Origin of the sequence: Paenarthrobacter ilicis (assembly GCF_016907545.1) — a bacterium.
Lineage (GTDB): Bacteria > Actinomycetota > Actinomycetes > Actinomycetales > Micrococcaceae > Arthrobacter > Arthrobacter ilicis.
This window is the reverse complement of record NZ_JAFBCD010000001.1, coordinates 2580579-2638249: the sequence shown is the minus strand read 5'-3', so window position 1 is coordinate 2638249 and position 57671 is coordinate 2580579. Positions and strand designations below refer to the sequence as shown.

The window sequence follows — 57671 nt, the reverse complement described above, 5'->3', positions numbered from 1 at the left end:
CTGATCCGTGAGGTCAGGCCGGACATTGTGCTCACCATGCACCCGGAGCGGAACTGGGACCGCTTGCAAAAGAGCCACCCGGACCACCTTGCGGCGGGCGAAATTGTGACGCGCGCGGTGTATCCAGCCGTCGAGAATCCTTTCGCGTATCCGGAGCTGGCAGAGGCCGGCCTGGAGGCCTACAAGCTGCCATGGCTCTGGTTCATCACCAGTCCCGATGCCAGGGAAAACCATTTTGTGGATGTTTCCTGCCATGTTGATGCAAAGCTGGAAGCCATCAGGGTCCACGCCAGCCAGCACCCCGACCTTGAGGCCATGGAACGCGTGGTCAGGACACTGATGTGCCGCAACGCAGAGCGCGGTGGCCTGCCGGCGGGGGCCAGTGCTGAAGCCTTCCATGTTGTCCCGGTGAACGGACCGAGCACCATCGCAGGCTTTTGACATTGCCGTGGTGTTACCCGTGTCATATGCTTGACCTCGGTTAAATCATATTTATTCGAGGAAGGCAGACTTTGATGGCGAAGACTGCGCAACAACCCGTACTGGTGATCATGGGCGTGTCCGGATCAGGAAAATCCACGGTGGCCGGTGTACTTGCCGGCAAGCTCGGCTGGGATCTGGCGGAGGGCGACGACCTCCACCCGGAAGCCAACGTGGCAAAAATGCAGGCAGGGCAGGCCCTTACCGACGAGGATCGCTGGCCGTGGTTGGACATCATTGCGGGGTGGATCAAGGACCACACCGCCGCCGGCGTCCCGGCCATCATCACGTGCTCCGCGCTGAAGCGGAAGTACCGGGATGTCCTCCGGGCCGAAGGGGTGGTGTTCGTCTTCCTGCAGGGGAGCAAGGACAAAATTTCGGACCGCCTGGCGTCCCGGCACGGACATTTCATGCCCCCGTCCCTGCTCGAATCCCAGTTCGATGCCTTGGAAGAGCCCACAGCGGACGAAGACCACATTTCACTGTGTGTTTCCGCATCGCCCGCCGAAGAAGCTGATGAAGTCATTGAGCGCCTAGGCCTGGAGGCTGTTGGCGCAGGATCCGGGAGCACCGCCCCGTGATCACGGCGGAAACCACGGCGCAGGTCCAGGAATGGACTGCGCATGACACCCAACTGCTGGTGGTGGCGGCCCTGGGGATCGCCCTCATTGTTATCCTCATTGCCAAGCTCAAGCTCCACCCTTTCCTGGCCCTGGTGCTTGGCTCTGCCTTTGTGGGACTCGCTTCAGGGGTGGAGTTCGGCAAGGTCATCACCAACTTTGAAGACGGTGTGGGCGGCGTCCTGAAGGAGGTCGGCCTGCTCATTGCCCTGGGTGCCATGCTCGGGAAGTTGCTGGCTGACTCCGGAGGTGCCAACAGGGTGGTGGACACCCTCTTGGCGAAAGCCAGCGGCAACAAGCTGGTGTGGATGATGACGCTGGTGGCCGTCATCATCGGTTTGCCGATGTTCTTTGAAATCGGGCTGGTTCTGTTGCTGCCTGTGATTGTGCTGGTCACCCAGCGCTCACAGATGAAGCTGATGCGGATCGCCATACCGGCACTGGCTGGACTTTCCGTGCTGCACGGACTGGTTCCCCCGCACCCCGGGCCGTTGATCGCCATCAGTGCCGTCAAGGCCGAACTGGGCACCACCTTGGGCCTGGGCATCCTGGTGGCCATCCCGACAGTAATCATCTGTGGTCCACTGTTTTCCCGGCTGGCGGCCCGCTGGGTGCCCGTGGATGCTCCGGCAGTGGCGGGTGGCGTGGATACACGTCACGCAGCTGACCTCAGCGAGGTCAAGCGCCAGCCGTCATTCCTGGTGACCCTGCTGACCATCATTTTCCCCGTGGTGCTGATGCTGCTGAAGGCACTGGGCGGCATCATCTGGCCCGATGCGGCCACGGCCCCCGGTATCCGGATTTTCTTCGACTTTGTGGGACAGCCGCTGGTGGCCATGACCTTGGCCGTGCTCCTGGCCATGGTGAGCTTCGGTTACGCAGTTGGTTTCACGAGCAGCAAAATCACAGCCAAACTCGGAGAAAGCCTGGGTCCCATCGCGGCCATCCTCCTGATTGTCGGCGCCGGCGGCGGATTCAAGCAGACGCTGATTGGGGCGGGCGTTGGAGATGCCGTCAAGAAGTGGGCTGAGGGTGCCAACATGTCCGTGTTGGTGCTGGGCTTCATTGTTGCCGTCGCGTTGCGTCTGGCAACCGGTTCCGCCACCGTGGCCACGGTGACGGCAGCGGGCATTGTGGCGCCGCTGGCCAGCAGCCTGAGCCCCACCCACGCGGCGTTGCTGGCCCTGGCAATCGGCGCTGGTTCGCTGTTCCTCTCCCACGTCAATGACGCGGGATTCTGGTTGGTCAAGGAACTCTTTGGCCTCACCGTGGGGGAGACGTTCAAGACCTGGTCCGTCATGGAGACCTTGATCTCGGTGGTCGGCTTCGGGTTTGTCATGCTGCTGTCGCTGGTCTTATAGCCCAACCTCCGGTGGTGTAACCCAGGAGATTCGCAGGAAAAAGGTCGACGGCGGCCGTCCCACCCAAGGTGGGACGGCCGCCGTCGTGAGTTTATTTCTGGAGATCAGGCAGACAGTGCCACTACCACCACGGGGGCGGTGGTGGGTGCCGTGGATCCGCCAGCAGGTTCAACCGTGATGGCAACCGATGATGCGGTGGACAAGCCCTTCACCACTGCAGGCTTGGAAAGGGCCTCAGCATCCATGGTGCCTTGGGAAACGGGGGCCGATCCGTCCTTGGGCAATGTCCACAACTGGTAGACCTTGCCATCGGGGGCCGGTGAAACGCCGTTCATCAGGACCACGAAGGAGTCTTTGGCGGAGGAAGCCGAGATGGTCGCCGTGCCACCACCGGGAACATCAGCGGACTGCTTCTGCACATCCTGTGCCTGCAGCACCTGGTTCACGGGATCGTTTTGCCCGGAGACGTAAGTTCCCACTCCTATCCCACCTACCGCTATCACTGCGGCTGCGGCTACACCCACGAGCCACTTGCGGGCGCCACCACTCCGGCGCTCCTCACGTTTGGCCCTGGCAGCAGCCAGCTCATCCACCACCGGAGCGTCAGTAGCAGGAGCCACAGCCGTGGCTTCAGGCATCGCAGCAGGCGGTGCTGCGGCGGCGTCGTTGTTGATGCGGTCCATGATGTTTCCGAGAAGTCCGGCGGGCGGTTCTTCTTCGAGCGCAAATCCAACAGCCAGGGTCTCCCGGGCCTGGCGCACGCGTTTCTGGAACTCGGGGCCCTCCGGGGCGGTGAGGACGAATTGGTCGATCAGGGCCCGTTCCTCGTCGCTGACAGCGTTCAGCGCGTAAAGTTCGGCCAGTTCAAGGACACGGCCCTCAGCGAGATCAGTTTCGATGTCGTTGGCAAACATTCTGCGGATAAAACCTCCACCAGTGTTTTCACTCATAGGATCCCACCCCCAGGCAGGTTTTCAGACGAAGGAGTCCATCGCGGATGCGGGACTTGATGGTTGGGATGGCTGCACCCAACTGTTCGGCGACCTCCCGGTAGGTCAGGCCACCGTAGTAAGCGAGACGGACGGATTCGCGCTGGGTGTCGGTCAAAGTGGCCAGGCACCGTCCCACGGCCTCAGCCTCTAAGTTACTGTCCGCTTCCTCCGCAACGAGGTCGCGGTCCGGATCCTGGCTGGCCGCACCATATTTGGCTTCGCGGTCGGTAGCGGCCTGGACAGCCCGTACACGGTCAATGGCTCGGCGGTGGGCGATGGTCATCAGCCATGCCAGCGGCGTTCCGGCAGCCCGGTCAAACTTTGCAGCGCCCTGCCACACCTGAAGGTAAACCTCCTGGGTAGCGTCTTCGCTGAGGTCGGGGTCGATCAGGACCCGCTTGGCCATGCCGAAGACACGGCGGGACGTCAGGCTGTAGAACTCGGCAAATGCCTGCTGGTTTCCCGCGGCAACAAGCTCGAGGAGACCGGTCAACTGCGCATTCAAGTCCGGCGCAGTTCCGGTGTCCTCCACAACCTGGTGGGCGGGTCTGTTCGGAGTTTCCATTACTTTCCAGCATATGTGGTTGCGTTCAATTACCGCAGACCGGGGAGGCAGTGTCCCGGACATTGTGCCGTAAGGGCGCGCCATGAACCCAGCTAGCTTCACGCTCACTGTGGCTCCTTCCCGACTTATCACCTCAGGGTTTTTCCCTGCAACAGGTATTCGGTCCTGCGGAACCCTTGGATGGGTCAAACCTTGGCGCCGGCAAAACCGTTCTGCCGCCAGGCCTCAAAGACAGCGATGGAAGCGGCGTTGGCCAGATTCAGGGACCGCAGCGAAGGCAACATGGGCAGACGTACCCGGGCCGTGACGTGCGGGTCCTCTTTGAGCCACGCGGGCAGCCCCACGGACTCGGGTCCGAACATCAGGACATCCCCCTCGCGGTAACTGACATCCGTGTAGGAAGTCTCCCCATCGGCCGTGAAGGCAAATACACGCTGCGGCTCAAGGGCGGACCAAGCGGCGTCGATGTCCTTATGGACCGTGACGACCGCAAGGTCATGGTAATCCAGGCCGGCGCGCCGGAGTTTGGCGTCGGAGAAATCGAAACCGAGGGGTTCCACCAAGTGAAGCTCAGCTCCTGTGATGGCCGCCAAGCGGATGGCATTCCCAGTGTTGCCGGGAATTTCTGGTGTATGGAAGAGGATGCGAAACACCCCTCCATCTTATCCAGTCCGGAGCCCTGCCCTCCCGGAGACTAATGCATTCCGCGCAGGAGGCGTGCCAGGACCGGGACCACCACTGTGTTGGGCGCAGGCCCGGAGGTCAAGAATTGCTTCAGGCCCCTGACCAGGCCAGCCCCATTGACCACTTCGATTGTTCCGCTGCCGGACTGGCCCCTTCCGTACTGATCGATCACCGGCTCGTGAAGGTTGCCGTCCGGGCCGTGGAGGACAACCCATCCGGTGACGTTAAGTTCAGGGAAGATGTCCTGCATGTGGCGGACAATCTCTGCCAGCTGCGGAGGAGCCACGGACCGGCCGCCGTGCCGCAACGAGTGGCCGTCCCAGGCGTAAGCCCCCTTGGGCAGCAACATGGAGCCCACCAAGGCCAGCCGATACCCGGACAGGACCGCGTGGTCTATGTGGCTGTTGTCCGAAGGGGAGCGGAGACCGTTGATGAGCCGGGCCGCGGGGATGGTGGACAACACCTGGCGGCTGATCAGCTGCACCGTGCGCATTTCGCGCTGGATGCGTGCTTCCGCGCCAAAGATGCCCCGTTTGCGCGGCAAGCCATGGACCTGCTGTGTGGCCTCCGCCAAGGAGATCAGCGGCACTTCCTGTGGGTCGTCGAAGGGCGGGACATAGACGGCCGGATCCCCTGCAGTGTTGCGCTGGGACTGGGGTCGCTTGACGTTGGCAGACGCCGCCGGGCCCGGAGCGGTGCTGCCCGTGTAGTCGCCGGGCCGCGGTTGGCTGACACCGGTCGCTCCGCTGGCGTACCTGCGGTCATACTCTGCCCGTCGCTGCGGGTCTATCAATGTCTCATAGGCCAGGGTCACCCGCCGGAACACTTCCGCCTCACCGCCGTGGTCCGGGTGTGCTTTCCGGGCGGCCTTACGGTAGGCCACTTTGATCTCCTTGTCCGTGGCAGTCACGGAAACGCGGAGAACCTGATAATGCGAACTGCTGCCCTCGGCCAAGCACGGGCCCTTCTCTTGGTGGCGGTCCGCTCCGGGGGAGGAGCGGTGGTGGCAAGTTTATCCAGCCATCGGTTCAACCATGGCTACTTGTTGAACGTTGGCACAGGGCAGCTGGGTTCCCGGCTGTCATAATTCAGCTGTGAACCAGCCAGAAACAGGGCCCTCATCCGGAGCGGCACGCAGGATCGTCCTGGCGGTGAACCCTGCCGCGGCCTTCGGACATCATCGCCGGAGGCGGGAAAGTGCCGGCCACCAGGCCGCCCGGTACTTCCGCGCCGCCGGCTGGGACGTCGTCGAGCTTCAGGCCGACAGCTACCGCAGCCTCCGGCAGCAGGTGGATGAGTGCCTTGCCGGTCCGGACGGAACTGCAGCACTGGTGGTGGTTGGCGGTGACGGGATGGTGAACCTGGGCGTTAATGCGCTGGCGGGGCTGGACGTGCCCTTGGGGATCGTCCCCAGCGGCACCGGCAACGATGTTGCCCGGATGCTCGGGCTGCCCCTGGATCACGTTGCCGGGGCCTGCGCGCGGATCGAGGCGGCCCTGGTTGGGGGTGGGCGGAAGATCGACGTCGGAATGGTCACCTGCCAAGGTGTGGACACCCGCTTCGCCGGCGTTCTATCCGCAGGGTTTGATGCCGCAGTCAACGAGCGCGCCAACACGTGGCGGTGGCCCAAAGGCAAGAACCGCTACAACCTGGCCATGCTCCGTGAACTGGTGTCCTTCCCGAGGATCCATTACACAGTGACAGCGGACGGCCGTGAATGGCGCCAGCCGGCCATCCTGATTTCGGTGGCGAACGGACAATCCATTGGCGGCGGGATGAAGATCACTCCCGATGCCCTGCCCGACGACGGTTGGCTGGACCTGTTCGTGGTGGAGCCCCTCTCCAGGCTCCGCTTCCTGGCGGTATTCCCCAAGGTGTTTGCCGGCAAGCACACCGGGCACCCGGCCGTGCGGATCAGTCGTGTCCGCGCAGTCCGGCTGGAGGCGGACGGTGTGGTGGCTTACGCCGACGGGGAGCGCGTGGGACCCCTGCCGATCGTGGTGCAGGCGGTGCCGGACAGCCTTCGCGTCCTCTGCTGACGGCCGGGAGGTTAGACTCGATCGCGGCGGCAGCCTGCAGATCAACGGAAGTGGGGGCGAGGGTGACAATCAATGTCCGACGGCGGATGGCCGGGTTCGCGACCATGGGCGCCATCGGCTTCGCCGCTACCGGATTCGTCCTTTCCTCCTGCAGCGTCAACGTGCCGGACCCCACCGCACCCAAGCCTTCCCCCTCAGTGTCAACGTTGGCTACCCCCACCATTACGCCGGGCCATGACGCTGCGGCGGTGGCTGCCAAAGACCTGCCGCTCAGTGCCGGCGGCACCTTGGCGCCGGGGGACCCCGTCACGGTGGCTACCCGCTTGGAGGAGATCCCCGGCTGGTCCGTGGTTCATTCCGGCCTTCAGGGCGAAGTGCGTTACAAGAAAACCGATGGGTGCCTCCTCAACGTCAGGGTCAGCGTCAACCAGGGCCCGTTGGTAACCAAGGGTGATGACACTGCCTCCACCCAGGAGCTGTTCCACTACCTGGACGCCGGCATCAGCCCCGAAACCCTGAAACCTGCCACCCTCCGTTGGGGCCAGGACACGGATAAACCCCCGCGCGCTGTGGAGTTCCTGTCCTTGACCTCGCCTGCGGCTTCCGGCGGGACTGCGTCCCTGGTGCTTGCCAGGCTGTTCAGCGCGCCCCAATCTTCCGTCTATATTTCCCTGGCGTGCCCCACTGATGCGGCTCTGGCAGCGGCCCGGTTGGACCTGGACGCCAAGCTCGCCATCGTGCCCCAGTCCTAGGGGAACTGCCGGCTGGTGCTGCCCCCCGGTAGACCCGGCAGTTCTCCCCGGTAGACCCGGCAGTTCCCCTCGGTAGAATTGTGCAGTGCCTGCTTACCTTGACCACGCCGCCACCACGCCCCTTTCGGCCGAGGCGCTCGCTGTCATGACGCGCGAGCTTGCCCGGACGGGCAACCCCTCTTCCCTGCATGGAGCGGGGCGTCGCGCGCGCAGGGCGGTGGAGGACGCACGGGAGACCCTGGCCGCAGCCGCAGGAGCGCACCCTTCTGAAGTTATCTTCACGTCCGGGGGAACGGAAGCGGACAACCTGGCTGTCAAGGGCCTTTTTTGGGCCCGCCGCGGCGAAGACCCACGCCGGAACCGGATCCTGTGTTCCGCCGTCGAACATCACGCCGTCATGGACACCGTGGAATGGCTGGAACGTCACGAGGCCGCGGACGTTGTGTGGCTCCCTGTGGACAGCGAGGGTGTGGTGCAGCCGGACGTGGTCCAACGGGAGATTGAGCGCGATCCCGGGGCGGTGGCGCTGATCACCGTGATGTGGGCCAACAACGAGGTAGGCAGCATCCAGCCCGTGGCGGACATCGCAGGGCTGGCACAGAAGCACGGTATTCCAGTCCATTCGGATGCAGTGCAGGCCTTTGGCTCGGTGCCGGTCAACTTCCGGGAATCAGGCCTTTCCGCCATGTCGGTCTCCGGGCACAAGCTGGGCGGCCCGGTAGGCGTGGGCGCCCTTTTCCTGGGCCGTGCGGTGAAACTGACGCCGGTCCAGCACGGCGGGGGCCAGGAACGCGACGTGCGGTCCGGAACCCTGGACACTCCAGCCATCGCAGCCTTCGCCGCGGCGGCGGAAGCGGTCACGTCGCGCTTGGCAGCCGAGCACCAGCGCCTCAGCTCCCTGCGGGACCGGCTGATCGACGGAGTCCTGGCGACCGTCCCCGATGCTGTGCTGCGCGGCGCCCGGGGGGATGGCAGGCTTCCCGGCAACGCGCACTTCACCTTCCCTGGGTGCGAAGGGGACTCCCTTCTTTTCCTCCTGGACCTAGCAGGTGTGGAATCGTCCACGGGGTCTGCCTGCACTGCGGGCGTGCCGCGGCCCTCGCATGTCCTCCTGGCCATGGGCCTGGATGAGGACACCGCGCGCGGTGCGCAGCGCTTCACGCTGGGACACAGCTCCACCGACGCCGATGTGGACGCGTTGCTGAAGGCTTTGCCCGAGGCCTGTTCGCGGGCACGGCAGGCCGGAATGGCCGGTCACGAGTCCAGCATCCAAACCGCGGCAACCGTGGCCCGGCAGAAGCTGGGCTGACCGCGATACCCGCCGCCGGGCCGGGGTACTGAGGCCGGATTTAGCACACCTTGGTACCTGAGCGCTAGAATGGATGGGCGCACTGGCCGTTCCGGGCCGGACCATCAGCAGCCCCAAACCCAGAAAGCCAGCATGCGAGTACTTGCAGCAATGAGCGGCGGAGTCGATTCCGCCGTGGCCGCCGCCCGCGCCGTGGAGGCAGGACACGACGTCGTCGGAGTCCACCTCGCGTTGTCGCGAATGCCCGGTACCCTCCGCACAGGAAGCAGGGGTTGCTGCACTATCGAGGACTCCCGTGATGCCTGGCGCGCCTGCGATGTCCTGGGCATCCCCTACTACGTCTGGGATTTCTCTGAGCGCTTCAAGGAAGACGTGGTCCAGGACTTCATTGACGAGTACGCCGCCGGACGCACCCCCAACCCCTGCATGCGCTGCAATGAGCGCATCAAGTTTGCCGCGCTGCTGGAAAAGGCCATTGCCCTCGGTTTCGACGCCGTATGCACTGGGCACTACGCCAAAGTGATCGAGGATGCCGACGGCAACCGCGAGCTGCACCGCGCTGCCGACTGGGCCAAGGACCAGAGCTACGTTCTGGGTGTCCTGACGCACGAGCAGCTGAAGCACTCCATGTTCCCCTTGGCCGACACCCCCTCCAAGGCCGAGGTCAGGGCCGAAGCCGAGCGGCGTGGACTGTCCGTGGCCAACAAGCCTGACAGCCACGACATTTGCTTCATTTCCGACGGCGACACCCGTGGGTGGTTGGCTGAAAAGATCGAGATGACCACCGGGGACATCGTTGACGAAACGGGCAGCAAGGTTGGCGAGCACCCCGGTGCCAATGCTTTCACTGTGGGCCAGAGGCGTGGCCTGAAGCTGGGAACCCCTGCCGCCGATGGCAAGCCCCGCTTTGTCCTGGAGATCCGCCCCAAGGAAAACAAAGTGGTGGTGGGCCCCGAAGCGCTCCTGGCCATCGACGAGCTCCGGGGCATCAAGGTTTCCTGGGCCGGTTTGCCCATTGCCGAGGTTGCCACCGGAGCTGAATTCGATTGCCACGCCCAGGTGCGTGCCCATGGGGACCCCGTCCCTGCGGTTGCCAAGGTGGAAGCCGTGAAGGACGACGACGGCGTGGAACGCGCCGAACTGGTGGTCACCCTGACCGATCCCCTCAGGGGTGTGGCCCCGGGCCAGACCGTGGTGCTGTACCAAGGAAGCAGGGTCCTGGGGCAGGCCACCATTGACGCTGCGCGATCACTCCAGAGGGCAGCACTCCAGTAACCATTGCCTCCGTCTGAGCCCGCCACCATACTGGCCTAAGCAGCGCTTCCGCTGCGGTGTATGGGTCCGTGGTGGGGACGGCGATGACTGTGGCATTACCGAAGAGGGGCCCGGGCGATATCAAGGCCGGGCAGACCGTCTCCGTGACCATCCTTGCTGAAGGCCCGCTCGGTGCCGCCGGCAAGGAGCCGTTGACGGCCCAGGTCCGTATCCCCGTGGAACGACTGCGCAGGGGACCCACTGGGCACCGGTACGCCGTGCATATCCGGAAATGGCGCGGGACCACTGTTTCCACCGTGACCTTGACCCGCCAGGGAGACCCTTGGCAATTGGTCTCGGAGCCGCCGGGATCGGGCCTCCGGGAATTGCTGGACGACACCCGGTTCCTGGCCCAGCATGTTTACGGGGTGGCCATGAGTACGTTGGACATCTTTGAGAGCACCCTGGGCAGGCGCATGCCGTGGAACCCCGAGGGGCGGGTGGTCCTCAAAGCACGGGATCTGGTGACGGCAACAGATACCGGCTACGAGCGCGGCACCAACATCATCCGCTTCGGGTCCGTGGGCAGGTTGGGTTACAAAGTACCGATGGCCCTGTACCGGGACATCGTTGCCCATGAGGTGACACACGCGATCCTGGATGGCTTCCGTCCGGCGTGGGCGGACCAGATGGCAACAACCGAACAACTCGCCATGCACGAGGCATTGGCAGATCTGGTAGCCATCCTGTCCGTATTTTCGTCCTGGGAAGTGGTGCACCGGCAATTGGAGGTTGCTGCGGCCGATCTGCTGATGGGGGGAGCTGATGATGCCGTCCTGTCCAGTTCCTTGTTTGACTTCGCACGCGGCCTCCTGGCCCGCGGCCCACTGCGCCAGCCATTCGTTGGCGCGGTTCCTGAGGGGTGGAGGTCCATCCCTGAGCCTCATCAACAAGGCGCCGTGGTGGTGGGAGCAGTTCTGCGGGCAGTCGGCCGGCTGTGGTCTGAGCGGAATGCCCGGTTCGGTGATGGCCAGAACCTGCAACAAAAGGCCGAGTCGGGATCCATCGTGGCTACACGCATTCTGAAAATGGTCATCCGTGGGCTCTCCTACATGCCGCCGGTTGACGTCTCCTGGCGTGATCTGCTCCGCGGCATCATTGCCGCTGACGTGGACATGGTGCCCGAGGATCCCTACGGATACCGGGAAGCGATCCAGGAGGAGTTCGCGGCGATCGGCATCCGGAGGGTTTCCGCGAACAACATCAGCGGTGTTGAGAACTACCTGGGGCTACGGTATCCCATACGCTTATCGGCTTTGGGCTCGGACCCGCAGGAAGTGCAGCGGTTCGTCTGGGAAAATCCGCGGCTGCTGGAAGCCGCCAGGCTGGAACGGCGAACGCCGCTGAGCTCAACCAGGGTCCGTACCTCCGAGAGGGTGTCACCCGATGGCTTCATCATCTCGGAGATCGGTGCCTCCTTCATCCAGACCGTCCGGATGAGCCGAAGGGAAGCCAAGGTCCGGCTGGGGCTGCTGACGGAGCGCGACTACATCGATATCCGGGGTGGAGGCCTGCTGAGGTTCGACGCCGGTGGACGCCTGGTGTATGCGGCGCTCAAACCGGTGATGGATCGAGGACGGCAAGGGCAGTTGTTTGGCTCGGATGAACATCATGATGCCGAGGTGGCAGCCTCACAGGAGGTTCGGAACAAGTTCCACGGCACCGGCAGCTGACCCGGCCGGGGCGTGCGGACCCGGGTGTTGTGGCTCGTGACCCTGGCCTCAAGCTCCCCAGGCTGTCTTTCGTGCGGCTTTCGCTGCCTCCAGCTGGGCTACCTGGTCAAAGCCGCCGGCCTTCAAACCTTTGGTGACAAGCTTGAGCAGGTCTGCCCGCCCCAGCTTGGGATCGCTCGTGAGTGCTTTGAGGAAGTTGTACGTGAAGGCGCCGTTGTACCGGCCCTCCAGCAGGGCATCGGCTGCTGTTTGGTCGGACCTGCACGCGGCCATCAGGACCGGGGCTGAAAGCTTGGCCGCTTTGACCATGTCCCGCAGGGTCCGGGTCTCCTTGTCGTCGTTTTCGACGGCGGCAGCCGGTTCAGGGGCAGGAAGGAAGCGCGGGCGTCGTCCCGGCAAAAGGTCCAGGGATTTCAGCCCCGTTCCGCTGTGGCAGGTGTCCAAAACGACGTCCATGAGGACCCCTTGGGGGAGCCTGGCGAAAACAGTCCCCAACTCGTCATCGGAAATGACGGTTGCCGGATCCCAGGAATCCCCGGAGTTGTTGATGTCATGGCAGGCGAAGGCCTCATCCAGGCTGTCATCCTCGTCGCCGGTGGTATCGGGAATTTGTGTTCCGTGGCTTGAAAACGTCAACACCAAGTGGTTGATGGTACCCGCCACGGCAGCATCCACCATGCTGTTGATCCCACCCATGACTGCGTCCTTGGTTGCGTCGGCATCGCGCAGGAGGGTGACATTCCCGTCGTCGAAACCGTACTGTCCTTTGAGCGCAGCGGCCAAGTCCTCGGCGTCGTTGACGCATCCGTGGAGCCAGCTCGATTGGGGAAGGTACTTGAACGTATTGATCCCCACGCAGAGGGCTGCTTTTCCCATGGCCGCTTCCTTAGTACATCCGAGGCTGAAGACCAGCAGCAACAGAATATTCCTGCCCGCGCGCTTGGACAATGCATTCCGGTGCTGATGCGAAGCTACTGGAAAGTAAATTTTGTGTCTCGAATCACAATAAACGGGCCCTGCAAGCCATTCCGTCTGGTTGAATCATGGGATCAAGAGTGTCCGTCGTCACAAATATTCCACGGCGGCGCGCCCAATCCATCGAACAGAAGGTTCACCAGATGGCACTGAACAAGAAGGCCCTGCACAGCGTTATCGCGCTAGCGGGCATCTCCGCAATCGCGTTGACGGCTTGCACCGGGCCCTCCGGCGGCGGATCCTCGTCCGCCCCTGCTGCCGGCGGCCCCGTCGCCTACGGCACTACGGACAAGGTCACTTCCCTGGACCCTGCAGGCTCCTATGACAACGGCTCATTCATGGTGATGAACCAGGTCTACTCCTTCCTTTTGAACTCCAAGCCAGGTGGCGCAGAGCCGGTGCCGGACCTCGCCGAATCAGCATCCTTCACCGCTCCCTCCGAGTACACCGTGAAGCTCAAATCCGGCCTCAAATGGGCCAACGGCCACACTCTGGACTCCAAGGACGTTAAGTTCTCCTTCGACCGCCAGGTGGCCATCAACGATCCGGCCGGCCCGGCTTCGCTGCTGACAAACATTGAAAGTGTCAGCGCTCCGGACGCCACCACAGTTGTGTTCAAGCTCAAGAACGCCAACGACCAAACCTTCGCCCAGATTCTCAGCAGCCCTGCCGCGCCGATCGTGGACGACGAAGTCTTCCCGGCAGACAAGGTCCTCTCTGACGACGAGATCATCAAGGCCAACGCGTTCTACGGCCAATACACCATTGACAGCTACAAGAAGAACGAACTTGTCAGCTTCAAGGCGTTCGCCGACTACAAGGGTGTCCTGGGCAAGCCGGCCAACGACGCTGCCACCATCAAGTACTACGCCAGCCCCACCAACCTGAAGCTCGAAATCCAGCAGGGCGCCATTGACGTTGCCTTCCGCAGCCTCAGCGCGACCGACATCGACGATCTCCGCAAGGACTCCAAGGTCAAGGTCCTCACTGGCCCGGGCGGCGAAATCCGCTACATCACCTTCAACTTCGACACCATGCCGTTCGGTACCAAGGCAACCGGGGCCGATCCCGCCAAGGCCCTGGCCGTACGTCAGGCGATCGCCAACCTGGTGGACCGGCAGGCAATCGCCGACCAGGTGTACAAGGGCACCTACCTGCCGCTGTACTCCAACGTCCCCAGCGGATTCCTCGGCGCCAACGAATCCTTCAAGGATGCCTACGGCGATGGCGGCAAGCCCAGCCTGGACAAGGCCAAGAAGGTCATGACCGATGCCGGCATCAACGAACCCGTGGCGCTGAACCTGCAGTACAACCCGGACCACTACGGTGGATCCTCAGGTGACGAGTACGCCATGGTCAAGGAACAGCTGGAGAAGTCCGGCCTCTTCACCGTGAACCTGCAGTCCACCGAATGGGTCACCTACAGCAAGGCAAGCCGCGCCGATGAATACCCGTTGTTCCAGTTCGGCTGGTTCCCGGACTTCAGCGACGCCGACAACTACCTCACGCCGTTCTTCCCTGAGGGCGGCTTCCTGAAGAACCACTACAACAACGCCACCGTCAATGAGCTCATCGGCAAGCAGCTCACTGAAGCGGACAAGACCAAGCGCGAGGCAGACCTCAAGGATGTCCAGAACGCTTTGGCCAAGGACATCTCCACCCTGCCACTCCTCCAAGGTGCCCAGGTTGCCGTGGTGGGAAGCGGAGTGAACGGCGTCGACAAGACGCTGGATCCTTCCTTCAAGTTCCGCCTCGGAACCATTTCCAAGTAAACGAAACCCAGTAATGGGAAGGCAGGCGGGGCGCTGACCATGCGTCCCGCCTCCTTTGCTGACCGGCACATGTGGCCGGCACGTATGAGGCCCAATCCCGCGCAATCCACGGGCAGGAAATACAGGTAACAATGACAACACTGATAGAGGTACCCGAGGCCGAGCCCGGCGTCGTTGCACCCAAGAGCAAATCCAAAGCCGGGGGAGGCCTTGGCAGATACATCGTGGTCAGGTTCTTCCTGATCATTCCCACAGTCTTTATCCTCGTCACCCTGGTGTTCTTCCTCATGAGGGTCATTGGTGACCCCATCACGGCAGCCCAAGGTGGCCGGCTCCCTCCCGACGTCCTGGCTCAACGCATTCACGACGCCGGGTACGACCGCCCGGTGCTGGTGCAGTACTTCGAATACCTGGGCCAACTGCTGACAGGAAACTTCGGCACCACCATCACGGACCGCCGTCCAGTGCTGGAGGTCCTCACCACCTTCGGCGCAGCCACCCTGGAACTGTCCATCAACGCCCTGATCGTGGCGCTCGCAGTCGGCATTCCCTTCGGGCTTGTCGCCGCGCAGCACCGTGACCGGACCCCTGATGCGTTCCTGCGGTTCTTCGCCATCCTCTGCTACGCCACCCCGGTGTTCTTCTCCGGCCTCCTCCTTAAGCTGACGTTCTCCGTCTGGCTTGGGTGGTTCCCGGTGGCGGGACGAGCGTCCACCAGGACCGAACTCACCATGGGTGACCTGGCGGCTCCCTCGGGGATCTACTGGCTGGATGCCTTGCGCAGCAGCAACTTCACCGCACTGGGAGACGTTGCTGCCCACGCAGTCCTCCCCGCCGTGGCTTTGGGTTTGCTCACCGCTGGAGTGTTCCTGCGTTTGGTGCGTACCAACGTGATCGGGACCCTTGGCAAGGATTATGTTGAAGCCGGGCGCTCCCGTGGCGTCAGCGAATTCCGGCTGGTGACCAAGCACGCGTACAAGCCAGCGCTGATTCCGATCATCACCGTCATGGGCCTGCAGATCGCGCTCATGCTGGGCGGGGCCATCCTGACCGAAACAACGTTTGAGTGGAAAGGGCTGGGTTACCAGCTGGTGCAATACCTGAACGCCCGCGACTTCGTCGCAGTGCAGGGCATCGTGGTGCTCCTGGCCATCATTGTGGCCGTCACCAACTTCATCGTGGACATCATAGCCGCGCTCATCGACCCCCGCGTGAGGTACTGACATGACCACTCCAACACTGACACCACCGCGGCAGCCGCTCCTGTCCAGGATCCCCGTGGTTTCCCACCTCAGGAAGAGCGTGGGACTCCAGCGCGGGATGTTGATTGTGGGGGTGGTCCTGAGCGGGCTGTTCATCCTCACCAGTATTTTTGCCCCGCTCCTTGCCCCCTATGGATACTCGCAACTCAGCGACGCATCCGGTTCCTTCCCCACACAGGCAGCTCCGGGCGGAAAACACCTGCTGGGAACCACTGTTGGTGGCTACGACGTGTTGTCCCGGGTGATCTGGGGCTCACAAACCGCCGTGACTGTGATTGTTGTTTCGGTGGCCATGTCCCTGTTCCTGGGTGTGGCACTGGGGCTTCTGAGCGGCTACTTCGGTGGATGGCTGGACCGGATCCTGGTGGTCATCGCCGATGCCATCTACGCTTTCCCCACCCTGCTCCTGGCGATCGTGATCTCGATTGTGATCAGCCGCGGGCAATCCAGTTTCTGGGGCGGAATCTTCTCCTGCGCCTTCTCCATCACGGTGGTCTTTGTGCCCCAGTATTTCCGGGTGATCCGCGCCGAGACCATCCGGCTGAAGGCTGAGCCTTTCGTTGAGTCCGCAAAGGTGCTCGGTGCGTCAAGTATCCGCATCATCAGCCGGCACATCTTCAAGAACGCCACCAGGACCCTTCCCCTCATGTTCACGTTGAACGCCTCCGAGGCGATCCTGACCCTGGCCGGACTGGGCTTCCTGGGATTTGGTATTGAACCCACCTCCGCAGCCGAGTGGGGCTTCGACCTCAACAAAGCGCTGGCCGATACGTCCTCCGGTATTTGGTGGACAGGAGTCTTCCCGGGCATCGCAATCGTCCTCACCGTCCTGGGGTTGACCCTGGTGGGGGAGAGCATCAACGATCTCAACGACCCCCGTATCCGCGGACGCAAACGGGCCGGAGCACCACCGGCCAAGCCTGCACCAGGAACGCCGTCCGCCCCGGCAGAGGCAGGAAAGCCATGACCACCATCGGACACACACCGGACCACGCTGCAGTTGTTGAGCCGGTCCTGACCATCGACCAGCTCCAAGTCACCTTCGCCACTGATGGCGGGGACGTCCACGCCGTCAAGGACGTCAGCCTTGAAGTGAAACCCGGCGAAGTAGTGGCAATCGTAGGGGAGTCGGGCTCAGGCAAGACCGTTACGGCAAAAACCATCCTGGGGCTGCTTCCCGAAACGGCCATCAGTTCCGGGGCCGTGGTGATCAACGGCAACAATGTGATCAGCGTCAGCAAATCCACCCTCCGCAAGATCCGCGGCCGTGATGTTGCCATGGTGTTCCAGGAACCGTCAACAGCGCTCAACCCTGTATTCACCGTGGGCTGGCAAATCGCTGAGGGCATCCGGGCGCACGCAACCGACGGCCACAGGGTGTCGGCCAAGGAAGCCAAAAAACGTGCAGTTGAAGCTCTTCGCAAGGTGGGCATTCCGGACCCTGAAACCCGGGTCAACTACTACCCGCACCAGTTCTCCGGCGGACAGAAACAGCGGGTGGTCATCGCTGCTGCCCTGGCGCTCGAGCCCGGCCTGATCGTGGCGGACGAGCCCACCACGGCACTTGACGTCACCGTCCAGGCCGAAATACTCCAGCTCCTCCGGGACCTGCGGGACAACTACGGCACCTCGATTGTGCTCATCACCCACAACATGGGCGTGGTGGCGGACTTGGCCGACCGCGTGGTGGTCATGTACCAGGGCGATGTTGTGGAGGAAGCGTCCTCCCGCAAACTCTTCGCCGAGCCGCGGCAGCAGTACACCCGCGACCTCCTGGCCGCGGTACCGCACTTGGGCCGCCATTCAGCATCCGAAGGAGCCCGGAGCCGCATGCACCAGGAGGGCCGGGTCCTGGTGGAAGCCAAGAACCTGACCATTGAATATCCCGGGAGGTTTGGCCGCGGCGGATTCAAGGCCGTGGATGACGTCAGCTTTACGGTGTCCGAGAATGAAGTCTTCGGGCTGGTGGGGGAGTCGGGTTCAGGCAAGTCCACCATCGGCCGGGCCATCGCTGGACTGACCCGGACCACTGGCGGAAGCCTGAAGGTTCTGGGCTACGAGATGTTGGACTTCAAAGAGCGCAGCTTCAGGCCTTTGCGCAAGGACATCGGCTTCGTCTTCCAGGACCCGGCGGCATCCTTCAACCCGCACCTGACCATCGGAGAGTGTGTCGCAGAGCCGTTGATCATCCACACCAAGCCGGGTCCGGCGGAGGTACGGAAGAAGGTGGGCGAGCTGCTCGAGTCAGTCCAGCTGCCGGCGTCGTATGCCCAGCGCTACCCGCACGAGCTCTCCGGTGGCCAGCGCCAGCGGGCCTCCCTGGCCAGATCGCTGGCGTTGAGCCCGCGGCTTCTGATTGCCGACGAGCCAACGTCGGCCCTGGACGTTTCCGTCCAGGCGAAGGTGCTGGAACTGTTCAAGGACATTCAGGAGGAGTTCGGCTTTGCCGCTCTATTCATCAGCCATGACCTCGCGGTAGTGGACATGTTGTCCCACTGGGTGGGGGTCCTGTACAAAGGCCGTCTGGTGGAGCAGGGGATAGGCAACCAAGTGATGGGCTCGCCCCAGCACGACTACACCAAGAGGCTCATCGCCTCCCTGCCCGTTCCCGATCCCGGGGAACAAGCACGACGGCGGGATGCCCACCGCGCGTTGCTTGGCGGCTAGGCAAGATATTGACCAGGCACGTCCTCCACTCCGGAGGGCGTGCCTTCTTGCTTCTCCGTTGCGTCCCCGCAGAAGGTAACACCGGCAACGGTAGCGTCCCACACCATAGACTGGGGTTCATGACCGAGCACAACATTGCCCTTCCGGATGACGCAGATTCCTTCAACCCGGCAGCGAGTTCACTTGCCGGCCACGTGGACCGCTCCATCATGGATGAGCTGTTGTCCATCCGCTCAAGCATCGACAACATCGATGCCACCTTGGTTTTCCTGCTCGCTGAACGATTCAAGGCCACACAAAAAGTCGGCGTCCTGAAAGCCACCCATCAGCTGCCGGCCGGAGATCCGGGGCGGGAAGCCGCCCAGATTGCCCGCCTGCGCCGCCTCGCCGAGGACGCCCACCTGGATCCGGCCTTCGCGGAAAAGTTCTTGAATTTCATCATCAGTGAAGTCATCCGCCACCATGAGGCCATTGCTGAGGACCACCAGATCTCCAGCCGACAGGCGTAACTGTGGGGGCGGTGACAAACGTGCGGGCCAGCGCAACAGCTTTGGGGCCCTGGCCCGGCAGCGATCCTGCCGAGGCCACCCGGATTATCCGCGGAGAACTTGGCGATCCCCATTTGCCGTTCCTTCCCTCGCTTCCGGCACGCGGGGTGGGTGCTGACGCGGTGGGTCGGACCGGGTCCTTGTTGGTTGAACTGGCACTCGATGTCCAGCCGCACGGCTGGCGACTGGTGGACAACCCCGGCCGGGATTCGCAACGGGCGCGGTCGGCAATGGCAACAGACATCAACATCCTGGCCGATATTGCGGGCGCTGAGGACGTTTCTGCCCGGGAGATCAAGATCCACTTGCTGGGGCCCCTGAGCCTGGCAGGGAGCCTGTACCTGCACAGCGGGGAACGTGCGCTGTTGGACTACGGTGCTCGACGCGACATCGCGGAGTCCCTGGCCGCGGGCATGGGCGATTACCTCAAGCGTGTTTCCTCAGCCGTTCCCGGCGCCGGAATTGTGGTGCAAGTGGACGAACCCGACGTCGCGGCCATCATGGCTGGAGCCATCCCCACGGCGAGCGGCTACCGCACGCTGAGGTCCGTTCCGGGTGACGAGGTGACCGGTGCCTGGCGCTTGGTGATTGAGTCGCTCAAGGCTGCCGGCGCCGTCGAAGTGGTGGTCTCGGTGCCTGAAGTCGAAGCACCCATCGGCAGGATCATCGATGCAGGAGCGGACGGAGTCGCAGTTCCCCTGAAGGCATTGACCAGCCGCCAGTGGGAACAACTTGCCTCCGCTGTGGAAGCCGGCAAACGCGTGTGGGCGGGAGCCCTGGATACCCGCGATGCCCGGGCAGACTTTCCGCGGACGTCGGAGATTGTGGAATCCCTGTGGACTCCGTGGCGCCAACTTGGCCTGCCGGCATCGCAGCTGGCCGGTCTCCGGGTGACCCCTTCCACCGGGTTGGAACACTTCACGCCCTCGTCGGCCAAGGACGTCCTGACCAAGCTCACCCATGTGGCCGATGCTTTGGACCAACTGACCCATGGCTAAATGCGTTCTTCCCAGCGATCCGGCTCAGCGTAGCGGGGAAGGGACGTTCCGGGGGCGGTGCCCGGCAGGTAGGGCGCCAGGCGGTAGTCGAAGCGGCCGGCATACACCAGTACCACACCGATCTGCGGCTGGATGACCTTCACTTGGATGCGGTGTTTGCCCTCGGTACTGTCCCACCACTGTTCGGCGTAGGCCCGGGCATCAAGGGCGGCGGGCAGCGGGATGCGGAGCGGGCCCAGGAAAAGCCTGCTGGCCTTGGACACTCCGCGGAGATGACCGACGGAAGTGACACTGACGTCCAAGTCCGTGACCATCCTCCGGTAACGCCCCACGTGGTCAACCAAACGGGAATCCGCCCCGTGGTGTCCGTTACTGCCGGCCGTGGCCGGAACCGCGCTGGTGGTGTCATGGAAAAGCCGGGTTCCGGAAGGAAAACGGATCTCCCGCCGCGCTGTAAGGGCAGGGCGGCCGAAGGGGTCCACATGGGCGTGGTTCTCAATGCGGAAGGGGATACCCTCGCCGTACTCAGGGAAAAAAGCTTCTTCGCTCCCGGTCAGGGCCAGGAGTGGCCTCAACCACGCTTGACGACAGCCCACGACATCAAAGACCCCTTGGCCGATCCCGTAGAAACCGGAGCCCTCTGCCAGGGAAAAGTATTCCTGCAGCTCGGGCATCAGTTTCCCAAAGTCGTCACCGAGGGCACGTTGGTAGATGGGGGCAGTCATGGGTTCTCCTTCTAGAGCCGGCCGGCGGCCTTGAGACGAATATAAGTGTCGGCGAGCCGGGGTGGAACATCCAGCGGTTCGGCATCCACCACTTCCGCGCCAAGTTGGCGCAACTGGGCAGTAACTGCTGCCCGTTCCAGCAGCGCCCGTTCAGCTGCTGCAGCGCGGAACACTTGGCTGGCCGTGCCGCGTTGTTCCTTCATCTGGGCCAGCAAAGGATCGCGCACCGAGGCAACAACCACCACATGATGGCGGGACAAGTGCGCCACGGTGGGGAGCAGGCCTTCCTCGGGGGCACCGCCGTCGAGCGCCGTGAGAAGGACCACCAGCGAGCGGTGCGCCGAGACGGCCCGGACTTGGGCGGGAATCTGCTGCCAGTCCAGTTCAATCAGTTCAGCCTCCAAAGGGGCCATGGCCTGGACCAATTGGCCAAGCAGGTTTCCCTTGGACGCCGATTCCACCCTGGCCCTCAGCCGGCGGTCGTAGGCGAGGAAGTCCACGCGGTCTCCACCGCGCTCGGCCAGAACCGCCAGCAGCAGCGCGGCTTCAATGCCGGTGTCCAGGCGGGGCTCGTCGTCGATGCGTGCCGCAGCGGTCCTGGAGGTGTCCAAAACCACCACGACCCGCCGGTCGCGTTCCGGACGCCACGTCCGGACCACCACAGAGGTCCGGCGTGCAGTGGCGCGCCAGTCAATGGACCTGACGTCATCACCGCGCACGTAGTCACGGAGGGAATCGAATTCGGTGCCGGCTCCCCGGATCTGCACAGCGGCCTTGCCGTCGAGTTCCCTCAGTTTGCGCAGCTTTGAGGGGAGGTGTTTCTTTGAGTGGAAAGGCGGCAGCACCCGCACCCGTCCGGGGAGTTCCCGTGTTCGCTGCCTCCCGGCCAGTCCCAGAGGTCCCAAGGACCGGATGGTGACGTGGGGTGAATGGAGGTCTCCCCTGCGGCGCGGAAGCAGTCCCACGATGAGGCGGCGGCGTTCACCGGACGGGATCACCTGGGACTGCACCGGATTGGCGGCACCCGCGGAGGGCTGCCACGCGTCGCGGAATCGTCCGCGCAATGTCCTGGTTGTGGGGTTGGTGATGGTCACCACGGCATCCACGCTGGACTCCAGGGTCACATTGCCGGGTTGTTGCCTGTCCAGAATCAGCGCTGCCGGAGAAGCCGCGATCAGCACGTCCACAACCAACGCCAGGACCAGGGCGCTGATCACCACCAGGACCGTCACCCATGCCGGCATCAGCACAATCGGGACCAAGCCCATCAGGGCCAGCAGGACGAAACGGCCGGTGATGGCCATTCAGGCCGCCTGGTCCATGCTGTGGGCGGAAACAGTCCGCGCCGGCATGATCTGCGTCAACGCGTCGGACGTTGTTGTCCTCATCGCGGGACCGGAACGGACGCCAGGATGCTGCCCAGGACGTCGTCCACTTGGATGCCGTCCATCTGGGCCTCCGGCCGGAGGCCCACCCTGTGACGGAGGCAGGGCAGCGAGAGCGCTTTGACGTCGTCCGGTGTCACGAAGGAACGGCCGGACAACCAAGCCCAAGCCTTGGAGGTGTTGAGCAACGCCGTTGCTCCACGCGGGGAGACCCCAAGCTGGAATGATGGGGCCGACCGCGTAGCACGGACCACGTCAACAATGTAGGCCAGGACCTCCGGTGCCACGGACACGTTGGCCACGGCGGCTTGCGCGGCGGACAGTTCAACGGCGCCGGCGACGGGCCGGACTCCTGCTCCTGCCAGGTCCCGCGGGTCAAAGCCTGCGGAGTGCCGTCGGATGACCTCGATTTCCTCGGCCCTGCCGGGAAGCGGCATGGTCAGCTTCAACAAGAACCGGTCCAACTGCGCTTCGGGCAACGGATAGGTGCCTTCGTACTCCACCGGGTTTTGCGTCGCAGCCACAATGAACGGTGAGGGCAATGGACGCGATACCCCATCCACTGAAACCTGCCGTTCCTCCATGGCTTCAAGCAGCGAAGCCTGGGTCTTGGGCGGTGTGCGGTTGATTTCGTCGGCCAGCATGATGTTGGTAAACACCGGCCCCTCACGGAACGTGAATTCGGCCGAGTGCGAGTCGTACACCAGCGATCCCGTCACATCACCGGGCATGAGGTCCGGCGTGAACTGCACCCTCTTGGTATCCATGCTCAGCGATCTGGACAAGGCACGCACAAGCAGCGTTTTAGCGACGCCGGGCACTCCCTCCAGAAGGACGTGGCCGCCACAGAGAAGCGCAATCAGCATCCCCGTCACTGTCGCATCCTGACCCACCACGGCTTTGCCAACTTCGGCACGGACGTTCAGCAACGACTGGCGGGCAGGGTCTCCTTGGTGGTGCAGCTGTTCTGCCTCGTGGCTCTGGCTGTCTGTCATGCTGTTCGGCTGGCTGCTCATTGCGCCGTGGCCTCCTGTTCCATCTGTTCGATCTGCTGGGCCCACTGAACCAGTTGGCCTTCGTTGTCGGGTTTTGTGTCGATCAGGACAAAGCGTACTTCTGCCGCGGGCACTCCCAGGCGCTGCGCACACGCAGCCACCACTGAGTCACTGGTGGCATCACTGCCGAGGTTGAAATGCCTGGCCAGGCGCCACAGCGTTCCTGCACGCAGGTTGTCGGCTGCCAGGTCCATTGACCGGGAATCCTGGTAGAGGCGTGCCCTGCCCTCTGCCGTCTCGGCTGCTTTGACCACCACCGGCAAGGGTTCGAAAACCAGGGGCCCCAAGCGCCGGCCCCGCCACACGATAGCCAGCAGGGAAACCAGGCCCAGCCAGGGACCGGCAAAACCCAGCCACCGCGGGGCCAGTTCGGCCAAGGTGGGTACTTTATCGGTGGTGCTGGCATCCTGCAGGCCCGGCAAATACCAAACGAGGTTGGCATCACGGCCCAGGGTGCGCAGGGTCAGGGCCGCGTTGCCCTCCGACGCGAGGTGTTCGTTGTCCATCAGGTCTGTACTGCCTAGGACCACCACGGAGCCGTCCCCGGTGGCGGCCACCAGGCCGGGACCGTTGGCGGTGGGGGAGTAACACACTTGCGGACCCCAATACACGGATCCTTGAGCAGCAACTTTGCCGGCAGCGACTGCATCAGGCTGTGTGCAGCGGGGTTCAAGGACGGCGATGGCCTCGGGAACAACACCGCCGGGACGGAAGTTCCGGTCAAGCCCATTGAGGGTTCGGAGCCGCGGCTTCACCACCACCAGATGGTCGGTGGACGCAGCCAGCTCCTTCAACCGGGAGGCATCCAGCAAACCGCGGGGATCGTACAACAGCACTGTGGCGTTGTCAGCGTCGGACAGGGCATCCATGGTGTCCCCGAAGGACTCCGTAGGCGTGACGGAAACTCCGTGCCGTCCCAGGACCTCGGCTGCTGCCATGGCCCCGTCCGGAGCCGGGTTTATGGCAGACAACGGGCGTTTGTCTGCTGCGCCGGAAGCACCGGAGATGGCAAGGTAGCCTACGAAGCCAAGGAGCAGGCCAATGATCGCGATCCAGGCGATGCGCTTGCGTGCCCAGGCTCTGAACGCAACGCCCGTAGATGGTCCGGATGGCGACGCAGCGGCCGGTTCTGCTGCCTGGTTCTCCAACAACGGTGTGGTCATCGCGGCACCGCAAAACCGGCGGATCGGTCAGCCGCAAAGTCAGGCTTCATGGCTGCCAGGCTGGCGTCGAGCTGACGGAGCGACTCGTAATCGGAGGGCGCCGCGCTTTCCTTGCCGTACCGCACTGCGTCGAAGAGCCTGGCCGCGAGGCCAAGCTGGTGACGGGCTGCGGCGAACACTTCGCCCAGTTGGGAGGCTGCTTCGTCGGCAGTACGCCCGGGGCGAGCGTCTATGACGTCACGTTCTTCCGCGGCCCGGACCACCGCCCTGAAGAGGTCGACGACGGCGGCCGGCCAGTCGCCGTCGTCGGCTGCTGTTGCCGCGCGTTTTCTGTAGCCCGCGGCGTCAAGGCTGCCGTCCGCGTCAAAGATATCGGTGGATTCCCGGGTGCGCCGCGCATTCAGCCGGGGCCGGACCACCACAATGGCCACCACGATCAGGACAATTCCCAGGACCACCATCAGGGGGATCCCTAGGTTGGGCCCCGTGCCCGTACCGTCGCCTTCAAAGGAGCCCAGCCAATCCAGGAAATCGCGCCACAACTGGTCGATCCAGCCAGGCTGCGCATCCGGGTAGCGGGGGTTGGCAAGTTCTTCCGCGGCCCAGCGGCGTGCCTCATCCCGGTCCGGCACCACCGGCGGCTCGGCAGCGGCCAAAAGAAGAGAGCCAACGCCCGCAAGCATCATGCCGGAGGCTGCTGACCGGACGGTACCGGCCAGGTGCCGCCACTGGTCTTCATGCCGCCACTGGTGTTCGCCGAGGGAGAGCCAGGGATGCCGTCCTGATCCGTGCCCGATTCCAGCAAGCGCATCAACTCAACATCCAAACCGTCCCGACGCATCCGGAGGTCCATGTAGATCAGGGCAAAGACTGAAGACTGGAAGGCAAACGTCACCGAGCCCACCACAGCCCCGATCGCCATGGAGATGACCGTGGTGATGATCAGCGTGGAACTGATGGTGTCGGCATCCGGATGAGGGGACACCACACTTCCAAGGGCCGAGGAAGCGATGGACCCGGGAATCTGCACGATCTGTGTAATGACGCCCACCATGATGGCCACCACCAGCGTGATGCCAAAGATGCGCCACCAGTTGTTCTTGGTCAGCTGCCATGAACGGAGCAGTCCGTCGTAGACGCCGACACGTTCCACAACGATCGCGGCCGGGGCCACCATCAGTTTCAATCCGATCCAGACAAACAGCACGATTGATCCCAGCCCCAGGGGCAGGACCAACACCAGCGCGGCGGGGCCCATGGAGGTGAACATCAGCACCGCGATGCCCACAACTGCTGCAGCGGCCAGCAAACCCACTCCCGTGAGCAGTGCGGCCACCCCGAGCAAAGCCCAAATGCGGCGGCCGGCCAGCTGCCACATCTGCTTGAAGCCTGTTTTCCGGTTGAGGACCGACCGTGCAACCGGGACCACCAACACGCCCTGAAGGACTGATCCCAGGAAGCCGACCAGAAGCGATACTCCCAGGATGGCGGCCATGACGGCGAAGAACGGGCCCATGACGTCAGCGAGCTCGGCCTCGGAGCTGACGGATTCAAAGGACATCGTCAGCTGGACCATTCCCAGCGTTGCACCTCCAATGAGGAGCGCACCAATGATCTGGACAATCAGCGCCGAGCCGAACATGGCTGCGGCGTTGCGGCGGATGGTCTGGAATGAGCCGTCCAGGATTTCCCCGAATTGCAGTGGACGCAGCGGGATGACCCCCGGCTTGGGTGGAGCCACGTACATGGGCTGGCCGTAGGGTGCTTGTCCATAAGGCGCTTGTCCATACGGCGCTTGTCCATACGATGCCTGGGCGTAGGCCTGGCTGTAGGACGTCGGCTGCGGGGCGGCCCAGCCCGGCGTTGGTTGGCCGTTGTGGCTTCCAGGCGCAGGCCAAGATGGCGGGCCTCCCCATTGCGGTTGGTTGCCCCACTGCGGTTGGTTGCCCCACTGGGGCTGGCCGTCCGCTTGAGGCTGCCCGCTGTTCTCAGGTTGCGCGCCCGACCCTGGATTCTGGCCGTTCTCTGGTAATGACACCCGTATCCTCCCCATAAGGCCCGGCCCGCCGACAGCCGGCGTCCCCCACTATGGACCTTTGGCCCCCAGCCTATAGTCCCGCCGTCGTGGCTCATAGCCCGCCCCCACCTGCGCATTTATTTTGGACCGACGCGTCATCAAGTACGGTGGAATTGCCCTTGGGGCGCCATGCCGGGCGCTGTGCCCAACGGGACAAAGACTTGGTGATAAGGGAATATATAACTATGAAGGCACGCATTCTGGTAGTTGACGACGACGAAGCACTTGCAGAGATGATAGGCATCGTCCTGCGCAATGATGGCTTCGAGCCCGTGTTCTGCGCAGATGGCGGCAAGGCCCTGGAGATTTTCCGTTCGTCCAAGCCGGACCTGGTCTTGTTGGACGTCATGTTGCCGGGATCGGACGGTATTGAAGTCTGCCGTCAGATCCGCGGCGAATCGGATGTTCCCATCGTCATGCTCACGGCAAAGTCGGACACCTCGGACGTGGTTCGCGGCCTTGAATCGGGCGCCGATGACTATGTTCCAAAGCCCTTCAAGCCCGCCGAACTTGTAGCGCGTGTGCGCGCGCCTCCGTCCGGGCGAGCAAAAAGCTCCGGAGACCCTGCGCATTGCGGACGTGACCATCGACGTCGCCGGGCACCTGGTAACCCGCGGCGGCGAGCGTATCTCCCTGACCCCGTTGGAATTCGACCTTCTGGTGGCCTTGGCCCGGAAGCCGTGGCAGGTCTTCACGCGTGAACTGCTCCTTGAGCAAGTGTGGGGTTACCGTCACGCCGCAGACACCCGCTTGGTCAACGTCCACGTCCAGAGGTTGCGCTCCAAGATTGAACGCGATCCTGAAGCGCCAGAGGTTGTATTGACGGTGCGTGGTGTCGGATATAAAGCAGGTTCCTGAGTCGCCTGCCGGGCAACCCGGCAGTCAGGACACCGGAGAAAACCCCGGAAAAACCGACGCCCCGGGCGCGGGCCCGGCTACGTCGTCGACCCCCAACCAAGCCACTGAAGCAACCCCGCAGAAACCCGCACCGCACGCCCGCAACCTGCGCTGGTTCCTGACCCGTGCCCGGATCTGGACCCGCAGGGGACTCATCCTCGTCCTTCGGGTGTCCCGTTTGGTGGCCACCGGCGTCCGGCACATCAGGCCCGGTGTCCGCTTTCTGTGGAAATCACTGGTCCGCAGATGGCGCCGGTCCCTGGAGTTCCGGACCGTCCTTACTACGCTCTTGCTTGCCGTCACCTCCTTCGCCGTGGTTGGTGCCTACCTCTCCAACCAGATCGCCAACAACCTGTTTCAGGAACGGTTGGCCCAAGCGGAGTCCGAGTCCCGTTACAACGTCAAGCAGGTTCAGGACACTTTCGACGGCGCCCAGGTCACCGACCAGTCGAGCGTCATCACCCTTGTCTATGACACGTTGACGGCCGTGGAGGGGCGGGGTTCCGTCATCCAGCGCAGGTATGTCTTCGAAGCCAAACCCGAGCAGACCAAGCCACGCAACAGATGGGTGGAATCGCGTGCTTCCGATCAGTTGACGGTCCGGGTGATACCGCCTGAGTTGCGCAAAGCCGTTCAGGAAGGCGGCAAGCAGCAGTTCTGGGCGTCCACGGAGTTCCCTGTGGGAAACGAGGACCGCCCTGGGATTGCAGTAGGGAACCTGGTGACTTTCAATGGCACGGCCTACGAGCTCTACCTGATCTACGACCTCAACTCAGCCCAGCAGACACTCAACGAAATACAGAATGTCCTCTGGGCCGGAGGCGCTGTCCTGGTACTCATGATCGGTGCCATCGCCTGGTACGTCACCCGCAACGTGGTCAGCCCGGTCAGCCACGCGGCCGTTGTCTCGGAAAAACTTGCCGCCGGGCAACTCCAGGAGCGGATGGTCGTCAAGGGCGAAGACGAGGTCGCCAGGCTGGGGGCATCGTTCAACCACATGGCAGCCAGCCTCCAGGAACAGATCACGCAGCTGGCCACCCTGTCCCAAATGCAGCAGCGGTTCGTGTCCGACGTGTCCCACGAGTTGCGGACACCCCTGACCACGGTCCGTATGGCCGCCGAAGTCCTGTTCGACGCCCGCGACGACTTCGACCCCATGAACAAGAGATCTGCAGAGCTGCTTTACCACCAGGTGGAGCGATTCCAATCGCTGTTGTCGGACCTGCTGGAAATTTCCAGGTTCGACGCCGGTGCTGCCGTTCTTGACGCCGAGCCCCAGGACATCTTCCAGCTGATTTCCCACGTGATTGACGGGGCGGCGCCCGTTGCCGCGGAATACGGTTCCGAGGTGCGGGTGAACGCCCGGCAGGGAAGCATCGTGGTGGAGATGGACTCCCGGCGCATCGAACGGATCCTTCGCAACCTGCTCCTCAACGCCTTGGAGCACGGGGAGGGCAATCCCATCCATATCTCAGTCGCTGCCAACCACGATGCCGTGGCGGTTTCGGTCCGCGACCATGGAATCGGCATGAGCACGGCTGAGGCCGCCCGGGTTTTCGATCGCTTCTGGAGAGCCGATCCCGCCCGAGCCCGGACCACTGGTGGCAGCGGCCTGGGTCTGTCCATTGCAGCCGAAGATTCCAAGCTTCACAATGGCTGGCTGCAGGCGTGGGGGAGCAAAGGTGCAGGCTCCAACTTCCGGCTGACTCTTCCACTCAGGCAAGGCGGCGCGATCGTCAAGTCCCCGCTGCAGCTGGAACCGGCCGATATCGATTTCCCGGGAACATCGAGGGAGCGGCAAATGCTCGTGGTGGAGACCGGAACGGCCGCCAGGAGCGGCACACCACCGGTGGACGGCCAGCAGCGGCAAGCCGACGCGGGACAGGGTGAGTGACATGACAAGAGGTCCAGGTAAGCGGGCACGTGCTGTGGTGGCCATGCTCGCTGTTCTGATGTGCCTGCTTGCAGCGTGCGCGCAGATCCCGCGCTCCGGCCCCGTGGGCAAGAGCAAGGACGAAGGAGCGGGCAACCCCAACGCTCCGGTGTTCTTCCCCGCGGCCCCCCGGGAGGGATCCAGCCCCGAGACGATCATCGAAGATTTCTACATGGCCGGCAGCGGCTATGAGGACGATTACCCCGTGGCGCGGCAGTTCCTCACCCAGGCCCAGTCAGTGACGTGGAAGCCCGACAAGAAGGCCACCGTTTTCCGCGAAGCACATGTGGTGAAGGGGGCTGCTGACAACGAGTACGTCTACGAGCTGGATCTGGCCTATTCCGTGGATGCTGACGGCGTGGCGACCCAGTTTCCCCCGGGCACCAAGGAAACCATCCCCCTCACCATGGAGCAGGTGGAAGGTCAATGGCGGATTTCCAAGGTGCCGGACGGGACGGCAATTCCCGAAGAAACCTTCAAAGTGATCTACGGGGCCAACCCCATCTATTTCTACGATCCTTCCTTCACCTATGCGGTTCCTGATTACCGATGGTTCATTAAGAAAAACACTGTCAAATCAATGACGAGTGCCCTTCTGGCGGGCCCGGCACCCTACCTTAGGGGCGCCGTCGTCAGCGCTTTTCCTTCGGGAATGAAGCTGGCCCGTGAATCGGTGCCGGTGGTGTCCGGCGCTGCGCAGGTGGACCTGTCGGCCAAGGAGCTGTTTGATGCTTCCGCCGAGGACCGTCAAAGAATGCAGAACCAGTTGGCGTTGACCTTCAGGAGCCAACCCGACGTCATCAACGTCCAGCTGCGTGCAGACCAGGACCTTGTCCGGGTGGAGGACAACGGCACAGTGTTGCCACCGGTCGTTGACAAGAGTGTCCCGGCGCGGCAGATCGCGGTCAGCAACGGCGACCTGGTGCGGTACGAGAACAACCGGATCACGCCCCTGCCGGACATCCAGTCAGTATCGGGGCTGGGGCCTCATTCACCGGCCGAGTCGCCTGTTTCGCAAACAGCTGCGTTCCTCAATGGCGATAAGACCACCCTGTATTCCGTTGAGCCAGGGCAGGCCGCCCGCCAGCTGACCACACGCAGCACCCTGACCGGACCATCCTTCAGTCCGCAGGACTGGGTTTGGACCGCAGGCCCAGGTGCCACCGGCGCCGCAGAGGTCGTCGCGTACAAGCCCACAGGGGTCGCTCCGGGGATGGCCGTTCCGTCCGTCACCATCACCCCGGCCTGGCTTTCCGGCCGGACGGTGAAAGACTTCAGGGTGTCCAGGGAGGGGACCCGGGCCATGGTGATCTCGGAAGCAAACGGAAAATCCGCTGTTCAGATCACGGGCATTCTCCGGAATCCGGATGGCGTCCCCAAGGACCTCACCACTCCCATCACCCTCTTCAGCACGGCAACGGCAAACCAGGGGGTGTGGATCAACGGTTCCACGGTGGCCGTCATGTCCGCCAACGCCACTGGCACAGTGGTCCCGGAGTTGCTGAGCCTGTCCTCAGGCGAGCCACAGCAATTGGCGCCGTGGGATGGCTTGACCACCCTCAGCGCAGGTAACGGCTCCGAACAGATCTACGGCCAGTCCGAAGCCGGTGTTTTCCAACGGGTAGGGAACGGTTGGGAGCTGCAACTCAAGGGACCACTGGAACCTGCATTCCCCGGTTAAGGTCCGGTCCGCAGGTCCACGTGTCGTCCTGTCCACGCGTCGTCCTGTCCACGTGTCGTCTTGTCCACATAGGGCCAACGGCATGTTCTCCGGGTGACGCTGTTGGGACAAGACTGTCGTGATGACCCGCGTCGCCCATGCCACCCAACCCGGCTCTGTAATTCTCGTAGCCAGAGACCATGCCCCCGTTCGCAGTCACGCCCGGCGCAAGCGACGGGTGGATCCTGACCTGGTGGCGCCTGGTTGGTCCGGGGGCCGGCGGCGGGCTCCCCGGAGCAGGGTCTTGGGAAGGTTCTTGGACGCCTTTTCCACCGCCCTTCGCGAGATGTGGGCCCTTCTGGTGCCGGAAAACTGCGTATGCTGCGGAGCTGAAGACACCGCCCTGTGCCCGGCCTGTTCCCACCAGTTGCGCAAGCTTTGCCGGCGTCCATTCCGCGCGGAACAGCTGTCGCTGGCCCTGGTTGACGTGGAGGGGGCGGCAAGCCTCGCTGTGGTGGCCGCGGGGCCCTACCGTGATGAGTTGGCGCTGAGCCTCCTCGCTTTCAAACGCTCGGGCCACTGGCGGGTGGCTGTGGTACTGGCCTCTTGCCTGGGAAAGGCCGTGGCGTCGGCCACTGGTGGGCGCCCCGGGTACGTGCTGGTGCCGGTTCCGAGCAGTGGATCGGCCTTTGTACGGCGTGGGTTCAGTCCGGTACACCTGTTGCTCTTCTGGAGTCGCCGGCGCCGTCTGCATCCTGGGTGCCGGGCCTTCGACGCTTTGGCCAAGCGGTGGGTGAAGCCTGATGCAGGCCAAGCCTGGCGCTCTGTTCTGGGTATGGTGCGGAGGGCAGCGGGAGAGTTGACGGGCCTGCAGCCGCCCGGAAGTGGCGGACAGAAGGGGCTGGGGCGCGGAGACCGTGCCGGAAGAGTCAGGGGATCCATGCGTGTTCGGCGTCGGTGGGCCAGGAAGATCAGGGGTACGCGCTGCATTCTTGTGGACGATGTACTCACCACAGGAGCAACACTTGCGGAAGCAGCGCGGGCCCTCAACGACGCGGGGGGAGTAGTGTGCGGCGCGGTGGTGCTTGCGGCCACAAGGCCACCAGCATACGCCCACAGCGAAGGGACGCATCGAATGACCGCGGGCAAGAGGACGCAAACAAAAAATAAAGGCCCAAAGGATGAATAACTCGTGACGATGAACTAACGTCGGTTGTGGGTACCGAGAAAAGATGTACCTGTCGATAGCGGCTCGGAAAGGGGCTCGACTGTCTGTCAGATCAGCCCCCAACAGAGTCGTTGTCGTGTCACCGAGTTATTTGGAGGGCACCATGGAGTTCATGATCAGCGGACGAAATCTCACAGTTTCTGACCGCTTTCGCGAATACGCCGGCGAGAAAATCTCGAAGATTGAATCGCTGGGGGATAAGGTCCAGCGAGTTGACGCCAAAGTTTCCAAGGAAACCAATCCCCGGCAGACGCCGGGACAGCTCACCGTTGAAGTGACAGTCCTGGGCAGGGGCCCCGTTATCCGTGCCGAGGCCACAGCCGCTGACAAATTCGCGGCTTTCGATCTTGCTTACAACAAATTGCTGGAACGGCTGCGTCGGGCAAAGGACCGCAAGAAGGTCCACCACGGCCGTCACACCCCCAAGGCCGTGCGCGAAGCCACCGCAGAGCTTGAACCCGCCAGCGCCAATGAGCCGCTGTACGTCGAAGCGAGCAACCACCAGGAACCGGCAGCGTCAACGGACGAGCGGTCTCCCTACGACATTGAGAACGACATTCCCGCTGGCGATTCCCCCGTCCTGATCCGCCGCAAGGTCTTCCCGGCCGCATCACTGACCCTCGATGATGCAGTGGACAACATGGAACTGGTGGGGCACAACTTCTACCTGTTCCTGGATAAGGAGACCAATGCACCGTCAGTGGTGTACCGCCGCAACGGCTGGACCTATGGTGTGATCACGCTCGATTCCACGTGCGAGCCGGGCGAAGAAGCCGTGGAAGAGAAAATCCATGCTTACCGCTCGGATGACCAAGCTGCCTCTGCGAAGTAAGTCCGTAATCCTCCGAAAGGGGCATCCATGACCCGTTCGCTGAGCCTGTCACAGGCACGGCGGATCGCGTTGGCTGCACAAGGATTGGCAAAGACCCGGCCCGCCGGTCCCGTGACATCACGGGCGGTGGGCCGGACCTTTGCCCGGCTCCAGCTCGTCCAGATCGATTCCGTCAACGTGGTTGCCCGGAGCCATTACCTGCCCTTCTTCTCGCGGTTGGGCCCTTATGATCCGGGGATCCTTCACACCTTGGCCGGGCGCCGCCCCAGGAAGATGGTGGAGTACTGGGCCCACGAGGCCAGCTTCATCCGGCCGGAGCATTTCCAGGATCTGCTGCTCTGGCAGAAGCGTGCCTGGGTAGGAGCCCACGACCTGGAGCCCGACGTGGTGGTGGACATGGAAGGGCGGATACTCGCTGCCCTCAGCGCAGGGCGGCCCATGACAGCAACTGAGCTGACGGCGGCGCTGGGCCACCTCCCCGAGGCAGACAGGGGAAACTGGGGTTGGAACTGGAACACGGTCAAGCGTGTCCTGGAGCGCCTCTTCGAGCAGGGCTTGGTCTCGGCCGCCTCAAGAACCAGCCAATTCGAAAGAAAATACGCGCCAACCGCGCAGGTGATGCCCCATCCGGTGGTGGCCGAAGAAGACCCGGCCGCCGCATTGGATCGGCTCATTGAGGCGGCGGCCCAGGCTCATGGCATCGGCACTGTCCGGTGCTTCTCCGACTATTTCAGGACGCCCATCAAGCCCGGAACCGAAGCCGTCAAGCGGCTGGTGGAGGCCGGCCGGCTGGAGCCTGTTGCAGTCAGGGGATGGGACCGGGATGTGTACATGCACGTGGATGCTGTGCTGCCACGGAAAGCCGAAGGCAGGGCATTGCTGAGCCCCTTCGATTCGCTGGTGTTCGAACGGCGCAGGCTGGAGGAACTGTTCGCCTTCCACTACCGGATAGAGATCTATACTCCAGCCCACAAACGCCGCTTTGGCTATTACGTGTTGCCATTTCTCCTAGGGGAGAGGCTGGTGGCAAGGGTGGACCTCAAGGCCGACCGCGCAGCAGGAAAGCTCCTGGTGCGCTCTGCGTTTGGTGAGGTGGACGCTCCGGCCGGTACCGCCGTCGAGCTCGCCGCTGAACTTGAACTGATGGCTGGATGGCTGGGATTAACGGGGATTGTGGTTTCCCCTGCGGGCGACCTTTCCGGACCGCTGGCAGAAGCCGTAGCGTGCGGATCCCGCCAGACACAGCCCTCCAGCGCATAACAGTCCGCTGAGAGGGGAACACGGCAACGTGTCCATGGTCTCTCCCGTAGACTGAGACAGCCAGAATTCGGCAGCATGAGACTGGGAGCAATTTCACGTGGCATCACTAATCGAAAAACTTCTCCGCACGGGTGACAAAAAGACACTCAAGCAACTGCGGAACTATGCCGATTCCATCAATGCCCTTGAAGAGTCTTTTAAGTCGTTCACTGATGCTGAGATCCGTGAAGAAACGGATCGGCTGCGCGCCCGCCACCAGGATGGCGAGACGCTGGAGGCCCTGCTGCCTGAGGCATTTGCTGCCGTCCGCGAAGCCTCGTCCCGGACATTGGGCATGCGCCACTTCGACGTCCAGTTGATGGGCGGAGCCGCCCTGCATCTGGGGAATATCGCCGAAATGAAGACCGGTGAAGGCAAGACCCTTGTTGCCACCGCGCCCGCGTACCTGAACGCCCTGTCCGGCAAAGGCGTTCACGTTGTCACCGTGAACGATTACCTCGCCGAATACCAGTCCGAATTGATGGGCCGCGTCTACCGGTTCCTGGGCCTCACCAGTGGTTGCATCCTGTCCAATCAGGATCCGACCGTCCGCCGGCAGCAATACGCCGCGGATATCACCTACGGCACCAACAACGAATTCGGCTTCGATTACCTGCGCGACAACATGGCCTGGGATGCCACCGAACTCGTGCAGCGCGGCCACAACTTTGCGATCGTGGATGAAGTCGACTCCATCCTTATTGACGAGGCCAGGACGCCGCTGATTATTTCCGGTCCGGCCCAGGGTGACACCAACCGCTGGTACAGCGAATTCGCGAAGGTCGTCACGCGCCTGCAGCCCGAGGTCGACTACGAGGTCGATGAAAAGAAGCGAACTGTCGGCGTCCTCGAAGCCGGAATCGAAAAGGTCGAGGACTATCTCGGTATTCAGAACCTCTACGAATCCGCCAACACGCCGCTTATCGGCTTCCTCAACAACGCCATCAAGGCTAAGGAACTCTTCAAGCGGGACAAGGACTACGTCATCCTTGACGGCGAAGTCCTCATTGTTGATGAGCACACCGGACGCATCCTGGCCGGTCGCCGTTACAACGAAGGCATGCACCAGGCCATTGAGGCCAAGGAGAATGTGGAGATCAAGGCTGAGAACCAGACTCTTGCCACGGTCACGCTGCAGAACTACTTCCGCATGTATTCCAAGCTTGCCGGCATGACAGGAACGGCCGAAACCGAGGCCGCCGAGTTCATGAGCACCTACAAGTTGGGTGTCGTCCCCATCCCCACCAACAGGGACATGCAGCGCATCGACCAGTCCGACCTCGTCTACAAGAACGAGGTAGTGAAGTTCGATGCTGTTGTGGCCGACATCGCGGAACGCCACGAAAAGGGCCAGCCGGTCCTGGTGGGTACCACCAGCGTTGAAAAGAGTGAATACCTCTCCACCCTTCTGGCCAAGGAAGGAATCCGGCACGAGGTACTGAACGCAAAAAACCATGCCCGTGAGGCCTCCATCGTTGCCCAGGCGGGTCGAAAAGGCGCCGTCACCGTGGCAACCAACATGGCTGGCCGTGGAACGGACATCATGCTTGGCGGCAATGCGGAATTCACCGCGATCGCTGAGCTTGCAAAGCGCGGCCTGGATCCTGAAGAGAATTCCGACGAATACGAGGCCGCTTGGCCTGAGGCTCTGACCGCTGCCAAGCAGGCGGTCAAAGACGAGCACGAAGAGGTCCTCAACCTTGGCGGACTTTACGTCCTGGGTACCGAGCGCCACGAATCCCGACGGATCGACAACCAGCTGCGTGGCCGCTCCGGCCGTCAGGGTGATCCGGGCGAATCGCGTTTCTACCTTTCCCTGACGGATGACCTCATGCGGTTGTTCAACTCCGGGGCTGCGGAACGGCTGATGAACAGCTCGGTTCCTGATGACGTGGCCCTTGAGTCCAAGTTGGTCTCCCGTGCCATCGCGTCGGCACAGGGACAGGTTGAAGGCCGCAATGCGGAGCAACGCAAGAACGTGCTGAAGTACGACGATGTCCTGAACCGCCAGCGCGAGGCGATCTATGGCGACCGGCGTCGGATCCTCGAAGGTGACGATCTGCACGAGAAGGTCCAGTTCTTCCTCGAGGACACCATTAATGCGCTGATCGATGCGGCCACCGCAGAAGGCTCCGGCGATGATTGGGACTACACCCAGCTGTGGACCAACCTGAAGACTCTCTACCCGGCAACTGTCACACCCGATGACATCATCGAAGAAGCTGGTGGCAAGTCCAGGGTCACCGCGGAGTTCTTGAAGGACGAGATCCTTTCCGATGCCCGCCTTGTGTACAAAGCGCGTGAGGAATCCTTGGGCTCCGAAAGCATGCGGGAGCTCGAACGACGCGTTGTGCTGTCTGTTCTGGGACGCAAGTGGCAGGAACACCTTTACGAAATGGACTACCTCAAGGAGGGTATCGGCCTGCGCGCCATGGCCCAGCGTGATCCCTTGGTGGAGTACCAGCGGGAAGGTTTCGTCATGTTCCAGAGCATGATGGAAGCCATTCGTGAGGAAAGCATTGGATTCTTGTACAACCTCGAGGTTGAGGTCACTCCGGCCGAAGATGTGGTTGTTGCCGATGACACCACGGCTGGAACCCATACAGAACATCACGACCCCCAGATCCGTGCCGCCGGATTGGAAGCACCCGAGAAGCCGGCCCAGCTGCAGTACACGGCACCCGGTGAGGACGGTGCAACGCAGACCCGCATAGAAGGCCGCAGCAGTGGCCGTTCCGGAAACCCTGCAAAGGCGGCCGGCCAGGAGCAGCGCAAGGCAAACAAGAAGAAGCGGCGCTGACGCTCTTACCTTTGAGCGTCTCTCGACGCTGAGGTGGTAAGCAACCCGGGATGACCCGGAATATGAAGGACCCTGGGCGGTGCCCAGGGTCCTTCGCCGTCGTGTCCTAGCCAATCTCCAAAGCTGTTACCTGCCACACGCCGTCGAGCCGTTCCAGTCTCATGGCCACAGCCCGGCAGCGCTGCTCCTCGGCAACAACAATGCTGGCCTCGCAAATGACATCCGTGATGGGGCAAACCCTGACGGACCGGACCATTGGGCTGCGGTGCGGCTGGAGGCTTCCCCGGATCCGGGCCGCGTGTTTTCGTGTTAGGGCGGCCCTGTGCTGTAACGACGCGTAGCAGTCGGGGTCCAAGGACCGGGCGAGTTGTTGCACAGGGCGTGTACCTGCGAGTACTTCGAGTGCTGCCTGGGCAATACTCCGTGCTACGAGCCGTACGTCGATGTCCCTGTTGTTGGATCCGTGCACTGGAGTGGAGCGCTGGGGTGCTTGGCGGCCGATGGGGCGGCGTTGAGCAGTTACGGTCATGGTCATACCTCTGGCATTCACAACGTGAGGCGAGGCGTGGGGACACCTGACCCGGGTGGCTGATGCTGGGATGACGCTGAAAGGGACTGAGCGCGTGTTCGCCCCTGAGTAGGCTGGGAACGCGGACTTTAAGTTGAGGAAGGGGAGATCAGCCGGGTTCGGGGGGCCGAAGTACCTGCCCTGGCTGAAGTGCGGTGGGATCTTCTCCGATGATGTCCCTGTTGGCCTCGTACCAAGCCGGCCACGAGAGCGCTATGTCCACATCGGTGGCAAGTGGGCCCAGCCGAGCGGCCGCAATCGACCACAATGAATCACCCGGGCGGACGGCAATGCCGTCATCGGGCAGGAGGGCAGCGGCCGGACCAGGACTCTGCCGAAGTTGCGGACGGCTGATTGGTCCGGGCTCGACGACAGGTGGCATTGGCTGCCATCGGGGGTCGATGGAACCAGCAGGAACGACGCCCTCTTTCTTGACCGATGAGGGAATCCGCTCGGCGAGCGGTGAAGCCTTGCCCTCCGAGGACCCGGCGGCGCCGCTGTTGGGAACATGCCATCCGGGGTCGGGGACTGCGCTGCCGGCATGTGCAACCCCGGCGCCCAGAAAGTTGAGGCTGACGATTGCGCACGCAAGCCGCACCATGAACGCTGGGCTGAATTTCGCTACCGACCTAACGCGCTGGCTCCGTCCACTGGCCGCCAATCCGGCCGCCAGGAGGGCGACTGCGAACGACATTGCCCACCACACCACTATCGCCAGCCCCACGGTGCTTGCCGTGATGGCGACCAAGTGATCGAGGCGCATGCGTTGGCCGTGTTGTGCAGCCGACATGCCTTGGTCCACAAGGCCCATGCCAAGGAGGCTCAACACCAAACCCAATCCCAGGGTGGTCGCCGCCAAGACGGCGTCCTTGCGAAGTGACTGCACCATTACACATCCTCGGGTCTTTTTATGTCATTTGATGTTGTTTGACACAGTTTGACCCTTCTGTCCGTCCTTGTCCAATCGACTCCGCTGAAAGTGGGCCGAATTGGTCGGCTTGCTCACTGCAGCCTAGTCTGACCCCATGAGATGGGACTCTCTCTTTGACGACCTGCAGGCACAGTACTCAGCGGAACTTGCCTTGTTGCGGGAATCCGAGGTTACCGAACGGGCGAGAATCGAATTTGGCGGCATAGAACTTAGCGACCGTCTCAGGGGCGCCGTCGGAGGCCGCGTGACAATCCTGCTTTCCAACGGCGAGCTGGTCCGTGGTCGAATGGACAGTGTTGGAAGCGACTGGTTCGTTGTCTCTGATGACTCCCGGCAGTGGCTGATTCCGCAGCGCTCGGTGGTCAGCTGCCAAGGCCTGGGAAGGTCGGTGCTTAAGGAATCGTCGCAGGTCAGGCGAACCCTGGGAATAGCTTCCGTACTCCGCGCCCTGGCCCGTGACAGGTCAGCCCTTGAGGTCTTCCTTGCGGCCGGGAGTGGAGACGCCCACAGGCTTCACGGCGTGATGGACCGGGTGGGCCAAGATTACATTGACTTTGCTGTGGTTCCGCGCGGAGAAGCGCGGCGGTCCGGGAATGTGTCGTCGGTGATGACCATTCCTGTGGCTGCCATCGTGGCCTTCCGGTCCACTGGCGGCGGAAGCCTTCAGCACTAGGCGCTTTTGGCTTTGGCCGCTTCGATCATTCGGCTGGCTTCGGCATAGCGGTCTTGGATGTATTGCTCCAGCATTGCTTCTTCAATGCGCCACTGACCCCTGCCGCCAACCTGGATCGCTTTCAGTTCGCCGCTTCTCACCAGTGCATAGGCCTGGGGAGAATTTATCTGGAGCTGTTCGGCAACGTCTGCGAGAGTCAGGAAGCGGGGCATGTGTCCAGTTTGCCACCGCTGGTGCCTTTTGGGGTAGTTATCCACAATTGGCGCCATTTTGCAGCCGTTGGCTTTGGGATGGGAGCAGGCCGCCGGTAAGAATGGGGTGGCATGTCGCACGGCTTGCCGCAGCGCTTATTGGGGAGCACCAGCATGAGTTCGAGTCCGGCCGTTGCACAACGTTTGAAGAAGCCGTCATGGAAAGACCCTCGGTTGCTGATCGGCGTTCTTTTGGTGCTTGCGTCGATCGCCGGGGTGGTGGTGTTGGTGGGCTCTGCCGACAAGACCATTCAGGTCTTTGCCGCCCGCGAAGAGATCTCAGTGGGGCAGCCCGTCACTCCGGAGGATCTGATCGTGGTCGAAGTCCGGCTCGATGGCATCGAGGCAGGCTACTTTACCGTGGAGCAAGGCTTTGTTGACGGAGGAGTTGCTGTTCAGCGGGTGGGCAAGAACCAGTTGGTGCCTCAGGAAAGTATCGGCAAAGCTGACGCGCTGAATCGTAAGCCGGTGGCCATCGCTTTGGAAGAGGATCTCCCGCCGCAGGCGGTGGCCGGCGCCCGCGTTGATGTCTGGGTGGCTTTGCCGGGCTCTGGCAAGGCCTATGACGATCCGCAACTGCTGTTGCCAGGTGCTGAAATTGCACAAGTGACGTCCGGAGCAACAACGTTGGGTGCTTCCAGGGACAAGGTGATCCTCGTTTTGGTCACCGACCAACAAATGCCGGGCCTGTTGGGCGCCCTGGCGAACGAGGCCAAGGTCTCCGTGGTGTGGAACCCGGCGGGCGGCGTACTGTGAACCTCCCGGTCATCACGGTCGGTGAGGCGGGGGCGGATGTCGCAGGAGGGCTGGAGCGACTCCACGGTCCCGTGACGGTGGTCCGGCGGTGTTCCGAGCTTACCGAACTCATGGCAGCGTGCCAGAGCGGACTGGCCGTAGCTGCTGTCATCGTCGACGGCAGTGAGGAACTGACCACCACGCTGGTGGACCGATTGGCCGCGGTGGGTGTGTCAGTAGTGGCCCTCACGGACGATCCCGTGGAAACACGCCGTCTGGAATCCATTGGCGTTGTTGCGGCCGGCGTCGGAATCGATCCTTCCGGGTTGGCCGTGAAGATCGCTGAAGCAGTGGAGGGTGTGGGCTCGAACAGCAAGGCGGCGCCGCGGTTTGGTACGGGCGGATTCGCGGATCCGTCCGCCGCTGCGGATTTCGAAGCCATGGCTGACGCCGCGGAGGCGGAGGATGAGGCAGGTGAACCCGGTGAAGTCATCGCAGTGTGGGGCCCCATAGGCTCGCCTGGCAGGACGACTGTGGCGGTCAATATGGCGGCCGAACTTGCCGGCGCGGGCAAGAAAGTGGTGCTGGTGGATGCGGACAGTTACGGCGCGAGCATGTCGGCCGTGCTCGGCCTCCTCGAGGAATCTGCCGGTTTGGCGCAAGCATGCAGGCTCGCGGACCAGGGGATGCTCACCACCGCTTCCTTCAAGGCGGCCGCCGTCGAAGTCTTCACTCCGGCGGGCGCGTTTATGCTGCTGAGCGGCACTACCCGCTCTGACCGATGGACTGAACTGCGGGAAGGGGCGTTGACCGCCGTCCTTGAGATGGCCAGGCGATCAGCCGACGTCGTGGTGGTGGATACCGGTTTCTGCCTGGAGGCGGATGAGGAACTCAGCTTCGATACTTTGGCGCCGCGTCGCAATATCTCTACGCTGCGCAGCCTGGAAATGGCGGACACTGTCTACGCCGTGGGAACCGCTGACGCCATTGGGTTGCCCCGGTTGGTCCGCGGGCTGGCTGAGCTTGAAGCGGCTGTGCCGCAGGCATCCCCGAAAGTTGTGCTCAACAAGCTCAGGAGATCGGCCGCAGGCCGTTCGCCGCGGCTTCAAGTGGAGGAAGCCTGGAACCGGTTCGTGCCCGGCGCTGCGATAGAGGCCTTCCTGCCTGGCGACGATGCAGTGTGCGACGCGGCCCTGCTTTCAGGATCGGTGTTGCTTGAGTCTGCGCCCGACTCGGGCCTTCGCAGAGCCATCGCGGGACTCGTCTGTGCGCCTGAACAGCAAAAACGCGATTCTTTCAGACGTTCAACCAGAGCCCTTCACCGTCAGAAGCGTTAGGCTCACCATGTGGGCTGCAGAGTCGCAGCAATCAACTTGTGATGGAGGCGTTTGTCGATGTCGTCAGGATCCAGCGTGGAGGATCGGTCCGATGCAGCAGTTGTCCGGGAAGGATTTTTCGGTGACTACTATGAACACCTCGCTGAGGAGGATTCCAGGGCCTACTCGCCTGAATCGCTCATAGCAAGGGCCACCCACCACAAAACGGTGGCGCAGTCCCGCCGCCCCGGAAATCCTGTGGTGGACATCCACACGGAGTCCGATCGAAGCGTCGTCTACATTGTCAGTGACGATATGCCTTTCCTGGTTGACTCGGTGAACGCCGAACTGGTCCGCCAGCACTGTGCCATCCGCTTGGTGATGCACCCGCTGTTTGTGGTCAGCCGGAACAGGACCACAGGGGAACTTGCCGGCACCTCCCGCGTGCCGTCCAATGTGGGCATATCCAGTGGCGACACCGCAGCCCTTCCCAGCATCGCCCACCTCTTGGGAGACGGCGACAACGCCTCCCACATGGAGTCATGGATTGCTGTCGAGATTGACCGGGTCAGCGACGAGGTCCGGGAGCAACTGATTGAAGGTCTCCACCGGGTTCTGGGCGATGTGAAGGCCGCAGTCGAGGACTGGCCGCGGATGCGCAGTAAGGCCCTCGAGTTGGCCGAAGCCCTCGGAAGCGTTTCGCATCCCGAGCAGGTGGCCGAGCTCCGGCAAGCGCAGGATCTCCTGCGGTGGCTCGACAACGGCAACTTCACTTTCCTCGGTTACCGCGAGTACGACCTCGTCGATGACTCCGGAGAAGACGTCCTTCAATTGAGGGAGGACAGCGGCCTCGGCCTCCTGCGCGCAGGCGACACCACACGGCAGGTACAGCACCTGACGGAAGCTGGCCGCAAGCGTGCCCGCGAAAAGCGCGCACTGGTCATTACGAAAGCAAATTCCCGCTCCACCGTTCACAGGCCCGCCTACCTGGACTACATCGGTGTGAAGAGTTTTGACGCCATGGGCAACGTCAACGGTGAGCGCCGTTTCATTGGCTTGTTTGCCACCAGCGCTTACACCGGTTCCGTCCGGAACATCCCCATTGTCCGGGACAAAGTGGATGCAGTCCTGCGCAACGCCGGATTCCCCATCGACTCGCACTCGGGCAAGGATTTGCTGGGGATACTTGAAACCTATCCCCGCGACGAACTGTTCCAGATCGAGATCCCGGATCTCGCGGCGACAGCCACCGGCATTCAGCGGCTGCAGGAGCGGCGCCGCACCAAGCTGTTCCTTCGCCCCGATATCTACGGCCGCTTCATGTCCGCGGTGGTATATCTGCCCCGTGACCGTTACACCACCAGCGTCCGTCTCCGCATTGAGCAGGAACTTCGGGAGACGTTCCAGGCTGAGAGCATCGATTACGAAGCACGGATCACAGAGTCCGCACTGGCCCGCGTCTTTTTCAGGATCAGGCTCCCGCGCGCAGCTGAGCTCACCGACGTCAACGTCGAGGAGCTCGAAAACCGGCTCATGCGTGCATCAAGGTCCTGGAGCGAAGGAATTTCCGAAGTCCTGCGCGAACATCGTCCAGCCGCCGAAGCTGAACTGCTTTCGGGGCTGTGGGCTGAGGCCTTCCCGGCAAGCTACCGCGTGGACTACGAAGTCGAAGATGCACTGGAGGACATCGGAAGGTTTGAGAGGTACGGCGCGCAAGCAGAACGCGCTGGTCTGGACACCAAGAACACCAAGCCCGGCGTGCACGTCTACCTTCCCGCGGGCGCAGGCGAATCCTTGGAAGAGGATGCCCGCGTCAAGCTGTATCTCATGGAGCCCAAGAGCCTCAGCCAGATCCTCCCGTACTTCCACAATTTGGGCCTGGAGGTCCTGGACGAGCGGCCGTTTGAGATTGAGACGGCAGACAACAGGGATTTCTTCCTTTACGACCTGGGACTGAAGTACCCCAGCGGTGTTGACCCGGTGGGGACCGGTGAGCTCCTCAGCGAAGCCTTCGGGGCTGCCCTTACCGGATCGGTGGAATCGGACAATTTCGACCGCTTGGTACTCCGTGAAGGAATGCACTGGCAGCAGGTGGTGATGCTCCGTGCCTACGCGAAGTACATGCGCCAGATGGGCAACACCAATTCCTTCGGGTTCATTGCCGACACCCTTCTGGGCAACCCTGAAGTTGCCCGTGGACTGAACCACCTGTTCTCTGCCCGGTTCGATCCGAGTGTCCCCGAGGATGAGCGCCCCCAGCGACAGGCTGAAGCGCGGTTGGCCCTCACGGAATCCATCGATCAGGTCGCAACACTGGATGCGGACCGTGTCCTGCGGACCTTCGTTAATTTGATCGAGTCGACCCTCCGGACCAACTACTTCCAAAACAAGGGCTACGTCAGTTTCAAGCTGGATCCCACGTCGATTGACGGGCTTCCCTTCCCGCGGCCGATGTTCGAAATCTGGGTGTACTCCCCACGCGTGGAAGGTGTTCACCTGCGCTTCGGCAAGGTGGCCCGGGGTGGACTCCGCTGGTCTGACCGACGCGAGGACTTCCGTACCGAAATCCTTGGTTTGGTGAAAGCCCAGACCGTGAAGAACGCGGTGATCGTCCCCACCGGAGCCAAGGGTGGCTTCTTCGCGAAGAAACTTCCCAATCCGGCCGTGGACCGCGCAGCCTGGATGGCTGAAGGCATTGAAAGCTACAAGACATTCATCCGGGGACTCCTGGACATCACCGACAACCTCGTCACGTCAGGGGAGGAAGAGCGGCTTGTGCCGCCGTCGGACGTCGTCCGGCACGACGGCGATGATTCTTACCTTGTGGTTGCCGCTGACAAGGGCACCGCGACCTTCTCCGACACGGCCAACGGCCTCGCAGCAGAGTACGGCTTCTGGCTGGGAGATGCCTTCGCCTCGGGTGGTTCTGTAGGTTACGACCATAAGGCCATGGGTATCACCGCCCGCGGTGCATGGGAGTCGGTAAAGCGCCACTTCAGTGAGCTTGACCTTGATACGCAGACGGATGAGTTCACCGTAGTGGGCGTCGGAGACATGTCCGGCGACGTCTTCGGAAACGGCATGCTGCTGTCACAGCACATCAGGCTGCTGGCTGCCTTCGACCACCGCCACATCTTCCTGGATCCCACACCGGATGCAGCTTCTTCGTTTGCCGAAAGGGAGCGGCTGTTCGCCCTGCCGCGCTCGTCGTGGGACGACTACGACCGTTCGCTCATCAGCGCAGGCGGCGGCGTCTTCCCGCGCTCCGCGAAGGTTATCCCCGTTTCCGAGCAGGCGCGCAAAGCGCTGGGCCTGCCCGAGGGAACGACCCAGCTGAGCCCGCCGGAGCTACTCCGTGCGATCCTGCTGGCGCCGGCAGACCTTCTCTACAATGGCGGCATCGGCACCTACGTCAAGGCCAGCACAGAGACCCACGCAGCCGTTGGGGACAAAGCCAACGACGCCATCCGGGTGGATGGACGCGACCTCCGGGTCAAGGTGGTTGGCGAGGGTGGAAACCTTGGGCTGACCCAGCGCGGGCGCATCGAGGCTGCTCTTCAAGGTGTCATCCTCAACACTGACGCCATTGACAACTCGGCCGGTGTGGATTGCTCGGACCATGAAGTCAACATCAAGATCTTCGTTGACCGGATGGTGGCGGCCGGAAAACTGGACGCCAGTGAGCGTGCTTCCTTCCTGGCTGACATGACCGACGAAGTCGGGCGGCTGGTCCTGAAGGACAACATTGACCAGAACATCCTCCTACTCAACGACCGCACGCGTGTCTCCGAGTGGAGCCCCAGCTACGAACGTCTCATGGACTGGCTGGAGAAGTCCGCGGACTTGAAGAGGGACCTCGAGGCATTGCCCACCACCGACACCCTTCGGGCCCGGTTGGAGCAGGGCCAAGGCCTGACGTCCCCTGAGCTGGCCGTTCTGGCTGCCTACGCCAAGATCGAACTTGGGGCTGCACTCCGGGACAGCAACCTTTCCGATGATCCTTGGTTCGCAGATACCATCCGCGAATATTTCCCGAAGCAGCTTCGGGAGAAGTTCGACGCCGAACTGGACTCGCATCCGCTGAGGCGTGAAATCATCGCCACGGTGGTTGCCAACGACATCATCAACCTCGGTGGTATCACCTTCGCTTTCAGGGCCATCGAAGAGACGTCCGCAAACGAAGTCGCCGTGGCCAAGGCGTTCGTGGCCTTGCGCGAGATCTTTGACCTCGACCCCATGGTTGCCGAACTCAACGCTTTGCCGGCGTCATTCCCCACGGAGCACTGGAGCGAAGTACACCTGGATATCCGCAGGTTGCTTGACCGTGCGGTGCGCTGGGTCCTCGGCCAGGGCATGGCGTCCCAACCCATCGCCGACGTGGTGGATGCCTACAAGCCCATGCTCGCCCCGCTGCGTACAAAGCTGGTGAATTACCTGCGCGGCGAGGACAAGGTGCGCATTGCGGGCTGGCTGGAGAAGGCACAGGGGTGGGAACTGCCCGATAACCTCGCTCACAGGTGGGCGGAGCTGTTCGAAAGCTACGCGCTTCTTGACGTTGCACGGATTGCCCGTGCCGGTAATGAAAGCGTTGAGGACGTAGCGCACGTCTACTACACGGTGTTCAACCGGTTCCACGTGGATTCGCTGCTGGAAAGAATCAGTTCCCTTCCCCGCGACGACCGTTGGCAGGCCCTTGCACGCGCCGCGCTGCGGGATGACCTCTACTCAACGGTGGCGGACATGACGACGTCGGTCCTTGAGTCGACGCAGGACGGAACCTCGGCCGAGGATCGCCTGGGCGACTGGGAGGCGCAGAATGCCGAGCAACTGGGCCGGGCGAAGACCATGTTTGATGAGGTGAACGCCCTCGAAGCCGATGACATGGCTTCACTATCGGTAGCATTAAGGCTCTTGAGGTCAATCGTTCGACGCTAGGGGCAACACCCGGCGTCGCAAATGGAGGTGCAGTGGCAATCTTTACAGACCCCATCAGGGAACACGCTGATTTCGGGCCTGGAGATGCCGAATGGCTGCACCTCCTTGTCGGTGACTGGCAAATGGTGGCCGACTTGGCCTTCGCAGACCTGGCGCTGTGGTTTCCGCACCCGGAATTCGGGTACATAGCCCTCGCCCACGTACGCCCATCAACATCGCACACGGTGTTTCACGCGGACTTCGTGGGCGAGGGCATTCGATCCGACCTCAGGCCTTTGGTGGAGAAAGCGTGGAACAGCCGGTCCATTGAACGCTCCAGCGAAACCAGCTGGAGCAGCGAGATGGCTCTCCGGGTCGAGGCCGTACCCATGGTCCGCAACGGCAGGACGCTCGCCGTGGTCACCTCGCACATGGACTTGTCCAGTTCACGAATGCCGTCACGGTTGGAACTGACCTACCGGCAGTGCGCCTACGACCTCCTCCGGATGGGAACACTGGGATTGTGGCCCGATTTCGCCTCTCCCACGGGGTCGCGGCGGGGAGCGCCGCGTGTGGGCGATGGGCTCATCAGGCTGGATGCCGAGGGCGTGGTGCAATACGCCAGTCCCAACGGGGTTTCAGCATTCCGAAGGCTGGGTGAAGTTGAGTCGCTGGAAGGCCGCTCGCTTGCCGAAGTGACTGCAGGGCTGCTCAAGGACAGAAGAATGGTTGACGAGACCCTGCCCTTGGTGGTGACCGGGCGGATGCCGTGGCGCAGCGAGATTGAGTCAAGGGGAGTCAGCCTGTCACTGCGTGCCATACCCCTGCGTGATGAGCAGCAACGCTTCGGTGCGCTGGTCCTCTGCCGTGACGTCTCGGAACTGCGTAGGCGGGAGATGGAATTGGTGACCAAGGACGCCACCATCAGGGAGATCCATCACAGGGTCAAGAACAATCTTCAGACAGTGGCCGCGCTGTTGCGGATGCAGTCCCGCCGCATGGTCAGCGATGAGGCCAAACAAGGCCTGGAGCAGGCCATGCGGCGAGTTGCCACCATTGCGCTGGTCCATGAGACGCTGTCGCAAGGGCTGACTCAAAGCGTTGATTTTGATGAACTCATCGGACGCCAGTTCCGTCTGTCTGCCGAGGTGGCATCGCCATCCCAGCAGGTGCGGACCGAGCGATCAGGCCTCTTTGGGGAATTGCCAAGTGATTTCGCAACGCCTTTGGCGCTGGTCATCAATGAACTCGTGACGAACGCTGTCGAGCACGGCCTGGAGGATCGCACGGGAACCGTGTGGTTGTTGGCCGATCGGGCCGCTGGTGATGGTGACGACGAATTCCTGACAGTGACAATTGCCGACGACGGCATCGGCCTGCCGGAGGGGCAGTACACCGAGGGCCTGGGCTTGCAGATCGTGCGGACGCTGGTCACGAGCGAGCTCGGAGGGTCCATTCAGTGGCGACCCCGGGAAGGTGGCGGCACCGCCGTCGAAATTGTGTTGAACCTGAACCTTGCCCGTACCTGATCACCGCTGGTGTGGTCTTGGATCATGGTGATTAAATGACGGAAGGCCGTGGACCCCGGGGTCCACGGCCTTCCGTCCACACTTGGTATGTCAGGACGCGCGACGTGCCCTGGCGGCGCGACGCTTCAGGGCGCGGCGCTCGTCTTCACTCATGCCGCCCCAGACTCCGGCGTCCTGGCCGGACTCCAAAGCCCACTGCAGGCAGGTGTCCACAACCGGGCAACGACGGCAGACGCTTTTTGCTTCCTCGATCTGGAGAAGTGCTGGCCCCGTGTTGCCGACTGGGAAGAAGAGCTCCGGGTCCTTTTCGAGGCAGGCTGCGCGATTACGCCAATCCATGCTGATCAGTCACTCCATTCGTGAGAACTAGTAGGCCCTTTTGTGAAAACATTCACGAGAGGTACCAAAGGAAAGGGGCCCGCATGGGCCCCCTTGGTCGTCTGAGTCAAGCGTTTCATGTTAACGCCTTGTAAACAAGGGGTGTTAGAGGTTGAAATGCCCGGAATCCGTGAGCGATGCATCACATCAGTCGCCAGTGCCCTCACTGCTAGATGACTATCTCCGGTAGTGTGCCAGTGTGTCAAGACCTCCCGTAAACCCTGCCTCATCCGCTCCGGAACCTGACGGAGAAGAGCCCTCTGCAACCTCCACAACAGCTTCGTCCGGCCTTAACCGTGCCGAAGGCAAGCCACTTGGTATCGCAGTAATCTCCGTCGTTGTCCTTCTCGAGGCTCTCGCGCTCCTGGGCGCCGCCGCCTGGTACGCCTTTGAGCTGATCAGCGGCGCCCCGGTATTGACGTTTTGGGGGGCCATCTTCACCCTGGGGCTGCTCCTGGCGTTCTCCGCGTGGTTGTTTGCGGTGGGGCATTATCTTTTCCGCGGATACCGATGGACGCGCGCAGCTGCTTTGGTAGCGCAGCTTTTTGTTCTCACTATTGGCTTTCCAACGCTCACGGGTGGCCTGATTCTGCCCGGCCTGGCGATGATTGTGCCCCCGTTGGCTGCCATCGTGTTCCTCTTCCAGAAAGATGTCATCGCTTACGCCTCACGCACAGGCGGCACATCCGCAGCCCTCTAAGTAGTCGTGACGGCGGTTTGAAACGGAGTTACTCTCCGCTTTTGAATGATGTAGCCGCGCCCGGCTGGCCCCAATTGGTCAGCAATCACCCGCGTGCCCAGCAGTTCAGCGTCGTGCGGTGTCCTTGGCTGCAGAATCACGCCGCATCCCGACGTTCTGATCTGGTGGGCCAGCGGCATCTGGTGGACCAGCGACGCTCCGGTTGTCGCTGCAAGGACCACTCCCCGGATTTTGCCGAATAAGGCTTCCAACGCCTGCCGCCCCTGCGCGTCCAGGAACTCGGCGTCGTCCATCTGCAAAATGCTGTCGGGATCCAGAACTCCCGCGGTTGCCCGTCGCGCCAGTGAGCAGACATAGGAAGTCCTCAATCCATCACCCTGGGGAAACAGCCAAGGGACAGCTGGATTGAGTGTTCGCAGGGACTCCAGCAGCGTGCTTTTCCCTGAAAGCGGGCTGCCCAGTACGGCGCAGACTGCACGGTCGGGTAATGGCAAGGCCACAGGGCTGGCTGTATCACCCCCGACGCCGACCCACAGGGGGCCACGTGAGCCTCCTGACGTGACACTGAGGCTGCCGCTGCTGACCGGCCAGGGCAGCGGCTGGACGAGGAACCCATATTTTGCAGCCTCGAGTTCGCGGAACGGCCACGGCACGGTGGCCGGAGGCATCCTGAACTGCGCCACCTCCGTCCGTCCTCCCGAGATCGCCCCTGTGATGGCGGCCCTGCCCACCACAGACGCCATGTCCGGTAACCGCGGCCAATGGAAGCGGGACTCATCCGTTGATCCACAGGGGAAATATGCACGGCTTGCGATTTCCCCGAACATGCGGGAGCCAAGAAGCTCCCGCCCACCGGAGATGAGGACCGAGATGCCTCTCGACGGGCCGTCGCGGACTATGTCATGCAGAGTCTCCTCCATCCAGCTGTACTGTCCGTTGCGGGCCGTGGTGACCCATGAGCACCAGCCACTGATGAGAAGAGCCAGTGGCGGGTTGGCCCCGGTAACGGATGGTGAGCTCCGCCGGCGTTCCATTTCTGCTTTGATGAGGTGCAGAACCCGGCCTGCTACCGGCAGGTCTGCCAGTGTCGCGCGGGCGCCGAGCACCTCATCCGAAGCGATGTCGTCCAGGAGGCCGGCCCCATCAAGGGCATAGACATGGGGGCGGCTGCGGTGCGAGACCACCATTGCGGCGACGGCCCGGAAACACTGGGACATACCACTGGCGTCGTTTCCTATCAGGGCCAGATGCCCGTCCACCCAGGGTGACCACAACAGCGGGTTCACTGACTGCTGCGCAGGTACGTCCACGAGGCCGAGCATCAGCGCCTCGGCGGATACCGCGGCGGCCGCTTCTGATGGGTCGTCGCCGTCGGTGCCGGCAACCTCTTCAGCCCAAGACAGCGCTGCAGGCAGTGACGGGGCTACTGGAGGCCGTGGCGGTTGCTTGCCGGAACCGGCCCACAGTCCACGCGTGATGCGCACGACCCTCTCCATCTCGTTCTCCGTGGCCGCTGGGCCACCCGGACTCCTGCCCACCGTTGTACCTGATTCCGCGAAGAAACCGCATCGTTCCAGGGCTTCCTGTGTGCACTGAACGACGGGAGGCGGCATGGCAGGGAAATGGTCAGCAGCCGCGGAACCGTCCATCGTCGCCGTCTGGAATTCCTCCGGGGCGCTGGAGGCCTTGGCGAAGAATGCCCGCCCTGGCAGATCCACGCTGATCAGGGCGGCGGCCTTATGCCCAATAACATCGTGGGAGTCCGCTTCGGACTGAACACGAAGGGCGATGCTGGACGTCACATTGGCCCGGATATCGGATGTGAGCGCACCCTGTGGCCGTTGGGTTGCCATCACCAAGTGAATACCCAGTGAGCGCCCAATGGTTGCGAGCCGCATGAGTTCCCGCAGTGCGCCAGGCGCATCGTCCACCAACATGCGGAACTCATCAATGACAAGGATCAGATAGGGCAGGGGCGAGGAGGTTTGCAGGGTGGAGCGCTGGTACTGCGCAAGGTCCACCACATTGGCCAGCGCCAGTTCCTTCTCCCTATGCTTGACTTCGGCGCGGAGCGAGGTCAGGGTCCGGTCCAACTGATGCTCTCCGAGGTCCGTCAGAAACCCCACGCAATGTGGAAGTCCGGATAAAGCTCCCAGCCCCGAGCCTCCTTTGAAGTCCACCAGAAGGAAGGTCGTGTGGTCCGGTGGGTAGGTCAGTGCCATGGAGGCCACCAGCGTCCGCAAGAGTCCGGATTTCCCGGCGCCCGTGGTTCCTGCCACCAGCAGATGCGGACCGTCCCGATGGAAATCGAAGGTCATCGTCCTGTCACTGCCCCTGCCCACTGCCGCTACAAGTCCTTCTTTCCTGGGGGAATGCTCCCAACGGCGGAGTACGTGGCGGGGACCCATCCCAAGAAGGTCCTCGAGGGTGCAACGGTCCGGGATACCCGGCAAGACGTCGGCGCCTGCCGGTGCCCTGGCAGCTGCCCTGCGGCAAAAGGCATCGAAGACGGTTGCAGGGACCAGATCCGGAGTGAACGTCCGGGGGCCTTCACCGTTGTCCAGTGTTGCGGAGGTGCCGGACGTTTCCAGGGTGATGGACGTGCCGCCGAACGTCCTGGCGGCGGAGGCGTCGATGACCCGCCATCCTGCCTGGTGGAATGTCTCCACCAGTGGTGGCATTGATCCCGTGTGGATTTGAGGGTGGTCGTCAATCAGGATCAACTGCCCCTTTGTCTTTCCGCCGCGTGTCTTTCCGGTGCGCCCACGGAGAAGGGAAAGAGCGGAGGCATGGTTGGTGGCCAGATGCGTTCCGGGCAGGAACCTTGCGCAGAGGGGCAAACGGTGCACGGGACCAACCACGATCACCTGCTCTTTTTCGGACCCTGGCTGACTGGCGAACTGCATGAGCATAAACCGGAGGAGCGCGTCTACATGGTGTTGGGGTCCTTGGAGGTTGACTGCGTTCTGTCTCGGATCCAGGGTCAATGCCGCACGTCCTATGGAGGGCGGCCGGAAGCCCGGATCGTGCGGCAGCAACCGGATGTTGGCCACGGCTTCGGCAGTGCCCAGACGGATCCAGCCGGTCCGGCCCGCCCCCGGCTCGGGTTCATTTGGAATTCCTTTTTCCGGCCGGCCATCAAGTCCCCCTTCCGTGTCAGCCGCTGTCAACCCGGGGAGGTCCTTGGAGCCGAGGCAGGACATGACCAGCTCTGCAGCGGACGGAGAGCAGCGTTCCCGCCGTTTAACGTCGGCGCAAACAGCTCGGGCAACCGCCTGCGCCCGGTCCCGGCGTCCCTTTCTGCCGCTAAGAACGGGGAGCAGCATGGTGAGGGCGGAGATGGCGGTAAATCCCAGGAACATCCAGGAGCCCGTGAAGATCAGCAGAGCGATGCCCGCAATGATGGGGGCTCCGGCCAGGGCTACCAGCGCGGCGCGGTTCCGTTCGGGTGAGTCATGCTGCACTTCCAGGGGACGTTCCACAGAGAAGCCCGCTTGATGTCGCAACGCGTCGGAGGCGGTGGCCCCCGGCTCAATCCCGAAGTCCGAATTTGCGCAGCGGATCTTTGAGGCGGACGACACCGGGGATTGCCGCCGCACGGGTCTTCCTTCCAAGAACGTGGACGCAGCACCCTTAAGCGTGCTCAACATCATTGCTGTACCGGAGATGTCGAGGACTGCGTGCTGACGGGACATCCCTGCGTCGGGCACCGTGATATCGGCCTGACCACGTCCGATAGTGAACCTGCCCCGCTCCAAGCTGAAGATGGAACCGGCTGCAGGACCCGAATGTGTCAGCAGCATAAGGGGAAGTGGGGCGGCATCCGGCTTGGGAAAACTCTGTCCCGGATAGCTATCCACAACAGCTCCGTCAACCACGACAGCTCCGTGGACCAAGGGCGGTGTGCCGACACTTAGATTGGCGAGAGGCTGCCCTGCCACGTTGAGCAGGCCGGTTCCATATGCCTCGCGGATCAAAGCCTGGACAGTCTCCCCGGGGGTGCCCGCCGGGACAGCAATAGTCAGTTCCTGGGGCAGGGCCGCCACACCGGAGGCGGGGGTCCGTACAAGGGTGCATTCCAAGGCCATCGTCCGATCCCTTCCAGGTCATCGCCATTTCCAATGACGCTAGGTCTTGCTTCCGATGGGGTCATCAAGTGTTCTGCCCTATGTGGACAACGCGCCCGGCTTTCCACGGATACGGGCCTGCTTGACGCCGGGGCCTGGTCTCTCAGCTAAGATGAATTCCGTTGTCGCGTGTGCTCAATGAGGAAGGACCTTCACCGGTGATAGTGGTTGCAGACAGCGCCGATGTTTCAGACAAGGCGGTAATTGGTGATGGATCCAAGATCTGGCATTTAGCCCAGGTCCGCGAGCAGGCAGAATTGGGCGTCAATTGCATCGTCGGGCGCGGGGCCTACATCGGCACCGGCGTCAAGATGGGTGACAATTGCAAAGTCCAGAATTATGCACTTGTCTATGAGCCCGCTGAACTCGAGGCAGGCGTCTTTATTGGACCGGCTGTGGTGTTGACAAATGACACCTACCCGCGTGCTGTGGGCCCGGATGGCGGTTTGAAAAGCGCTCATGACTGGGAGCCCGTAGGCGTGACCATCCGCGAAGGCGCTTCAATAGGTGCCCGCGCAGTGTGCGTTGCACCGGTAACCATTGGACGGTGGGCCACCGTTGCGGCGGGAGCTGTCGTTGCCAAAGACGTCCCTGACTTTGCCCTGATGGTGGGCGTCCCCGCCAAACGCCACGGTTGGGTGGGCAAAGCAGGATTCCCCCTCAAGCTCAGTGGTGAGCACTGGGTATGCCCCGAAACCGGCGCCAAATATGTAGAGCAGAACGAGATTCTTCGAGAGGTAGAGGCATGAGCCCCGAATTCATTCCCCCCGCAAAGCCCATCATTGGCGACGATGAGCGGAAAGCGGTAGACGCTGTTCTGGCATCCGGCCAGCTTGCACAAGGCTCAGAGGTGGCCTCCTTCGAGGAAGAATTCTCGCAGGTACTTCTGGACGGCCGCGCTGCCGTTGCAGTCAACTCAGGTACCTCAGGCCTGCACCTGGGCCTTCTGGCTGCGGGCATCGGTCCCGGCGACGAAGTCATTGTTCCGTCCTTCACCTTTGCAGCCACGGCCAACTCTGTAGCGCTGACCGGAGCGACACCCGTCTTCGCAGACGTTGATCCTGACTACTACACGTTGGATCCGGCGTCCGTGGAATCCAAGATCACTGACCGCACAGCTGCCATCATGCCGGTCCACCTTTACGGCCACCCGTTCGACGTTGATGGCATCGGTGCGCTCGCCACCAAGCATGGCGTCAAGGTCTTCGAAGATGCAGCACAGGCCCACGGTGCAGCGGTCAACGGACGCAAGGTGGGCACCTTCGGCGATTTCGCCATGTTCAGCCTTTACCCCACCAAGAACATGACATCGGGCGAGGGTGGAATGGTCAGCACGGGCCTCAGCGATGTTGAGCGCCGTCTCCGGCTGCTCCGCAACCAGGGCATGGAACGCCAGTATGAAAATGAACTGGTCGGTTTCAACTGCCGTATGACCAACATCCACGCCGCCATTGGCCGTGTGCAGCTGACCAAGGTTGAAGGCTGGACCAAGACCCGCCAGGACAACGCCGCCTTCTTCGATGCCAACATCGAAGGCGTGGTGACACCCAAGGTGGCCGAGGGCTACGAGCACGTGTACCACCAGTACACGATCCGCATCGCTGAGGACCGCGATGGTTTCGCCAAGGCGCTCCGCGAGGAATACAACGTCGGCTGCGGCGTGTACTACCCCATCCCGAACCACCGCCTTGCGCCCTTCCAGACGTCGGATGACCTGCCCGTCACCGAAATCTCGGCAGCCAGCGTCCTCTCGCTTCCGGTACACCCGTCCCTGAGCCAGGATGACCTGGAACGCATCGTCGCGGCAGTTAACGCAGTGGCAAAGGCAGGCAGCTAGTGGCGAATCTACGCGCAGGCCTCATCGGGTTGGGCATGATGGGCCGCCACCACGCCCGGGTTATCCGTGAGCTCGACGGCGTTGACTTGGTAGCGGTGGCGGATTCCTTCGGCGATCCCCACAACGTCGCTGATGGGCTGCCTGTCCACAACACCGTTGAGGAATTGATCGCCCAGGGAATAGACCTGGCCGTGGCGGCCGTGCCGACCATCCTTCATGAGGAAGTTGCCCTCCAGCTCGCTGAAGCAGGCGTGCACTGCCTCGTTGAGAAGCCCATTGCCAACGATTCCGCCTCCGGTCGGCGCATTGCCGAAGCTTTTGAGTCCAAGGGCTTGATTGGCGCAGTGGGACACATTGAGCGGTTCAACCCTTCCCTCCAGAGCCTTCGGGAGCGGTTGGAAAATGGCGATCTCGGTGATGTCTACCAGATTTCCACCCGCCGGCAGGGGCCGTTCCCTGCGCGGATTGCCGACGTTGGGGTCGTCAAGGACCTGGCAACGCATGACATTGATCTCACTGCATGGTTGGCCCAGAGCAACTTCGTCAACGTCGTTGCCCACACCACCTCCCGCAGCGGCCGCGAGCACGAGGATATGGTCACGGCGATCGGCCACCTTAAGAGTGGAGTGGTGACCAACCACATCGTGAACTGGTTGTCCCCCATGAAGGAGCGGACCACGGTTGTCCTGGGTGAGCGCGGAGCGTTCATCGCCGACACCATATCCGCTGATCTGACTTTCGTGGAAAATGGCACGTTCCAGACCGACTGGGATTCTGTTGCTGCATTCCGGGGTGTCTCGGAGGGTTCGTCCACGCGATTCGCCCTGGCAAAGCGCGAACCGCTGAAAATGGAACACGAAGCTTTCCGGGACGCTGTGCTCGGAAAATCCATGAACATCGTCACCATGGCCGAAGGGCTGGAGACTCTGAGGGTGGCTGAAGCGGTCCTGGAATCAGCGAAGTCCAACACGGTGATCTCGCTCTAGGAGAGCGTTTTACCATGCGTTTCGAAGGGAGGCTGGCCACGGGCCGGTCTCCCTTTTGGCATTTGGGCAGCAGCCGCCTGGTTGGCCAACGGCTGCGCCCGATACAGGGAACCCCAGTCTTGTCGGGTAGCCTTGACCAGTAGACGTGGGCATTTCTGTGCCCGCACGCCAATACACAGGAGAGTTTGTGAACGCTGATCTCGTCGTCGTCGGCTCGGGTTTCTTTGGCCTGACCATCGCAGAACGCGCCGCTACCGAGTTGGGGCTGAAGGTCGCGGTGCTTGATCGCCGCCACCATATTGGAGGAAACGCCTACAGCGAAAACGAAGAGAAGACCGGAATCGAGGTACACCGCTACGGTGCGCACCTCTTCCACACTTCCAACGAACGTGTATGGGAATACGTGAACCGCTTCACCAAGTTCACCAGCTACCAGCACAAGGTGTACACCAACCACAAGGGCGAGGTGTACCCGATGCCCATCAACCTGGGCACCATCAACCAGTTCTTCCGGTCGGCTCTGAGCCCGTCGGAAGCGAAGGCCCTCATCGCTGAGCAAGCCGGTGAGCTGGCGGGAACAGATCCCCAGAACCTGAACGACAAAGGCATCCAGCTCATTGGCCGGCCGTTGTACGAGGCGTTCATTAAGCACTACACCGGCAAGCAGTGGCAGACGGATCCCAAGGACCTGCCCGCCGAGATCATCTCGCGTCTCCCGGTTCGTTATAACTACGACAACCGCTACTTCAATGACACCCACGAGGGCCTTCCGGTGGACGGCTACACCGCGTGGATTGAGCGGATGGCGGATCACCCCAACATTGAGGTCATCCTCAACGCGGACTTCTTCGACGACGGCGAGTACGGCCGCTCGTCGGTACTTGGCCAGGTGCCGGTCATCTACACCGGTCCCGTGGACCGCTACTTTGACTACGCAGAAGGCGACCTGTCGTGGCGAACCATTGACCTGGAGGAAGAAGTCCTCCCCATCGAGGATTTCCAGGGCTGCGCGGTCATGAACTACCCGGATGCCGAAGCGGCCTACACCAGGATCCACGAGTTCCGCCACTTCCACCCCGAGCGCGACTACACCAAGGACGCAACCGTCATCATGCGCGAATTCTCGCGCTTCGCCGAGAAGGGCGACGAGCCCTACTACCCGGTGAACACCTCTGATGACCGCCAGAAGCTTCTGGCCTATCGCGACCTCGCACGCGGCGAGAAGTCGGTGCTGTTCGGTGGCCGCCTCGGCACGTACAAGTACCTGGACATGCACATGGCCATCGGGTCGGCATTGTCCATGTTCGACAACAAGATCAAGCCGCACTTCACCGGCGGCGCAAAGCTTGAAAGCGGGGGAGTGGACGCGTGACCACTACTACCAACAAAAGCCAGGAGGCAGGCATGACTGCCGACCAGTCCACTGAAAGCGGCGCCCAGCAGGGCCTGCGCATCGTCCAGCGCGTTGTGTTCCCCGCCAACCGGGACCTGGATACGCTTCCGCTCTATGTCGACCCGGACACCAGCAAGGTGCAGAAGGACGACGGCGGCAGCAGCGCCGTCGTGCAGGCAGTTGGCATGACCCGCAAGCTGCACCCGGAAGACATCCTTGACCGCGGCTCCGTCCAGGTCCGCAGGGGCGAGCGTCTGTCCTTCGGTTC

General features: G+C 62.6%; 47 protein-coding genes and 1 pseudogene (2 of these 48 cut by a window edge). 32 read left to right on the top strand and 16 right to left on the bottom strand.

Features of this window, described 5'->3' with window-relative positions:
* From JOE60_RS12015 to JOE60_RS12005, 3 genes are all read left to right on the top strand, one after another.
* Nucleotides 1–441: the 3' portion of a PIG-L deacetylase family protein gene (locus tag JOE60_RS12015; RefSeq protein ID WP_167263203.1), read on the top strand. The gene continues 339 nt to the left of window position 1, outside the view; the window shows 441 of its 780 coding nt (coding positions 340–780); its start codon lies beyond the left edge, outside the window; it ends in the stop codon at nucleotides 439–441.
* A 74-nt stretch (nucleotides 442–515) separates the two neighbouring features.
* Entirely contained in the window at nucleotides 516–1061 is a 546-nt protein-coding gene (locus JOE60_RS12010; RefSeq protein WP_167263201.1) for a gluconokinase, read from the top strand.
* Nucleotides 1058–2461: a GntT/GntP/DsdX family permease gene (locus JOE60_RS12005; RefSeq protein WP_167263199.1), complete on the top strand. Its 1404-nt coding sequence runs from the start codon at nucleotides 1058–1060 to the stop codon at nucleotides 2459–2461. Before JOE60_RS12010 ends, JOE60_RS12005 begins: the two co-directional genes overlap by 4 nt.
* 104 nt (nucleotides 2462–2565) lie before the next feature.
* Here JOE60_RS12005 and JOE60_RS12000 read toward each other — a convergent pair whose 3' ends face one another.
* The 4 genes from JOE60_RS12000 to JOE60_RS11985 all read right to left on the bottom strand — a co-directional run bounded on the left by JOE60_RS12000 (nucleotide 2566) and on the right by JOE60_RS11985 (nucleotide 5657).
* Nucleotides 2566–3411 (bottom strand): anti-sigma factor, encoded by an 846-nt coding sequence (locus JOE60_RS12000; protein ID WP_167263197.1) that lies wholly within the window; start codon nucleotides 3409–3411, stop codon nucleotides 2566–2568.
* Nucleotides 3404–4081, bottom strand: a complete 678-nt coding sequence (gene sigK, locus JOE60_RS11995; protein WP_390905128.1) for an ECF RNA polymerase sigma factor SigK — start codon at nucleotides 4079–4081, stop codon at nucleotides 3404–3406. The genes JOE60_RS12000 and sigK overlap by 8 nt, the downstream gene beginning before the upstream one ends.
* Nucleotides 4082–4203: 122 nt before the next feature.
* On the bottom strand, nucleotides 4204–4671 hold the full coding sequence (locus tag JOE60_RS11990; protein ID WP_167263193.1) for a tRNA (cytidine(34)-2'-O)-methyltransferase: 468 nt from the start codon (nucleotides 4669–4671) through the stop codon (nucleotides 4204–4206).
* 41 nt (nucleotides 4672–4712) lie between these two features.
* Nucleotides 4713–5657, bottom strand: a complete 945-nt coding sequence (locus JOE60_RS11985) for a J domain-containing protein (protein WP_167263191.1) — start codon at nucleotides 5655–5657, stop codon at nucleotides 4713–4715.
* 139 nt (nucleotides 5658–5796) lie between these two features.
* Between JOE60_RS11985 and JOE60_RS11980 the strand changes: the two genes are divergently transcribed.
* The 5 genes from JOE60_RS11980 to JOE60_RS11960 all read left to right on the top strand — a co-directional run bounded on the left by JOE60_RS11980 (nucleotide 5797) and on the right by JOE60_RS11960 (nucleotide 11789).
* Nucleotides 5797–6741 carry a diacylglycerol/lipid kinase family protein gene (locus JOE60_RS11980; protein ID WP_167263189.1) on the top strand — a complete coding sequence of 315 codons (945 nt, stop codon included), beginning with the start codon at nucleotides 5797–5799 and terminating at the stop codon, nucleotides 6739–6741.
* Nucleotides 6742–6803: 62 nt separating this feature from the next.
* On the top strand, nucleotides 6804–7493 hold the full coding sequence (locus tag JOE60_RS11975; protein ID WP_167263187.1) for a hypothetical protein: 690 nt from the start codon (nucleotides 6804–6806) through the stop codon (nucleotides 7491–7493).
* Nucleotides 7494–7578: 85 nt separating this feature from the next.
* Nucleotides 7579–8802 (top strand): cysteine desulfurase family protein, encoded by a 1224-nt coding sequence (locus JOE60_RS11970; protein ID WP_167263185.1) that lies wholly within the window; start codon nucleotides 7579–7581, stop codon nucleotides 8800–8802.
* 132 nt (nucleotides 8803–8934) lie between these two features.
* Entirely contained in the window at nucleotides 8935–10077 is a 1143-nt protein-coding gene (mnmA, locus tag JOE60_RS11965; RefSeq protein ID WP_167263182.1) for a tRNA 2-thiouridine(34) synthase MnmA, read from the top strand.
* A 143-nt stretch (nucleotides 10078–10220) separates the two neighbouring features.
* Entirely contained in the window at nucleotides 10221–11789 is a 1569-nt protein-coding gene (locus JOE60_RS11960; protein ID WP_204814918.1) for a gluzincin family metallopeptidase, read from the top strand.
* A 48-nt stretch (nucleotides 11790–11837) separates the two neighbouring features.
* Here JOE60_RS11960 and JOE60_RS11955 read toward each other — a convergent pair whose 3' ends face one another.
* Nucleotides 11838–12665 (bottom strand): caspase family protein, encoded by an 828-nt coding sequence (locus JOE60_RS11955; protein WP_167263179.1) that lies wholly within the window; start codon nucleotides 12663–12665, stop codon nucleotides 11838–11840.
* Nucleotides 12666–12907: 242 nt separating this feature from the next.
* On the opposite strand from JOE60_RS11955, the gene JOE60_RS11950 reads away from it, so the two are divergent.
* The 6 genes from JOE60_RS11950 (at nucleotide 12908) to JOE60_RS11925 (ending at nucleotide 20011) form a co-directional block, all read left to right on the top strand.
* On the top strand, nucleotides 12908–14536 hold the full coding sequence (locus JOE60_RS11950) for an ABC transporter substrate-binding protein (RefSeq protein ID WP_167263177.1): 1629 nt from the start codon (nucleotides 12908–12910) through the stop codon (nucleotides 14534–14536).
* A gap of 131 nt (nucleotides 14537–14667) precedes the next feature.
* Nucleotides 14668–15759, top strand: coding sequence for an ABC transporter permease (locus JOE60_RS11945; RefSeq protein WP_167263174.1), 1092 nt, complete (start codon nucleotides 14668–14670; stop codon nucleotides 15757–15759).
* A 1-nt stretch (nucleotide 15760) separates the two neighbouring features.
* Nucleotides 15761–16765 (top strand): ABC transporter permease, encoded by a 1005-nt coding sequence (locus JOE60_RS11940; RefSeq protein ID WP_167263172.1) that lies wholly within the window; start codon nucleotides 15761–15763, stop codon nucleotides 16763–16765.
* Nucleotides 16762–18465 carry an ABC transporter ATP-binding protein gene (locus JOE60_RS11935; protein WP_167263170.1) on the top strand — a complete coding sequence of 568 codons (1704 nt, stop codon included), beginning with the start codon at nucleotides 16762–16764 and terminating at the stop codon, nucleotides 18463–18465. The genes JOE60_RS11940 and JOE60_RS11935 overlap by 4 nt, the downstream gene beginning before the upstream one ends.
* Nucleotides 18466–18584: 119 nt before the next feature.
* The gene (locus JOE60_RS11930; RefSeq protein WP_167263168.1) at nucleotides 18585–18974 is read left to right on the top strand and encodes a chorismate mutase; all 390 of its coding nucleotides are present in this window, start codon (nucleotides 18585–18587) and stop codon (nucleotides 18972–18974) included.
* 11 nt (nucleotides 18975–18985) lie between these two features.
* Entirely contained in the window at nucleotides 18986–20011 is a 1026-nt protein-coding gene (locus JOE60_RS11925) for a uroporphyrinogen decarboxylase/cobalamine-independent methonine synthase family protein (protein WP_420851388.1), read from the top strand.
* Here the strand turns inward: JOE60_RS11925 and JOE60_RS11920 are convergent.
* The 6 genes from JOE60_RS11920 to JOE60_RS18360 all read right to left on the bottom strand — a co-directional run bounded on the left by JOE60_RS11920 (nucleotide 20008) and on the right by JOE60_RS18360 (nucleotide 26086).
* On the bottom strand, nucleotides 20008–20736 hold the full coding sequence (locus tag JOE60_RS11920) for a DUF4166 domain-containing protein (protein ID WP_167263164.1): 729 nt from the start codon (nucleotides 20734–20736) through the stop codon (nucleotides 20008–20010). The genes JOE60_RS11925 and JOE60_RS11920 overlap by 4 nt on opposite strands.
* An 11-nt stretch (nucleotides 20737–20747) precedes the next feature.
* Entirely contained in the window at nucleotides 20748–22040 is a 1293-nt protein-coding gene (locus tag JOE60_RS11915; RefSeq protein WP_167263162.1) for a DUF58 domain-containing protein, read from the bottom strand.
* Between the two features lie 80 nt (nucleotides 22041–22120).
* Nucleotides 22121–23116: an AAA family ATPase gene (locus JOE60_RS11910; protein ID WP_167264165.1), complete on the bottom strand. Its 996-nt coding sequence runs from the start codon at nucleotides 23114–23116 to the stop codon at nucleotides 22121–22123.
* A 17-nt stretch (nucleotides 23117–23133) separates the two neighbouring features.
* Nucleotides 23134–24339, bottom strand: a complete 1206-nt coding sequence (locus tag JOE60_RS11905) for a DUF4350 domain-containing protein (RefSeq protein WP_167263160.1) — start codon at nucleotides 24337–24339, stop codon at nucleotides 23134–23136.
* Nucleotides 24336–25025: a DUF4129 domain-containing protein gene (locus JOE60_RS11900; protein ID WP_167263158.1), complete on the bottom strand. Its 690-nt coding sequence runs from the start codon at nucleotides 25023–25025 to the stop codon at nucleotides 24336–24338. Before JOE60_RS11900 ends, JOE60_RS11905 begins: the two co-directional genes overlap by 4 nt.
* The gene (locus JOE60_RS18360; RefSeq protein WP_420851387.1) at nucleotides 25022–26086 is read right to left on the bottom strand and encodes a DUF7847 domain-containing protein; all 1065 of its coding nucleotides are present in this window, start codon (nucleotides 26084–26086) and stop codon (nucleotides 25022–25024) included. Before JOE60_RS18360 ends, JOE60_RS11900 begins: the two co-directional genes overlap by 4 nt.
* A gap of 515 nt (nucleotides 26087–26601) precedes the next feature.
* On the opposite strand from JOE60_RS18360, the pseudogene mtrA reads away from it, so the two are divergent.
* From mtrA to secA, 7 genes and pseudogenes are all read left to right on the top strand, one after another.
* A pseudogene (gene mtrA / locus JOE60_RS11890) lies at nucleotides 26602–27274 on the top strand (MtrAB system response regulator MtrA).
* A 145-nt stretch (nucleotides 27275–27419) separates the two neighbouring features.
* Entirely contained in the window at nucleotides 27420–29207 is a 1788-nt protein-coding gene (gene mtrB / locus JOE60_RS11885; RefSeq protein WP_239529069.1) for an MtrAB system histidine kinase MtrB, read from the top strand.
* Between the two features lies 1 nt (nucleotide 29208).
* Nucleotides 29209–30927, top strand: coding sequence for an LpqB family beta-propeller domain-containing protein (locus JOE60_RS11880; protein ID WP_167263154.1), 1719 nt, complete (start codon nucleotides 29209–29211; stop codon nucleotides 30925–30927).
* A 121-nt stretch (nucleotides 30928–31048) separates the two neighbouring features.
* Nucleotides 31049–32095, top strand: coding sequence for a phosphoribosyltransferase family protein (locus tag JOE60_RS18535; RefSeq protein WP_167263152.1), 1047 nt, complete (start codon nucleotides 31049–31051; stop codon nucleotides 32093–32095).
* Between the two features lie 142 nt (nucleotides 32096–32237).
* Nucleotides 32238–32966 (top strand): ribosome hibernation-promoting factor, HPF/YfiA family, encoded by a 729-nt coding sequence (gene hpf, locus JOE60_RS11870; RefSeq protein WP_167264163.1) that lies wholly within the window; start codon nucleotides 32238–32240, stop codon nucleotides 32964–32966.
* 27 nt (nucleotides 32967–32993) lie between these two features.
* Nucleotides 32994–34226: a winged helix-turn-helix domain-containing protein gene (locus JOE60_RS11865; protein ID WP_167263150.1), complete on the top strand. Its 1233-nt coding sequence runs from the start codon at nucleotides 32994–32996 to the stop codon at nucleotides 34224–34226.
* Between the two features lie 97 nt (nucleotides 34227–34323).
* On the top strand, nucleotides 34324–37065 hold the full coding sequence (gene secA / locus JOE60_RS11860) for a preprotein translocase subunit SecA (protein ID WP_167263148.1): 2742 nt from the start codon (nucleotides 34324–34326) through the stop codon (nucleotides 37063–37065).
* Between the two features lie 106 nt (nucleotides 37066–37171).
* On the opposite strand, the gene JOE60_RS11855 is transcribed toward secA, so the two are convergent.
* Nucleotides 37172–37594, bottom strand: a complete 423-nt coding sequence (locus JOE60_RS11855) for an Rv3235 family protein (RefSeq protein ID WP_239528856.1) — start codon at nucleotides 37592–37594, stop codon at nucleotides 37172–37174.
* Nucleotides 37595–37742: 148 nt separating this feature from the next.
* Nucleotides 37743–38522: a LysM peptidoglycan-binding domain-containing protein gene (locus JOE60_RS11850; RefSeq protein ID WP_167263144.1), complete on the bottom strand. Its 780-nt coding sequence runs from the start codon at nucleotides 38520–38522 to the stop codon at nucleotides 37743–37745.
* A gap of 136 nt (nucleotides 38523–38658) precedes the next feature.
* Between JOE60_RS11850 and JOE60_RS11845 the strand changes: the two genes are divergently transcribed.
* Nucleotides 38659–39237, top strand: a complete 579-nt coding sequence (locus tag JOE60_RS11845) for a hypothetical protein (protein ID WP_167263142.1) — start codon at nucleotides 38659–38661, stop codon at nucleotides 39235–39237.
* On the opposite strand, the gene JOE60_RS11840 is transcribed toward JOE60_RS11845, so the two are convergent.
* Complete coding sequence (locus JOE60_RS11840) at nucleotides 39234–39449, bottom strand: helix-turn-helix domain-containing protein (RefSeq protein WP_167263140.1); 216 nt, start codon at nucleotides 39447–39449, stop codon at nucleotides 39234–39236. The genes JOE60_RS11845 and JOE60_RS11840 overlap by 4 nt on opposite strands.
* A 153-nt stretch (nucleotides 39450–39602) precedes the next feature.
* On the opposite strand from JOE60_RS11840, the gene JOE60_RS11835 reads away from it, so the two are divergent.
* From JOE60_RS11835 to JOE60_RS11820, 4 genes are read left to right on the top strand one after another with little or no spacing between them, the layout of a single operon-like run.
* Nucleotides 39603–40244 (top strand): SAF domain-containing protein, encoded by a 642-nt coding sequence (locus JOE60_RS11835; protein ID WP_167263138.1) that lies wholly within the window; start codon nucleotides 39603–39605, stop codon nucleotides 40242–40244.
* A complete protein-coding gene (locus JOE60_RS11830) occupies nucleotides 40241–41560 on the top strand; it encodes an AAA family ATPase (protein ID WP_167263137.1) in 1320 nt (439 codons plus the stop codon). Before JOE60_RS11835 ends, JOE60_RS11830 begins: the two co-directional genes overlap by 4 nt.
* A gap of 57 nt (nucleotides 41561–41617) precedes the next feature.
* A complete protein-coding gene (locus JOE60_RS11825) occupies nucleotides 41618–46474 on the top strand; it encodes an NAD-glutamate dehydrogenase (protein ID WP_167263135.1) in 4857 nt (1618 codons plus the stop codon).
* A 32-nt stretch (nucleotides 46475–46506) separates the two neighbouring features.
* Complete coding sequence (locus JOE60_RS11820; RefSeq protein WP_167263133.1) at nucleotides 46507–47982, top strand: sensor histidine kinase; 1476 nt, start codon at nucleotides 46507–46509, stop codon at nucleotides 47980–47982.
* Between the two features lie 90 nt (nucleotides 47983–48072).
* Here the strand turns inward: JOE60_RS11820 and JOE60_RS11815 are convergent, their stop codons facing one another.
* Entirely contained in the window at nucleotides 48073–48321 is a 249-nt protein-coding gene (locus JOE60_RS11815; protein ID WP_015937605.1) for a WhiB family transcriptional regulator, read from the bottom strand.
* Nucleotides 48322–48559: 238 nt separating this feature from the next.
* On the opposite strand from JOE60_RS11815, the gene JOE60_RS11810 reads away from it, so the two are divergent.
* Complete coding sequence (locus JOE60_RS11810) at nucleotides 48560–49060, top strand: hypothetical protein (protein WP_167263131.1); 501 nt, start codon at nucleotides 48560–48562, stop codon at nucleotides 49058–49060.
* Here the strand turns inward: JOE60_RS11810 and JOE60_RS11805 are convergent.
* A complete protein-coding gene (locus JOE60_RS11805; protein ID WP_167263129.1) occupies nucleotides 49057–53148 on the bottom strand; it encodes an FtsK/SpoIIIE domain-containing protein in 4092 nt (1363 codons plus the stop codon). The two genes, JOE60_RS11810 and JOE60_RS11805, sit on opposite strands and share 4 nt — an antisense overlap.
* A gap of 170 nt (nucleotides 53149–53318) precedes the next feature.
* On the opposite strand from JOE60_RS11805, the gene JOE60_RS11800 reads away from it, so the two are divergent.
* The 5 genes from JOE60_RS11800 to JOE60_RS11780 form a co-directional block, all read left to right on the top strand.
* Nucleotides 53319–53936 carry an acyltransferase gene (locus JOE60_RS11800; protein ID WP_167264161.1) on the top strand — a complete coding sequence of 206 codons (618 nt, stop codon included), beginning with the start codon at nucleotides 53319–53321 and terminating at the stop codon, nucleotides 53934–53936.
* Nucleotides 53933–55024 carry a DegT/DnrJ/EryC1/StrS family aminotransferase gene (locus JOE60_RS11795; RefSeq protein WP_167263127.1) on the top strand — a complete coding sequence of 364 codons (1092 nt, stop codon included), beginning with the start codon at nucleotides 53933–53935 and terminating at the stop codon, nucleotides 55022–55024. Before JOE60_RS11800 ends, JOE60_RS11795 begins: the two co-directional genes overlap by 4 nt.
* Entirely contained in the window at nucleotides 55024–56010 is a 987-nt protein-coding gene (locus JOE60_RS11790; RefSeq protein WP_167263125.1) for a Gfo/Idh/MocA family protein, read from the top strand. The genes JOE60_RS11795 and JOE60_RS11790 overlap by 1 nt, the downstream gene beginning before the upstream one ends.
* A 187-nt stretch (nucleotides 56011–56197) precedes the next feature.
* The gene (gene glf / locus JOE60_RS11785; RefSeq protein ID WP_167263124.1) at nucleotides 56198–57382 is read left to right on the top strand and encodes a UDP-galactopyranose mutase; all 1185 of its coding nucleotides are present in this window, start codon (nucleotides 56198–56200) and stop codon (nucleotides 57380–57382) included.
* A protein-coding gene (locus JOE60_RS11780; RefSeq protein ID WP_167263122.1) for a glycosyltransferase crosses the window boundary here: on the top strand, nucleotides 57379–57671 show its beginning. Its footprint extends 1714 nt past the window's final position; 293 of the gene's 2007 nt are visible here — the first part of the coding sequence; its start codon is at nucleotides 57379–57381; the stop codon falls past the right edge of the window. Before glf ends, JOE60_RS11780 begins: the two co-directional genes overlap by 4 nt.

What these genes read in the sequence shown, in the direction of transcription:
- JOE60_RS12000 (WP_167263197.1), bottom strand. Translation starts at nt 3,411, where the DNA reads ATGAGTGAAAACACTGGTGGAGGTTTTATCCGCAGAATGTTTGCCAAC.
- JOE60_RS11880 (WP_167263154.1), top strand. Translation starts at nt 29,209, where the DNA reads ATGACAAGAGGTCCAGGTAAGCGGGCACGTGCTGTGGTGGCCATGCTC.
- JOE60_RS11795 (WP_167263127.1), top strand. Translation starts at nt 53,933, where the DNA reads ATGAGCCCCGAATTCATTCCCCCCGCAAAGCCCATCATTGGCGACGAT.
- JOE60_RS11955 (WP_167263179.1), bottom strand. Translation starts at nt 12,665, where the DNA reads ATGGGAAAAGCAGCCCTCTGCGTGGGGATCAATACGTTCAAGTACCTT.
- JOE60_RS11825 (WP_167263135.1), top strand. Translation starts at nt 41,618, where the DNA reads ATGTCGTCAGGATCCAGCGTGGAGGATCGGTCCGATGCAGCAGTTGTC.
- JOE60_RS11850 (WP_167263144.1), bottom strand. Translation starts at nt 38,522, where the DNA reads ATGGTGCAGTCACTTCGCAAGGACGCCGTCTTGGCGGCGACCACCCTG.
- JOE60_RS11920 (WP_167263164.1), bottom strand. Translation starts at nt 20,736, where the DNA reads ATGACTGCCCCCATCTACCAACGTGCCCTCGGTGACGACTTTGGGAAA.
- JOE60_RS11855 (WP_239528856.1), bottom strand. Translation starts at nt 37,594, where the DNA reads ATGACCGTAACTGCTCAACGCCGCCCCATCGGCCGCCAAGCACCCCAG.
- JOE60_RS11900 (WP_167263158.1), bottom strand. Translation starts at nt 25,025, where the DNA reads ATGATGCTTGCGGGCGTTGGCTCTCTTCTTTTGGCCGCTGCCGAGCCG.
- JOE60_RS11845 (WP_167263142.1), top strand. Translation starts at nt 38,659, where the DNA reads ATGAGATGGGACTCTCTCTTTGACGACCTGCAGGCACAGTACTCAGCG.
- mnmA (WP_167263182.1), top strand. Translation starts at nt 8,935, where the DNA reads ATGCGAGTACTTGCAGCAATGAGCGGCGGAGTCGATTCCGCCGTGGCC.
- hpf (WP_167264163.1), top strand. Translation starts at nt 32,238, where the DNA reads ATGGAGTTCATGATCAGCGGACGAAATCTCACAGTTTCTGACCGCTTT.
- JOE60_RS11905 (WP_167263160.1), bottom strand. Translation starts at nt 24,339, where the DNA reads ATGACCACACCGTTGTTGGAGAACCAGGCAGCAGAACCGGCCGCTGCG.
- JOE60_RS11835 (WP_167263138.1), top strand. Translation starts at nt 39,603, where the DNA reads ATGAGTTCGAGTCCGGCCGTTGCACAACGTTTGAAGAAGCCGTCATGG.
- JOE60_RS18535 (WP_167263152.1), top strand. Translation starts at nt 31,049, where the DNA reads ATGACCCGCGTCGCCCATGCCACCCAACCCGGCTCTGTAATTCTCGTA.
- JOE60_RS11950 (WP_167263177.1), top strand. Translation starts at nt 12,908, where the DNA reads ATGGCACTGAACAAGAAGGCCCTGCACAGCGTTATCGCGCTAGCGGGC.
- JOE60_RS11935 (WP_167263170.1), top strand. Translation starts at nt 16,762, where the DNA reads ATGACCACCATCGGACACACACCGGACCACGCTGCAGTTGTTGAGCCG.
- JOE60_RS11840 (WP_167263140.1), bottom strand. Translation starts at nt 39,449, where the DNA reads ATGCCCCGCTTCCTGACTCTCGCAGACGTTGCCGAACAGCTCCAGATA.
- JOE60_RS11930 (WP_167263168.1), top strand. Translation starts at nt 18,585, where the DNA reads ATGACCGAGCACAACATTGCCCTTCCGGATGACGCAGATTCCTTCAAC.
- JOE60_RS12010 (WP_167263201.1), top strand. Translation starts at nt 516, where the DNA reads ATGGCGAAGACTGCGCAACAACCCGTACTGGTGATCATGGGCGTGTCC.
- JOE60_RS11940 (WP_167263172.1), top strand. Translation starts at nt 15,761, where the DNA reads ATGACCACTCCAACACTGACACCACCGCGGCAGCCGCTCCTGTCCAGG.
- JOE60_RS18360 (WP_420851387.1), bottom strand. Translation starts at nt 26,086, where the DNA reads ATGTACGTGGCTCCACCCAAGCCGGGGGTCATCCCGCTGCGTCCACTG.
- JOE60_RS11805 (WP_167263129.1), bottom strand. Translation starts at nt 53,148, where the DNA reads ATGGCCTTGGAATGCACCCTTGTACGGACCCCCGCCTCCGGTGTGGCG.
- JOE60_RS11865 (WP_167263150.1), top strand. Translation starts at nt 32,994, where the DNA reads ATGACCCGTTCGCTGAGCCTGTCACAGGCACGGCGGATCGCGTTGGCT.
- JOE60_RS11945 (WP_167263174.1), top strand. Translation starts at nt 14,668, where the DNA reads ATGACAACACTGATAGAGGTACCCGAGGCCGAGCCCGGCGTCGTTGCA.
- JOE60_RS11915 (WP_167263162.1), bottom strand. Translation starts at nt 22,040, where the DNA reads ATGGCCATCACCGGCCGTTTCGTCCTGCTGGCCCTGATGGGCTTGGTC.
- JOE60_RS11815 (WP_015937605.1), bottom strand. Translation starts at nt 48,321, where the DNA reads ATGGATTGGCGTAATCGCGCAGCCTGCCTCGAAAAGGACCCGGAGCTC.
- JOE60_RS11910 (WP_167264165.1), bottom strand. Translation starts at nt 23,116, where the DNA reads ATGACAGACAGCCAGAGCCACGAGGCAGAACAGCTGCACCACCAAGGA.
- sigK (WP_390905128.1), bottom strand. Translation starts at nt 4,081, where the DNA reads ATGTCCGGGACACTGCCTCCCCGGTCTGCGGTAATTGAACGCAACCAC.